Source organism: Rhodococcus globerulus NBRC 14531, from assembly GCF_001894805.1.
GTDB classification, from domain to species: domain Bacteria; phylum Actinomycetota; class Actinomycetes; order Mycobacteriales; family Mycobacteriaceae; genus Rhodococcus_F; species Rhodococcus_F globerula.
Genome location: NZ_BCWX01000011.1, coordinates 57,672 through 106,244, shown reverse-complemented (window position 1 = coordinate 106,244; position 48,573 = coordinate 57,672). Strand labels below are relative to the sequence as shown.

Sequence of the window (48,573 nt, the reverse complement as noted above, 5' to 3'; positions counted from 1 at the left end):
TTCCCCTGGGAGTCACGCGGTAAACCACGGGGGTCGAGCGCTTCGCCGGATAGAGCGGAGTGGGGGAGTTTACCGCGGTAAACCGGCACAGTCGGTGCTAGGAAATCGGAGATCGCCCTATCGCGAGAAATGGGGGCACTGAGCTCCGTCCTCTTGATCGCGTATGTGTGCAAACCTGTACCGTACTCCGGTTCGTAATCACGGATATAAATCGTGGCGCGCTTTGTAGCGCGGTGCAAGATATAGGAATGAAGGGCCAACTGCCAGATCGCATATAGAAATTGTTCGGCTTGGTAAAACCAGTAAACATATCGTCACTGTGACGTAATGGCCGGTGGTGAATGATCGCCAATGAATCAGGGCGGGTGTGGCGAATTTTGTCTGAGCGCTTCGGAGCTGAAAGACATAGTCGATTGCGTGAATCGCCTTGTAGCAGAGTATCTTTCGATAAGAAGTTAGGTTGATAGGTCAATCCCACACAGTTACGGCGCCGGTGAGCAATCAGACTTGTTCTCCACTGTGAGATTGCGGCAACCGGTCTGCCGCAACTGGGGTTTGCCCGTGCAGATTGTTTCCACGTTCGACTGCTCCAGTAGTGCAGAACTGTTGAATGGCAGGTCAGTTGGCCTCCACGTGTGTTGGCAGTAAGTGGATCGCGAGCGCGTTCGACATCTGTTGCCGCGAAGCTCTTTGTGGCTTATGGTGATTGCCGCATGTCGATTTACGGATTCACGTGCGGACCCCGTAGAGTGAACTTGACACGCCCGCTGCTTCGAAGTGGTTGCGGCGGCGAAAGTCCGAAGTAGCTCCCCTTATTGGGGAGCGAAGTATACGGAGGTTATATATGGCTGTGCACGTGGTTTTGAATCAAAAGGGTGGAGTGGGAAAATCCACCCTGACAATGAATCTCGCGGCGGTGAAAGCTCACGCGCTGACCGGTGATGCGGATGTCGAATCGCCTGTGGCGGCGATCTCGGTTGACCCTCAGGGATCGGCAGTGTGGTGGGCCGATCGTGTCGAAGGTTCCGGCAACGAACTTCCCTTCAAAATCGCTCAGGCACATGACAATCCAAAGATTCTGAGCCAGCTCAACAATCTTCCCGGTATCAGTCACGTCTATGTTGACACACCGGGGTGGATCGATTTCTCCAGCAACGGCGACGGTGCAGACTCTTTGGGTGTCGGCGCGTCCGGTGACGCACTGCGCGCAGTCCTCTCGATTGCTGATTTGGTCATCGTTCCGATCGAACCCGAGCCGCTGTGCTTCGACCCGACGGCTCGCACGATCAAGAAGGTCATCGAGCCCCTCGGCAAGAAGTTCGTTGTCGTTATCAATAACTGGGACCCGCGAGATGGCAAGGTTGATCTGGAGCAGACTCGCGCGTTCGTCAATGCTCACGGTTGGCCGCTCGCCCGGACTGTGGTGCGCCACTACAAGGTTCACACACGTGCGGCTGCGGACGGCCGCGTGGTGACCGAATACGACGCCAATCGCGTTTCTCTGCAGGCCCGCGAAGATTTCTACAAACTGAGCCTCGAGTTGGAAGCTGGTGGACACTGATGGCGCGCAGGGGCGGCAGGATCGACTTGGCGTCGCTGGCCGGTTCCGTCGGCGACAACTCTTCCGTCGATAGTAAGCCTGTAACGCCCGCGAAAACCACACCCGCAGGCGTTCCTTCCGATGCCAGCACGTATATCGATGGTCAGCTCCTCGCGAATGTTCCCTTAGGGGAGTTGGTCGGCAACCCACGTAACCCGCGGCGCCGGATCGGTGACTTGTCAGATCTGTCGACGATCGCCGAACGGCAGCTCCAACCAGGCGTCGCCATCACCAGGGCGACCTGGCTGAAGATATTTCCTGCTGACGAAAAGCTCATCGGTGCAGCACGTTACATCGTCGTCAACGGTAACCGGCGTCTTGCGGCGTCAAAAGAATTCGGCCGCACAGGCATGGACGTCGTTGTCCGCGACAGTATCGCAACGAGCTCAGAATCGATTCTCGAAGCCGCGATCATCGAGAACATCGGCCGCAGCGATTTCGATGTCCTGGAAGAAGCAGAAGCAGTCCAAGCGCTCGTTGCCGAGTGCGGCAGTGCCGACGCCGCAGCCCAGCGACTCGGTCGTTCCAAAGGTTGGGTATCGCAGCGCCGCGCGTTACTCAAGCTTTCTCCTGAACTTCAGGAGAAGCTTCGCGGGGGAGAGATCGCCATCAGATTGGCACGTTCCCTCGCGCAGGTCCCGCTCGAAGGTCAGGTCAAGGCCTGGCGCGCCGCGCAGGAGCGTGCCGAAAAACAGTCTGCGCAAGAGGAATCGAAGGAAACAGATCCGCCCACCGAGACTTCAAGCAGTAGCACAATTGTTACGGCCAAGGCTGTCCGTTCACTGCGTTCGCTCCGTAAGGTCGGTGTAAATCCGGAAGTGCTGGCGAAAGCCTTGCGCGAGATTTACACCGACGAGGAACAGCGTTCACTGCGCGATGCACTCGGGCAATAACAGCACGCGATTCCTGTAATTCTGGCTGATATTCTTGCCGTGGCGAGCCGATGTCGATGGTCATCGGTTTTTCGCGTCAACACCTGTCAGCGAACATATTTCGACACCAACACGGTCGTAACCAGCGGAGTCGATGGCTGGCATCGGTGATTGGTAGAGATCATGGGGTGGAAGGACGGAGCACGTCCGTTTTAGCATGCCGGATGTACTCGGCTCGCGTGTATTGAAAGGTGCGGCATACAAAGTAGATTCACGCGAACGCGCGAGGCATCTCGACGATGCCGCACTCCTGGCCTGCGCGATGGAGGACCTGGAGGTGGAGGAGTCGCGATGGAAGGATCTGACGGAGGGACGCATACAGATTGTGTACGCGGAATTCGAAGATCCCTCGCACCGATCGTGGCTTGCCTTTCGGGATGCCTACCGTACTCATAGTCACGATTGCCTGAGGATTTTGTCGTCTAATCCTCAAACCGTTCAGCGTCGCAAGGATTTGGGTCGAAAGTAGCCGCTAGGTTTCTCGCCATGCCCCACGTTTTTCGCGCTGGTTGGGGGGTGCTGAACGCCGAGCATATGTCGGCGCGAGTGCGGCGTGCCCGGGGTGTTGCCGGTCCGAGCGCCGCAGGAGGTCAAGCGCTGACCCACTTGGTGCGCACAGTATCTCGGTGTTCTGCTCGGTCCCACGCCCGCTCGCACCGGAGCAGTTGTCGTCGAAAAGAACGACGGATTACGCCAAGCAGCGATCGATGCGGGCCGGACGCCTCCGTCGGATCGAACGTTGCGGCGTGGGCGCAGCAGGGACCCATCCCCCACCCCGGAGGTTTTCGAGCATGCCCAACGCCGGGCTGCGATCGAGCGTCTCGGAGGAATCGATGCTGTCGCACAGAAAATCGGCCGTTCCAGATCTGCAGTGTCCAGTTGTAGGTCGGGGGAGACGAACAAACTGCGTGCCGATGCGAAGAAGAAACTCAAAAACGTCAAAGCCCGCGACATCATGGACTGTGCCGGCGGTCGTCGTGGACCGCTGGCCCCGTTTTCCTGTTTAGTCCCTTCTTCTTCGCGAACACCGATCAGAGATGTTCCTGCGGACACAACCGAGCGACACGGTTCTCGCCGACGATGATGCCTCGGTTCGGTAATTCGTCGGCGATGAATCGGTATCCGAAAGCTGGGTCGTCGGTGTGAATGTCGTAGGCGGCGTTGATCAAATGCGCATCGTCCCAATCCTTTTGTGTCACAGGGCTGGCACGCCATCTATGGAACGCCTGAGTTGAGAAACTGAGCATCTGGCACGGCACCGTGACCGGAAATCCACCTGTGGCGAGGTCGCGGACCATCGGGAACAGCATTTTGGGAGAAGGAAACCTGGGCCTTGGCCCAAGACCTGACACTAGATCGGTCAGACAGCATTTAATGCACCTGCCGCTTGAGTGCATCCGCGCGGAACTTATAGTCCGAGAGCATTATTGGTGAAATTTCGAGTCGTCCAGTCTTGTGTGCCGTGGCGTAATGCGAATTAGATGTCTCGGAGGTGCAGCAGAGAAGCGAGTCTTCGAGAGCAAGAACGGCAAAGCACGCCTGGCAAACCCCGCCACCTGAGTGGCGAGAACGCCATCAGCGCAGCAGCATCGGGTGTCAAGGGTGCACCGTTCGGGTTGCGGCGCATCACGCTGCCCGCCGGCAACTCGCTGGCGTTGCCCGCGAAACTTCCCCTCCCACACCCGCATATGCTCGCCGATCAACCAGTGCAGACGTGGGTCACATCCGTCAGCCTCGACAGCTTGCAAGCCCCTGTTGCGGACGGCGGTATTGGCGCCGAACTCGACGATCTCGACATCACCGAAGCCTGGGTGTACCCGGAGCAGGGCCGCGCCCTCGACAAATGGGCAAAGATCTTGCGTGAGGGCCGCAAAGTTGCGGTCGATACCGGTGACATCGCGATGAAGCGGTTCCTCGGTGCCTGCTATAAGGGCTACATCGGGCGAATGGTGAACCCGGACATGTGGACTGCCAAGCAGATGCAGCACCATCGCCAGCCGCTCTGGCGTGCGTCGATCATTGCGCATTGCCGCTGGCGTGGCCGCCGGGTCGCGATGCGCATTGCACGCGAGAGCGGGCGGTGGCCGGTGCGAACGGTGACCGACTCCTGGGTCTACATGCTCGGCGAGGGAGAGGACATTGCCCATGACAGTGATGCGCTGGGCAAAATGTCCGTGGAGAAACGTACTACCCTCAGCGAAGCAATGATCGACGCGTTCAGCAAGGCGGACGACACCCACGAGATGAATCTCGTCATCAAAGACGCATTCACACCACGCGACGACGAAGGGCAGTAGCGATGGCCCTACATCTCCCAAAACCCCGATCGAAAAAACCCGTCCAGCAGGCGGTCGGACTCGACGGGCTGAAAGTGTCCGTCGCCAACGCCGCAACCAGCGGAGTCAAAAAGTCCAAAACCGTCAAAACCGGAGGCTTGGCCGGGCTGACCAGCAAAGTTACCGTCAGGCAGATCCGCACACAGATCGGCAACGACGGACTACGTCAAGCCGCGGTCGACGCCGGCCGCACACCACCGTCGGATCGCACCTTGCGCCGGTGGGCACAACAAGGCCGCATCCCGCACGTGGACGTCGCTGAGCGGGCGCAACGCCGCGCGGCGATCGAGCGTCTCGGCGGTATCAGCGCAGTAGCGAAGAAGATCGGCCGCTCGCCGTCCGCTGTCTCTCGGTACAGGTCGGGAGCGACGAATGAGCTGCGCGCGGATGCGAAGAAGAAACTCAAGAAAGTCAAAGCCGACGACATCATGACGCGCGCTGGCGTTCTGCGCCCGGACGGTACCCCCAAGAAGGCAACCATCCGCGTCAAGGGTGGTGTCTCGGTACGCAACGGATCGGAAGAGGGATACGACTATCGCGTTCGCACATTGGATTTCGCGAACTCGGATGTACCGTTCACGGCGGAGGAATCGCGCGAACTCGCTGCTGCTCTCGCCAACGACGACAACGCCCGCGTGGTCGCATTGCTCGAGCGACATGCCACACTGGACTATCCCGAAAACAAGGGATTCGATCGGTACAGCAACGATTTCGGCTTCCATTTCGACTCGATCGAGTCCGTCCACATCGACTGGAATTAGCCGCCAGCGTTAGTTGTTCGACTGAATGGCACCGGCGAGTCCGGAGACTTTGATGTACCCCGAGTTTCGTGGAGTCGTCATATTGACTTCAGGCTACGGGTTGACGTGTGAAGTGTACGTTCTCGAACTCGATCGGTGTCAGCATCCCGAGGGCACTGTGCCGACGTTGGCGATTGTGGAAGATCTCGCGGTACTCGAACATGGCGTTGGCCAATTCGATCCTCGTTTTCCATCGTTTCCGATTCAAGAGCTCGGTTTGCATTCTGCCCCAGAAAGATTCGATCACGGCGTTGTCATAGCAATCGCCGATCGATCCCATCGATGGAACCAGACCCGAGTCGTGCGCCCGGCGGGTGAATGCCCAGGACGTGAACTGCACTCCGTGGTCCGAGTGAATGAGTGTGCCGGGTGTCGGGCCTCGATTGGAAATGGCCATTCCCAGAGCGTTTGTCACCAATGTCGCTGTCTGCGAACGGTACCCGAGTCTGTGATGTACACGTTTCCATCGGAATCGACATCTATGGCGCTCGGGTAGTCGAGGCCCTCGAACGATAGGACGTCAGCATCCCCGGTACTGGGTCCCGCACTGCAGCCAGCCAAAGTCGAGATCGCGACCGCTGCAGCAGTCAGGAATGCCGCGCGGTGAAGAGACACGTTCGAGAGCGTTCGGGCGCGAATCATGAAGGTACTCCTGTGAGGTCGAGTGGCGACCTCAGATGACCGCCGGGATGACCTTACGGGCCTCAGTACCTGAAACCGACCAAGCCGCCCGAAGTGGAATCCGATAGTCGGCCTCGGCCAGTTCCAGACAAACACCTTGGGATAACAGGGTGCTGCCGCGACACCGCTGACGCGATGCCTTGCCCTTTCACAATGTGCTGGTGACGTCAGTTAAGTGGTGGAGCTGGAGTCGGGTTCCGAGCGTAGGTTCTTCTCGCGTGCGACGTATTTGTAGACACCGGGTTTGCTGAGGTTGAACATTTTTGCCAGCTCCGCAATGGAATGCTCGCGCCGAGAGTGCAGGTCGAAGAGTTTTGCTTGCTGCTTTGCGTCGAGGAGTGGGGTGCGGCCGGCGAAGCCGCCGGTGGCTTTGCGGCGAGCGTTTCCTTCCATCGTGCGCAGATGGATCAGGCCGGTCTCGAACGTGCTGAAGGTTTTCGAGAGCATGTCGAACACGGTTGCTCCGATGGGGTCCTTCGGGTCGTGGACTGTGCCGGCGAACATCAACAGCACGTCCCGTTGTGCGAGGTCCGTGGCGATTTCGCTGAGGTCGGTGACCGACCTAGCCAGCCGTTCGAGCGTCGTGACGACGAGGGTGTCCCGAGCCGAGAGAGCGGACAATGCAGCTGTCAGTGCAGGTCTGGGCCGGTCTGTCCCGGTCAGACCGTGGTCGATATGGATGGAGTCGGCATCGACGCCGAGTGCGACGAGTGCAGCGCGTTGGCCTTGCTCGTCGCCGTCCATCGACGAAGCGCAGCGTGCGTATCCGATCAACATTCCACTATCGTATTCTACGAATAGACCTCTGTATGTATTACATGGTGAGTGGGGCGGATCGGGCAGAATCTGACCGAAGGCGTTCCGATGACCGTGCCCAAGTCCGCGAAACAGATACACTGATCGAACAACTTACCTGGTCAACACTGGTCCATCGAAGATGGAGGGAGTCGCAGATGTCCGCAGTCCTGTCGAAAGTCGTCCGGAAGAAACTCGTACACGAAGCGGTCCTGGACAAGATTGACCGCGAACACCTCTCGATCAACACCGACAAGGTGCGCGCCAGATTGCAGACCAACCGTGAGCACGTTCACGGGAACATGCTCCGCAAGTGCCTGGACCAGTGGGAACGCATCATCGCGGACAACGACATCGACACCGTTCGCAAGATCAGCGTCTCCGATACCGAGACCGACCGTGAGATGCGAAACATGTCGCCCCTGTCGGTGTTGTTGAGCGAGAGCGAACGCCTGCGCGTACTCGACCTTCTCAAGAGAACTCGCGAGTGAAACGAAGCGACCTCGAAAAAGCAGTTATCGCTGCGTGCGGGTGGGTGGAGGAATCGCAGGTGGTGATCTTCGGGTCTCAATCGGTACTCGGAAGCTACGACGAAGCCTCGCTGCCGGAAGAAGCTATACGTTCGATGGAAGTCGACATGATTCCGGCCAGCGCTTTCACCACCGGCGCCGATGTCACTGAGAAGGTGAGCACGCTCAACGTCTGGGTAGGGGAGGACTCGCCGTTTCACCTTCGCCACGGCGTTTATGTCGAGGGGATCCACAGGGACACCGTGGTCCTTCCCCGCGGCTGGGAGAACAGGCTCGTTGCCTTCACTGCCAGCGGAACCGGTGACGCTCAAAACTACGGGCGCACCGGACTGTGCCTGCACCCGATCGACCTGTGTGTCTCGAAACTGATTGCAGGCCGGGAGAAAGATCACGAGTTCGTCGGAGCGTTGATCCGCGACAACATCATCGACCCTGCCGAGGTTCTCGATCGGATCGACAAAGCCGGTATCGACTGGTCGAGAGGCTATCCCGACAACCGCGATCTTGCCGTCTCCCGGGCGCGGAGCTGGCTCCAGTCCCAGCAGACACCGGCCGCCGAGGATTACAGCGACATCGCCCGAGCGTTGTCGACGGTGTCCCGCTCTCACCCGCGCACGATTCGCGAGCACCTCAACACCAATTCCTCAGGCACCCAAGACAAACCAGGGCTGCGGCTGCCATGACATCACCGGGCACGTTCCACTCCAACCACGTGTCGATGACGAGCTTCAATACCTCAGGCCGAAGGCGTTTGGTCTTTTCGATGTCAACGACTCGGTCCTTGACCTTCGCAACCCACTCGGACGGGAATGTACGGCAAGCGTTCGCTGATCCGAGCAACCCGCACCGGGGACTTTCGGAGTTCGCTGGCCGGGAAGGAATCAATCAGCGACAACATCTGGCGGGAGGTCGGCGCTAGAGGCTTCCCGGCGATTCCCCAGTTCAGAACCTTATTTCCTGCACTTTCATCACATGGGCAGTCCTTGTTCGCGAAGTCGTGCCGGATCTGTCACAGCAGATGCCTTGCCAAGTGCCCGGGGTCGGGCGGCGCAGCCTCATCATCTTGGTACTCGGCCTCGGCCTCGGCCTCGGCGGCAAGCGGCTGGCTGGTCCGTCACGTGACGAATGGCTACGGAACCGACTGTGCCTCGGCCGATTTCAAGGTGCCGAGCTTCTGCGTTGTCAGTGGCCCCGAATGGGCAGACATGCGCGCAGAGCCAGGTCGCATACTCGACGTAGCTGGTCCTCGTCGGCGCCGTCGCGGGCGTAGGACGACAACCCGACGAGAAGGGCCTGTGTGAAGGCGGCCAGGGTCTCTGGGTCGACGGACGACTCGCTGTCGGACACTTTCCGCAACTGGTCCGCCGTGATCGCTCGGTTCCGGCCGCGGTTCCCACTCAACTCGGGCTCGGTGTTGACGAGGCAGCCACGCGGGTGTTCCTGGCTCGGATACTCCTTCGTGGCGCGGTCGAACATCGCCCGCAGCACCTCACGTTGCGTTGTTCCGGTACCACCTGCGGTGGTCACCGACTCAGGACTGGCCTCGTAGCGCGCGACGGCCTCGTCGAAGAGTTCACGTTTGCTCCCGAATGCCGCATACAGGCTGGGTGGCCCTATGCCGAGCTCATGTGTGAGGTCAGTGACGCTGGTCTGCTCGTAGCCGCGCTCCCAGAAGAGGAGCATCGCCTTTTCCAGAGCGGCATCTCGGTTGAAGTTGCGTGGGCGTCCCATACCCGGATTTTATAGCGGACGCTACGGATGTGATAACTTTTTGTATCGATCACTACATAACTGTGATCGGGAACCCTGATTAGAAACGAGACGCCCCATGGCTGCCACCACACAAACCACAGCAGAAACGACCGAAGCCTTCCTGACACGGCTCGGTGCGCAAGACGCAGTAGGACTGGGTGAACTGTTCGCAGAGGAGATCGACTGGTTCGTACCCGGAGACCCGGCGCTGGCACCCTGGGTCGGTCAGCGCTCGCGCAAAAGCGAAGTCCCCGAATACTTCCGCGCACTGTGGGCAGTGCTCGAACCGGGCAAGAGTGTCGTAGGGGTCGAGGCCGTGGTCACCGACGGCGACGAGGCCGTCATCTTCGGTGCATTCGACCACGTTGCAGCCCCAACTGGGCGACCCTTTCATACCGATGTCGCACTGCGCCTGACCGTGTCGGCCGGAAAGATTACCCGCATGCACCTCTTCGAAGACACCGCCGCGACAGCAGCGGCATTCACGGCCTGAGGGCACCGGTAACCACTAGGAAGTGCGGCTAGACGCGGCCGGCTGGCGGGTGCACCCGCCAGCCGGCCTCTCAATGACGAGCAGGGGCATCAGCCCAACCGCGTAGCGACGATGCGCGGTCGTGTCCGTCGCGCGGAGGCGTCGTCTGACCGCCGAGGTTGCCTCGGCCGAGAACATCGTCGGCGATGTACTTCGAGTATTTGTGCACAGCACAGCGGTGACAAACCCGTCTGCATAGCTGCCGCAACGGCGGTGGTTTCAGTGGCGGAGCCGCGAGGGACCTGGCACCGCTACCTGAGGGTGTCCGTCGCATCGTCATGGTGCGCAGTACATCCGTGATGCGGTTTGATACCGCCTTCTGGCTCGGTCGCAGGGTGCTGTTAGTGAAATACTTTCTTCTTGATTGTGTGACTGATCGTGCTGCTGTTTCGCGCAGCAGGCAGGGGCCACAACGAATACGAGATGGGACAACATTGGTGAGGGTAGGCGTCGACCCGACCGGACTGGTAGGTAGAGACCGCGAACTTGCCGAGCTCACAGAGTTCGTAGGCAGGGCGTCGACGGATGGAGCCGCCGTCCTGCTCACCGGAGAGCCGGGAGTGGGGAAAACCGCGCTCCTGGACGCGACCGCTGACCTTGCCCTCGCGAAGGATATGCGGGTCATCCGCGGCAGTGGCGTCGAACATGAAACGGACATCAGCTTCGCTGGTCTCCACGAACTCGTCGTCTCGCTATCTCGCGAGATCAACGGTTTGCCCGATGCCATGAGAGAGGTCCTCAAGGTCGCGCTCGGTCTCGGCATCGGCCACACACCCGACCGGATCGCTGTACTGAACGCGGCGCTATTGCTATTCATCGAGGCCGCGAAAGAGCAACCGCTACTCGTCATCGTCGACGATCTTCATGTCTTCGACGACGCGAGCCGATCCACGTTGTCGTTCGTCGCCAGGAGGCTCGCCGGCCGCCGAATCGGACTGCTCGGAGCCTGGCGCACCGAGACCGATGACTTGTTCCAGTCCCTCGGCCTCGCCGAACTCAAGATCGCGCCGCTCAACGACACGGACGCACTGAACTTGCTCTCCAGGAGTTTCGTTCATCTACCTCCCCGAATCCTGCGGACGGTGGCAGGGGAAGCGCAGGGGAACCCACTCGCACTGCTCGAGTTCGCCGGGGCCACCAGTGCGTCCGGCGCCAGGGACCTCCGTGGATCGGGGTGGACGAGCGGGCAGGGCCGAGATGTCCGCGCTCTCTATGCCCTCCGCGTCGCGCGACTACCTCAGAGAACCCGCGACCTACTCCTGCTCGCGGCTCTCGAGGGCTCCGGTGACCTCGGTCTCCTCGCGGCGGCCGGCGGTCCGAGCACCCTGGGCAGGCTCGCTCCTGCCGAACGTGACCATCTCCTCAAAGTCACTGAAGACGGTCGCACCGTTCGATTTCGGCACCCGCTGGTCAGGTCCGCCGTGGTCGACGCCGCAACCGGAGAGCAGCGGCGCAGCGCGCACCACCGCTTGGCTGACGCGCTGATTGGGCAACCGGAACGCCGCGGTGACCACCTCTCCCGAGCCACGACGGTGCCCGACGAGGGGGTGGCCTTGGTCGTGGAGACCGCGGCACAGAGCAGTCTGCAGCGCGGTGACGCTGCCGGCGCCGTCGCTCGTCTGCGGCGAGCTGCCCAACTGAGTCCAGACCCTGGGAACCGAACGCGCCGCCTCTCCCGAGCGGCCTACCTCGCCGCATGGGTGGCGGGCCATCTGGATACCTCACACGAGATCATGCGCGAGATGCACGGGGATCCGGCGCCGTCACCGACAACGGCCGCAGCCGCAGCCTTTCTCGTGCTCGTCACCGAAGGCGATGCAGATACCGCCCACGCGTTGTTGATGAAGCTGATCGAAGAGGCCCTGGTCCCGTCCGACCCGCCGCGTGGCGAACTCGAGACTGCACTCTTCACCCTGACCCTCGCCAGCCACTACTCGGGACGCGACGAACACTGGCAGCCCCTGATCGAGATTCTCAGACAGCTTCCGGACGATTCGCCCGCGGCAGCAGTGTCCGTGGCCCGCATTCACTATGCTCCAGGGGCCGTCACTGACGACATGCTCCGTCGACTGGACCACGAGATCTTGCGACTGAAAGACCAGACCGATGCCGACGTCGTGATCCGCACTGCCCTGGCCGCCTCGTACCTCGACCGGCTCCCAGGCTGCCGCGAGGCTGTTTCTCGCATTGTCGGCGATGACGACGCGATGGGAGCGAGCATGCCCGGAATGATGTTCGTTGCTCTGGACGACCTGTACCGCGGCCGGTGGCAGTCCTCGGCCGACGCTGCCGCAGAGCTCATCGTGCTGTGCGAGGAGACGGGCTATCGCCTGTTCGGTCAAGTCGGCCGCTACGTCGCGGCGATGGTCGACGCCCAGCGCGGGGATCTCGATGCGTGCCGTGCCCACTGTCAGGACATCTGGAGCTGGTCCGGGCCCAGGGGACTACGGCGGTTGGAGAACTGCGCTCACCAGGCTGCGGCCCGCGCTGCCATCGGCGCCGCTGACTTCGACACAGCCTTCCGGCACGCTACGGCGATCTGTCCACCTGGCTCGCTGCCGCCCTTCAACCCCGAAGCCCTCTGGTCCGCAACGGATCTCGTCGAGTCGGCACTGCGCACGGGGCACAGTGCGGAGGCGCGGCGGCACGCCGACGCGCTGCGTGCGTCGGGTGTCGCGCGCCTGTCACCACGATGGGCGCTGAGCGTGGCGACGGCTACAGCTATGACGTCGGAGCCCGACGACATAGTCCAGCGGTTCGAGGAGGCGCTCGCGCTGCCAGGTATCGAGCACTGGCCGTTCGAGGTAGGCCGTGCGCGTCTGGCGTACGGCGAGGAGCTGCGCAGGCGAGGACGCACCCGTGACGCCCGGACACAGCTGAAGGCTGCCTGTGACCAATTCGGGAGGGTCGGCGCCCGGCCCTGGGAGGCACGGGCGAAGGCCGAGCTCCGCGCCACCGGGATGACACGCGTCTCCCGCGGCAAAGCCGGCACAAGCCTCACACCACAGGAGATGGAGATCGCTCGGCTCGCAGCGACGGGGCTGTCGAATCCCCAGATCGCGTCGCAGCTCTTCCTGTCGCCGCGGACGGTCTCGTCACATCTCTATCGGTTGTTTCCGAAACTGGGGATCACATCCCGTGGCGCCCTCCGAGACGCCCTCGAAGCTCTTCCACCTGAGCCGCCGACCACCCGATAGTGGGTTCCACGGGCGGGGCGTCCGGCTGCAGCGGATCGCACTTGAGTAAACGGCCATGAAATGGCAGTCAACTGACCGAAGCTGTCACGACCACGCTCGAGCGACGCTGGTGGAGTCAAGAATTCGCCCGATACCGGGCCGAACGGGAGGAGCCCACCATGCCCTTCGTCGCCACCGACGACGGAGTCGAGATCTTCTACAAGGACTGGGGCGCCGGCCAGCCGATCATGTTCCACCACGGCTGGCCGCTGAGTTCGGATGACTGGGACGCTCAGCTGCTGTTCTTCGCCCGCCACGGCTACCGTGTCGTCGCGCACGACCGGCGCGGGCACGGGCGCTCTACCCATGTCGGGCACGGACACGACATGGACCATTACGCCTCGGATGCCGCCGCCGTCGTGACGCACCTAGGCCTGAACGACGTCGTGCACGTCGGCCACTCCGCCGGTGGCGGAGAGGTGGCTCGTTACGTTGCCAGGCACGGCGCCGGCCGAGTGGCTAAAGTCGTCCTCATCGGAGCAGTCCCGCCGACCATGGTCCTGACCGAATCGAACCCGGCTGGGTTGCCGATCGAAGTGTTCGAAGGATTCCGGGAACGACTGGCTACCAACCGTTCCCAGTTCTATCTCGACGTCGCGTCCGGACCGTTCTACGGGTTCAATCGACCGGGTGCGAAGCCATCTCAGGGCGCTATCTTGCACTGGTGGAACCAGGGAATGGCAGGTAACGCAAAGGCGCACTACGACGGCATCGAAGCCTTCTCGGAGACCGATTTCACCGAGGATCTCCGGGCGATCGACGTTCCCACGCTTCTCCTGCACGGCACCGATGACCAAATCGTTCCCATCGCCGACTCGTCGGAGCTGGCGGTGACATTGATCGAGAACGCAACCCTGAAGGTCTATCCGGGCCTGTCCCACGGAATGTGCACGGTGAACGCCGAGACCATCAACGCCGACCTACTTGCCTTCGTCGAGAGCTGACCAGGAAACACCACCAGACAAATAACGGTCGGGCCAGCCTTTGGCGCGGGCTCGGCCGGAACCCCTCAACGAACGGAAGAACCGAACATGACTGCCACACCCAACGGGTACGTGACCGTGATCTGGGAAGCGCACGCAAAAGCCGGTAAGGAGGCTGACCTGAAGGCCTTCATCACCGCGGCCGTCACGCCGTCCCGGAACGACCCCGGCAACATCGACTACGAGGCGCACGAGGTCGCCGGCGAGCCCGGCACGTTCATCATCTACGAGCGCTGGGAAAACCACGAGCTGCTCGACGCTCACCTGAGCGCACCGCGCATGCAGGAACTCGTCCCGCAGATGCTTGAACTGATCGACGGTTCCATCGAGGACGGCATTCGTTTGCTGCTGCCCTTTCGGCCCGATCACTAGAAGGGTCCTCGTCGGCGGTCCCCTTCCATCCCGGGTGGCGACAAGTCTTACCGCCACCACGAAAGTCGCTGGTGCTCCGCGTGTTTCTCCGTGCAGGGTAGCGGCACCACCACATACCAGAAAGAGAACTATGACCACGACATTGATCACCGGCGGTAACAGGGGCCTCGGCCACGAAGTGGCACGCCGCCTCGTCCAGGCCGGACAGACAGTCTGGATCGGAGCCCGAGACGCCGAGAACGGCCGTGCGTCCGCCGACCGGCTCGGTGCGCACTTCATCCAACTGGACGTGACCGACGACGCGTCGGTCAACGCTGCAGTCGAGACGCTGCGTAGGCAAGCCGGGCACCTCGACATCCTCGTCAACAACGCCGGAATTCTCGGTGAAGTCACGGCACCCGAAGACATGACTGCCGACCAGATCCGCCACGTATACGAAACCAACGTCTTCGGCCTGGTGCGCGTCACCCACGCATTCCTGCCTCTTCTGCGAGCTGCGAGCACCCCCTCGGTCATCAATGTCACCAGCGGCCTCGGGTCGTTCACGCTGACCCAGGATCCCGAACAAGTCGAGTCGCAGTACCCGCTCGCAGCCTACGGCTCGTCGAAGAGTGCGGTCACTATGCTGACCATGCAGTATGCCAAGACGATCCCCGATGTTCGCTTCAACGCGGTGGATCCCGGCCAGACCGCAACCGAATTCACCGGCCGGATCGGGCACAGTGTCGAGGACGGAGCCGAGGCGGCTGTTCGCATCGCCACCCTGGGACCCGACACGCCCACGGGCACGGTCACCGACCGCGCCGGCGTGCTCCCCTGGTGACACGGCAGGCTCAACGCCGCGACAACCCCGAGAGCAAACGGGCGGCGCCGCTGGAGTTGTTCTACGACCTCGTGTTCGTCTTCGCCATCAGTCAGGTCTCACACCTCTTACTCGAGCACCTGACCTTGGCAGGCGCTGGCCGAGCGGTGATGATCCTGCTCGCGGTCTGGTGGTCGTGGAACTACACCACGTGGGCCACCAACGAGCTCGACCCGGAAACCAACGCCGTGCGCATCCTGCTGATCGCGCTGATGCTCGCAAGTCTGATCATGGCGATAGCTGCCCCGGAGGCCTTCGGCGATAAAGGACTGCTGTTCGCTGGCGCCTACGTCTCGATCCAGGTCGGTCGGCACCTCTTTCTGACGTTCGTGGTCGCCGAGAAGGGCACGCTCGAGCGTGAGCGTGCTGGCCGGATCCTCACTTGGTTAATTGCCGCCGGCGTGTTTTGGATTGCGGGTGCCCTGACAACTGATGTCGCACGCGTAGGTTTGTGGATCATTGCGCTCGCGCTCGACTTCTCTGCGCCGCTGGTCTTCTTCCGTGTCCCCGGCCGGCCTCGGCTGGCGGGGGAGACATGGGATCTCGCCACCGATCACTTCGTCGAACGGTTCGGGCTCTTCGTCATTGCAGCCCTCGGAGAGACGATTGTCATCACGGGTACCACAGTGGCCCATCTTCAACTCGATGTGATGACCGTGATAGCGTTCGGTGGAGCGTTCGTCGGGACTGCGGCTTTGTGGTGGTTGTACTTCACCGCGACCCGCGAGATTGCTCGACACGCGCTTGCTGAATCATCGGCTCGCACACAGTTGGCTCGCGACTATTACACCTACGGGCACGTTCTGATCATCGCGGGCATCATTCTGACGGCGGTCGGTGACGAGTTGGTCATCGCACACCCCACAGACCGCTTATCGTCTGCGCAGATGATCGCCGTCATTGGCGGCCCCGCTGTCTATCTCGTGGCCCAAACAGCGCTTCGGCTTCGGGTCACACGCACCCTCAGTCGTCCCCTGATAAGTGGAGTGCTCGCATGCGCAGCCATCGGACTCGTCGGCGGTGCCTGGCCAGGCATGATTGTCAGCGCGCTCCTTGTCACAGTCTTGGTTGTCGTTGCCCTTGTTGAGGAAGCAAACCAGCTCAAAGGCTTCCCAGTGGAACCGGATCGACGCGGCCGCCAGGGTCGTCCAGTCGATTAATCCGTTGCCGTCAGTGCTCCAACTGGTAGAGAGCAAATCCGAAACACAATTTCGAAGACGAAAGTTTCTGCGCGCCTTGGATCGTCACAATCTGTTCACCAGGGGATGGGGCCGGCGTCGTCGAAAAATCCGCCTCGGGGTCCGTTGTCGGGGAGGGTGGCGAGTGCGACGGCGATGGCGGCACCTTGCTCTGGCGAGCGGCCCGAGTTGTGGCCGGTGAAGTCGGTGGCGACATAACCGGGACAGCACGCGTTGATGACGACGTTCGTGTTCGACAGTGCCCGGGCGTACTGGGCGGTGATGCTGTTGAGCAAGGTTTTCGACGGCGCATAGGCGGCCATCTGGGGGCCCGTTTGTAGTGCGAGGGAGCCCATGTTGCTGGACACGTTGACGATGCGCGGTGAGTCGGATTGCCGCAGCAGTGGGAGAACGGCATTGGTGACCCGGATGGCACCGAAAACATTGGTCTCCAGGACGTGCTGCAGGACATCGAGATCCATCGTGGTCGGGTCTTGCGCGCCGTCATCGGTCCGGCCGCCGATGCCGGCGTTGTTGATCAGCACATCGAGCCTGCCGGCCTCGCGCTCGATGGTGGCTGCTGCTGCCGCGACGCTGGCGTCGGAGGTCACATCGAGGGCAACGCCGAAGGCCTCGATACCGTCGTTGCGGAGACGAGCCACAGCGTCGGTGCGGCGGGCGTCGTCGCGGGCTCCGAGCGCGATGCGGAACCCCTGTGTGCCGAGTTCATGTGCGACCGCATAGCCGATTCCCTTGTTTGAGCCGGTGACCAGCGCTGTCTTGGTGGTGTTCACTTCTTGATTGTCGCCGCGTGGGGTCGTGCTGTCCAAGACCGATCACCTCTTCTGTGATACCCGGGGAGTATCAGAGGTATCGTGGTGGACGTGTCTGATCTGGAAACGCGTGAGCTCCGGTATTTCCTCGCCGTTGCCGACGAGCTGCACTTCAGTAGGGCTGCAGACCGGCTCGGTATCGCGCAGCCGCCGCTGTCGCGTGCGATCCAGCGACTCGAGTCGAGGCTCGGCGTGAAGGTGTTCGAGCGCGACCGTCGCGGCGTCGAGCTCACCGGCGCCGGACGGGTCCTGGTGAGCGAGGCGCGCATGGTGATCGAGGCGGTCGAGGCTGCGGCTCACCGGACTCGGCGAGCCGGAAGCCCTCGGGGACAGCTGGTGCTTGCGACGAAAGCAGGTGCGTCCCTTGAGCTGCTGCAACGGCTGCTTGAGGAGGCTGCCAAGCGGAGTGACATTCCTGATATCGAGGTGCTGCTGTGTGAGGTCGGGGAGCAGGCGGCGCTGCTGCGTGGTGGCCGGGCCGATGTGGCGATCATGCACCGGCCGGTCGATGATCTCGACGGCTTCGACACCGAAGATATGCTCGCCGAGGGGCAGGTGGCCATTGTTCCTGCGGGCCACTTTCTCGCGACGCGGACGCATGTCACGCTTTCCCTGATTCGAGATATCCCCGATCTGCCGTTGGCCCGGTGGCCGAAACTTGACGGCAGCTACCCGGAGGGTCCTGGGCCGGAGGTGCGTACCCAATCGGCTATAGCCCAGCTAGTCGCATTGGGCAAGGCGCTCTTGGTAATTCCTGCCTCCAGTCGTGCGTGGCAGTGGCCACAACATGTGGCGATCCCGGTCACCGACGCCGCCGCGGTCACCACGGTGCTGGCGTGGCCGGCAGGTAGTCGTTCCGCGGACATCGGGGCCCTGGCGCGATTGGCGGCCGAGGTCGATAGGTAAGAGGAACAGCCGGAACCAGCGTCGAGGTGCTGCGATAGCAGCTCTGTGCGCTGTCGGCATCCGACGAGAACAAGAATCAATCACGACCGCCAGATACACCCCAAGCCCCATACGTATGTTAGTGAGCTAGCAACAACACATGTGGTACAGCCGCGTGGACTTGCGTTGCACTAGTGTGCTGGTTCTGGAATCTTCGATATATATTGGCGAGGAGACGAGAATTTCTTCGGCGGTCTTGCGCCAGACGAAGGGTTTCGGGTTCTGGTTCCAGTTGTCGATCCAGACGTCTTTCTCCAGTGCCGCAACGCTTTTGCGGTCTTTTGGGCTGGTGAGGAACTCGCGCCAAAACTCGAACGAGGCACTGTCGCCGACTGCGGTGAACTATGACAACGACGAAATGGCTGACCTTCGACTGCTACGGAACCCTGGTCGATTGGCGGTCCGGCATGACAGCAGCTCTTCATAGTGTCGCAGGTACCGATGCCGACCGGCTGCTCACGGAGTACCACCGCCACGAGCCGAATGTCCAGACCGAACACCCGGAGTGGGCGTACCGAGCGGTACTCGCTGAAGGTCTCCGTCGAGCAGCTGAGCGATGCGAGATCGAACTTGACGAGGAACAATTGGACGTACTCGGCAGAACACTGCCGACTTGGCCGATGTTTCCCGACACCAACGAAGCGTTGAAGGCGTTGGAAGCCAGGGGTTACAGACTGGGCATACTCTCGAACGTGGACCGCGAAATGCTGTTGCTCACATTGGAAAGCTTCGAAGTGGGGATCGATGAGATCGTGACCAGCTCGGACATCGGAAGTTACAAACCTGCCGCCCCTCATTTCGAGACTTTTCGCGACCGAACCGGCACGGACTGCACCACCTGGATTCATGTCGCATGCAGTTTGTTCCATGATGTAGAAGCCGCGGATAGCGTCGGCATCAGATCGATCTACATCAACCGCGAGAATACCAACTACCCGGCCGAACTCGTGGCAGCCGAGATGCCTGATCTCAAGAGACTCCCAGAGGTTGTGGAGGAACTGTTCGGCCAGGAGCCCAGCTAACTGAGCTCGATCGAAAGACCGCGGTTATTGTCTCAATTTGCAACATGATGCGGCCCTGGGTCGAACCGGCCCAGGGCTGCAATGGCTGGTTCAGCTGGTTTGCAGGACTTGACCTGCACGGGTACTGCGGCTTCAGGGCGCCCGCTACGAGTTCATAAATGCATGGATGAGCAACTATGGTGTGCGAAAGGAATGCTCCATGTTCACCGTGAACTATGAGGAGTGGGGCAGTCTGCGGCGGGCCTGACTTTTCGAGCAGCTCGCGAAGGATTGCCTGGGGATTGCTTCCTTCCTGCATCTAGAACCGTGTCGACGACGGGTGAAAACTGAACGGATGTCGTCGGACGAAAATTAACCACCTTGCGTGAGTGTGGTGGGGTGATTTCAGTGGAAGATTGGGCGGAGATCCGCCGTTTGCATCGGGCTGAGAGCCTGTCGATCAGCGAGATCGCGCGGCGGTTGGGGGTGACTCGCAATACCGTGCGCTCGGCGTTGGCATCGGATCGTCCTCCGAAGTATCAACGAAAACCGCAACGCACCCTCGCCGATACAGTCGAGCCGCAGGTGCGGGCACTGTTGTCGGAATTCCCTCGGATGCCGGCAACGGTGATCGCCGAGCGCATCGGGTGGCAGCATTCGATCACCACGATCAAGGACCGCATTCGTGAGATCCGTCCGGAGTACGTGGGTGTCGATCCGGTGGATCGTTTCGTCTACAAGCCTGGCGCGATCGCGCAGTGCGACTTGTGGTTTCCCGAGACCGTGGTGCCGGTCGGTGGCGGTCAGGAACGGGTACTGCCGGTGTTGGTGATGACGTCGGGATACTCGCGGTTCATCTCGGCAGTGATGATCCCGTCCAGGCAAGGTGGTGACATCTTGTCGGGGATGTGGGAACTAATCTCAGGGTTGGGTAAGGTCCCGAAAACGCTGGTGTGGGACCGAGAGTCAGCAATCGGCGGCACCGGGAAAGTCACCACACCTGCTGCTGCGTTTGCCGGAACCTTAGCGACCCGGATCCAGTTGGCGCCACCGCGAGACCCGGAATACAAGGGCATGGTCGAACGCGCCAACGGCTACCTGGAGACCTCGTTTCTGCCTGGCCGACGCTTCACCTCACCGACTGATTTCAACACTCAACTCCATGACTGGCTCACACGGGCGAATACTCGCACTGTGAGGGCGATCGGTGGCCGACCGGTCGATCTGCTCGCCACCGACGTTGCGGCGATGATCGAACTGCCACCGGTCATTCCGGCGATCGGACTCACGCACCGGATCCGGTTGGCACGGGATTACTACGTGCGTGTCGACGGCGCCGACTATTCGATCGATCCGCGAGTGATCGGCCGGTTCGTCGATGTGAGCGCCAGCCCGACTCGTGTGGTGGCACGCTGCGACGGACAGATCGTGGCTCGTCATGACCGATCGTGGGCGAAGCATGTGGTCGTCACCGATCCCGATCACGTCAGTGTTGCCGCGCAACTGCGCCGCGGATTGGCGGACGAACGCCGCCGCCGCACAGCAGCGGCCACACGCCGGCACATCGACGGGCATCCCGTCTCGTTGCGGGCATTGCCAGACTACGACGCCTTGTTCGGCGTCGATTTCGAATCCACCCCGACAACAGTGAGGACCACATCATGACAACTGCAACCAAGAAGAAAGCCACCGAAACCGTCTCGGCACCGCCAGCGGATGGGGTTCCGTCCCAGATCGCTTATCTGACAAGAGTATTGAAGACTCCAACGATCGGGCGAGTGTGGGAAGAGCTCGCCGATCATGCCCGCGACGAGAACTGGTCGCACGAGGAATACCTCGCTGCAGTATTGGGTCGCCAACTCGCTGATCGTGAGTCGGCGGGCACGATCATGCGGATCCGCACGGCGCACTTCCCGGCAGTGAAAACTCTCGAGGACTTCAATCTCGATCATCTGCCGAGCTTGCGACGTGATGTGTTGGCGCACTTGGCGACTGGAATGTTCGTTCCGAAAGCGGAAAATGTCATCCTGCTTGGGCCTCCTGGTATCGGCAAGACGCACATCGCGATCGGACTCGGAGTCAAGGCCGCCTACGCCGGGTATTCCGTCCTGTTCGATACTGCCAGCAACTGGATCACGCGGTTGAGCACCGCGCATCATGCCGGGCAGCTCGAAACCGAGCTCAAGAAGATCCGTCGTTACAAGTTGATCATCATCGACGAGGTCGGGTACATCCCATTCGATCAGGACGCGGCGAACTTGTTCTTCCAGCTGATCGCATCCCGGTACGAGCAAGGCTCGGTCATGGTCACCTCCAATCTCCCGTTCGGGCGATGGGGTGAGACGTTTTCCGACGACGTCGTCGCCGCAGCGATGATCGACCGACTCGTCCATCACGCCGAAGTGCTCACCCTCAGCGGTGACTCCTATCGCACCCGATCACGCCGAGAACTTCTGACCAAGAACCGATCCAGCAGGGATTAATCCAAGCCGGGTGGTGAATTTTCGTCCGACGATCACCGATCACTTTTCATCCGACGTTGACAAACCGCAACATGGTTACGGGATGATCTACAAATACGGCGACGCCGAGCACGGTCTGAGTGGGGTTCCGGGCTGTGTGCAATGGATCAGCTCGTCTGGCGGAGCTTTCTTGCGAGGGTTCGTTTGAGGCTCCAGATTCATCTACCGCGACGTCGAACGGCTGCGGGAGATCATGCGCGTACCGGCACGTCGTCAGCTACCGCAGATCGAAGCGGCGATGGGAATCAGTCTGATGTCGCTACTGCGGCAGTTCAACGCCGCCTGCACAGCAGCTGGTACCGTGCCCGACATTTCAGTCTTCGGATCGAAGTCCGATGCCGCCGATGCGGTGATGTTGGCGAACACCGTGCGTACCGATGCCGCGTTGGCCATTCGGGTCCTAGCCCGCGCCCAGCAGGACGCGATCTGGTCTCGGCAACGCTTCCAGAACTATTTGCTGGTGATGCTCGGGTCTGTGCAGACGGTCGGAAGGAGCTCGTCGCCCTCGCCGACGGCTTCCGCGAATCGACTTCAGTCCTGGGTGAACCTGCTGCGCGACTGCCGCCGCCGAGGGATGTGGGCCCCGGTGCTGGTGGTCGGGGACGGCGCACTGGGGGTTCCGGAAGGCGTTGAGGGAAGTGTTCCCCGCGACCCGGTCGCAGCGCTGTTGGTTCCCCAAGAAAGTCAATGTGCCTGCTGCGCTACCGAAGTCAGCCCGCCGGCGTGCATTGGCAGCGATGAAGAAGATCTATAACGCCGAGGATATAGACAAGGCGGTCGCGACGATCGCCGACGACGCCGAGCCACAAGATTGGACTATTTCTCACCGGAAGATCTCATCGAAACAGTTGTAGGGATCGCAGACGACGACAACGTCTGCGCGGCAACGGATCTTGGGCTCCGGTGGCGCGGCACTACTGATCGCCTTCCTTAGCACCCACTCCCAGCAGTTGTTCTATATCCCGGGACGGATCGTGCACCGCGCGGCAGCCACCTACCGTGGCGACGGTATGACCGACGCGAAAGATGCTCGGATCATCGCCGATCAAACACGGATGCGCACCAACGTGCACGTACGTCCGCGGAGCGGACCAGATCAGTGTCGACCTACGACTGACTGCTCACAGCCCGCCGCACCGACCGGGACCGCGCGATCAGCGACTGTTTTCGATCACCGATCGCGTCGCCCATCATGCGAGGAAAACGCGTCTGTGATTGTCCGGCCGGGCATCGTGGTCCGGCCTTGTCGTTGCGGTGTTGGCTAGACTCGCGCTACCGAAACCGACTTGAACCGGCGAATCACGTTGGCACGAGCGGAAAGGACACGACTCCGGAAATTGGAATCCGGCAGCATCTCAACTACACACAGGTCGGTTTGCCACATCCGAACATAGATTCGGATGTGGCAAACATGATCGGTGAACCTCTCAGATCGCCGGCGACATCTCGTACGCGATCGAGGCTAACGAGCGGCGATGATCGGATGTGAAAGGCCTTCAACCAGCGTCAGCCTATAGGCCCGTGTGCCGCAAATGCCTCCATCGGTGCTCTACGGTCGTCTGGGATGAACCGGCCGTAATGCTCGATGATGTCCTTAAGCGCCATTCTGGCGGCATCAGCTCCATTGCCTTGTTCGATCTGTTCGAGAACCAATCCGTGCCGACGACAGCTGTCAATCATCATTTCTTCGACGTCGAAGGATGCCTTGAGTTTGATTTCAATCAGGTTCATGACCACGCCGCACGCGACATCGTTGCATACTTTCAGTAATCCGCTGTTCGCGGATTCAGCCACCGCTTGGTGAAATTTTACGTCCGCCGCAGAGAACGCTTCGTACCCTGATCTAATTGCACTGGCAGCCTCGGAATGTGCCTTTTTCATATTCTCCAGCTGTTCGGCCGTGTGGGCCACCGCTGCGAGAAATGTGGCCGATCCTTCGATGGACATGCGGAACTGAAGTAGATCCGCCAGGTCGAAGTGCTCGAGATGGACCATGGTGGTCAGCGATCGGTTCAAGGCAGTAGGTGAGAATTCCTGCACCACCGCACCTCCCGTAGGGTCGCCCTGGCGTGACTGGATCAGTCCGGAACTTTCCAATACCCGCAGAGCCTCACGAACTGTGGTGCGGCTGACTGCGAACTCCGTCGTGAGTTCGCGTTCACTTGGGAGCCTGTGACCTGGCCGTAGCTCGCCCCTCAGTATCGCGTCCTCGATCTGTTTGACAATGCTCTCGTACGCACGCACTCGTTTGGCCGGAGCGAACTGCCGGCGTGGTTCCGTGGTGGGTTTCGCTGGCACGAGTTCGGCTCCCTAGTGCGTAAGTGGTCGGACCGCTATCACTCTACCCCCCGATAGCCGACATCATCCGCCGTGCGCGGCGAGGCGGTCGGCGATCTTCTGCGCCTGAGCTACAGCTCTGCTGTGGGTCAGGGTCGCGCACACATTGTCGCCATCGAAAACCTCGACGGTGAAGTGAAGGCGTCTGCCGTCGCGCTCGACGAGTGTCGCACGAGCTGTCAACGTTGCTCCTACCGCACTGGGCAGCAAGTGCTCGATCGTAGCGGCGGTGCCCACAGTGAGTTCTCCGTCTTGCAGCTCACCGGCAACGATGTTGTGGCATGCCACTTCCGCCAGGCCCAGCACGAACGGCGTTGATGCCGCCTTGGGGAAGTTGGGTCCAAACATTGCTGCAGTGTCCACATCGCTGACGGTCTGCGATAACGATCCTGTTAACGACATATGTTCTCCCTGTTGATGATCCAGCTCCCGGTAGGTGCGTCGGGTCACTGTTTTTTTAATTTTCCGAAACGGCTTGTGCCGTCGGCCACAAAGCATACTATCCATAGTGGCTAGACCACTAGTCGTTTCGTTTACTGCCTGAAGCGCGGTTCGACCGATTGGCTTTAGCCGGCTCAGTGCGGCACCCATTCCTACGAGGAGATCTACCGTGAAGCCCCACCCTCTCGACGACGCACCGCTGTCCGGATTCCACAAACGCTTGGCGCTGTACGCGTCAGGCGGTCCATTCCTTGACGGTTACATCTTGAGCAGCATCGGGGTTGCGTTGGTCGCCGCTGGTCCCGAACTGGAACTATCGACTGTGATGAAAGGGCTGATCGGCGCCGGCGCCCTGATCGGCATGCTCTTCGGGGGGGCCGTATCAGGCTTCCTTACCGACCGCTTCGGGCGACAGGTGATGTTCACCCTCGATTTGGGACTGATAGCAGCAATTTCCGTGTCCCAGTTCTTCGTCACCGAAGGATGGATGCTGCTCGTTGCCCGACTGTTCCTCGGCGCCTGCGTGGCGGCCGATTACCCGATGGCATCATCTCTGCTTACCGAATTCTCGCCCCGAAAATACCGAGGACAATTTCTCAGCGGCCTCGTATGCATGTTCTTCATCGGCGCAGCGGCGGCGTACTTCGTCGGCGACGTCATGCTCAGGCACCTGGGCGATGACGGCTGGCGCTGGTTCCTCGCCAGCGCTGCTGTTCCGGCGCTCACCCTGCTTCTTCTGCGGCTCGGAACCCCAGAGTCTCCTCGATGGCTGCTGAGCCGAGGGCGCGAGAGCGAAGCACAACAGGTACTCACCCGGGTGTACGGGGGACATGTGACCGTCGCAGACATCGCCCCGGACGCGGGTCGCACCAGCACGTGGCGTGACCTCCTGCGACGTGGCTACCTCGGACGTCTTGTCTACGTCGTAGTCTTCTACACCTGTTCCAACATCCCAGTTTTCGCGATCTACACCTTCGGGCCCGAGATCCTCGGAGCGTTCGGCTTGGAATCCATATCCGACAACATCGGATCCGCTGTGCTCGAATTCCTGTTTCTCATCGGGGTAGTGTCAGCGTTGTTGGTCATCAACAAGACCGGACGCAGGCGAATGGTCATCTGGGGCTCGATCCTTGCTGGACTCGCCCTACTAGTTCTCGGTCTGGCTCCCGAGGCCTCGCCCCTCGTTGTAGTTACCGCGTTCACATGTTTCGCGGTTTTTAACGGCGGACCCCAGGTGCTGACATGGGTCTACCCCAACGAACTGTTTCCCACTGCCATCCGTGCAACCGCAGTGGGCATGGTGACGGCATTGACACGCGTCGGCTCTGCAGTAGGCGTCTTTCTCGTCCCCCTGTCGCTCGATCACCTTGGAATCGGTGGCACGATGCTGATCGCAGCTGCGATTCTGATATTCGGCGGCGTGGTGTCCATCATCTGGGCCCCAGAGACCACTGGCTTATCTCTCGACGAAGCCAGCAGCATCAACAATGGAGCAGACGGGCAACGGCCTGCTGTGCAGACCGGACAATCACCCCTGGCCGCAAAATCCGAACGCTACTGACGCCCAGTAACGCGTTCCCGAACGCTAGAACATGTGGCATGTCTCGTCTCGAACCGAGGCGAGCCATGTCGTGTCGCCAACAAACGGGGAGACGATGCGGCCGGTCGCGGCACTGGGAACTCCCGCAACGGCCCGCGTGCGAAGACGGTGTTCACCGAGATCGGACCGGAGCAGATCGAGGTACCCAGGACGCCGATTCCTCGCTCGCGCCGCAGATCGTCAAGAAGTATAAACGACGCTTGACCAGTATCGACGAGATCGTATTGTCCCTCACGACAAAGGGCTCAACGGCCGCAGAAGGCGCCGTCAAGTTGTTGAGCTCGCTTGATCTGAGATGGTGCAGTGGTGTGTGGTTGGCACCTTCACCGTCACCACGCGGGCCCAGAGTTCCTGGTTGACACGACGAGCACGGGGTGGGGACTTTTATCTGGCCACCAGTGGGGACTTCGACTTGGCCACCCGTGGGTACTTTTTCATGGCCACTGACAACTTTCCGTGGTCGGTCCTGAATGTGTCAGCGACTGAGAAGTATTCGTTTGCGGAGCAAGTCGAATGCAGCGCGTCCGTACATTTGTCGTTTGAGCATCTTGATCCTTATGTGGAATCTGACCACGCGGACGATCATGTTCTCCTCGAGATTGACAACGGAACTGAGGAGACGATACGAGCGGCACGGTGACGCTGGAGAACAAGTGGCCGGTGCTGGGCCGGCATGCACAGGCGACCGAGTGGCTGTGACTATCGGGGGAGACCTACCGTCGAATACGACTGCAGGTCTCCGGTGTAGTCGGGGTCTAGTTCGTGCGAGCTGGTTCGTGGCCGGCGATCTGGCGGTGTAGATCAATAATCGAGAGCCGTTTGTGCCTTTGCGGCTATTGCGCGGTGTAGCCGCCATCGATGTTTATGACAGCTTGAGTCGAGACCACCGTGACGGCTAGACCCAGACCCATCTGCGACTCGCCGGACCGGTGGTGACGGTTTGAGCTGAGCCCACCTCAGAGTTGGTGCCATCTGGCTTTTCGGATGCCAGCAACTGGTGGAGGGCAGTGATGGAGACTCGGATGGAGTTGTTCGCCCGCATTCGACGTGACGCCAGGATCGAGGGGTGCTCGATCCGACAGTTGGCCCGCCGCCACCAGGTCGGCCGGGCAACGGTGCGGATGGCGTTGGCGCAGGCGGAGCCGCCGCCGAGGAAGATCCCGGTTCGCTGCTCACCGAAGCTCGATCCGTTCAAAGCCGCGATCGACGCCATGCTCACCGCCGATATCGACGCACCACGAAAACAACGCCACACGGCCCGCCGAATCCTCGCCAGGCTTGCTGACGAATATGGAGCGCAGCACCTTTCGTATTCAACGGTGCGTGACTACGTGCGGGTCCGGCGAGCGCAGATCGACGTCGAAGCCGGACGCCGAATCGAAGTATTCGTCCCGCAGGAACACGCTCCCGGAGCCGAAGCGGAAGTCGATTTCGGTGAAGTGTGGGTGATCTTGGCCGGGGTGAAAACCAAATGCCACATGTTCGCCTTCCGGCTCTCGCATTCGGGAAAATCCGTGCACCGCGTGTATTCGACGCAAGGGCAGGAAGCGTTCCTCGAAGGACATATCGCCGCGTTCGACGAGATCGGCGGTGTCCCAACCCGTCACATCCGCTACGACAACCTCACCAGTGCCGTGCAGAAAGTGATCTACGGGCAATCCCGTGCCCGGGTGGAGAACCAGCGATGGGTGCTGTTCCGCTCGCATTTCGGGTTCGACCCGTTTTACTGCCAGCCTGGTATCTCCGGGGCGCATGAGAAGGGCGGCGTGGAGGGCGAGGTGGGCCGGTTCCGCCGAAACCGATTGTCCCCGATGCCCGTTGTCGATTCCCTCGATGAGCTCAACGAGAAGATCCGTGGCTGGGATGCCGCCGATGACGGTCGGCGCATCAATGACCGGATCCGCACTGTCGGGCAGGATTTCGCCGTCGAAGCACCGCTTCTGCACCCTGTTCCAGTCGAGGGTTTCGATCCTGGATTGTCGCTGGAACCACGAGTCGATCGGTCAGCGTTGATCACGGTGCGAATGGCGAAATACTCTGTCCCAGCACGTTTCATCGGCAGGCAAGTGCGGGTGTCGTTGCGGGCATCGGAAGTGGTGGTCTTCGACGGACGGGCGGTGATCGCTCGCCATCAACGGGTTATCGCCCGGGGCGGCCAGAGCCTCGATCTCGACCACTACCTGGAAGTACTGCGCACCAAACCCGGTGCCCTGCCAGGGGCGAGCGCTTTGGCCGCAGCCCGCAGGAACGGGACGTTCACCGCAGCGCATGACGCGTTCTGGGCGGCGGCCCGCAAAACCGACGGTGACGCCGGCGGAACCCGCCAACTCATCGACGTCCTACTCCTGCACCGCACCATCGATAGCGATGACGTAATCGCGGGCATCGAAGCGGCGCTGACCGTGGGCGCAGTGACCGCCGACGTCTACACCCGGGAGTGGCTGAACTCGGGCGTCGTGGATGCGGGGTCTCAGACACGGTACAGATCTGCCAGTCAGGAGTGTCGGCATGATTCCGCTCCGGGCCGCCGTGATGATCGGGTTCGCCGTCGTCATGATCATCGCCGGTGCCCGTATGCTCGCCGACCGCGGCGATACCGGGACTACCTGCAGCGTAGGTGATTCCGGCATCAACTGGCGGCGCTGCGCACCTCGCGCGATCCCCGACGGCTTCGCAGTCGGCGTTCTGACGGGGCTCTTCGGAGTCGGCGGCGGATTCCTCATCATCCCCGCGCTGGTGCTCATGCTGGGCATCGATATGCAGATCGCGGTCGGAACATCGCTTCTCATCATCGTCGCGAACTCCTCAGCCAGCCTGATCTCGTACCTGGGTGGCGGCGTCACCATCGATCCGGCCATAACGATCGGTTTTTCCGGCGCTGCGATCGTTGCATCACTGGTTTCAAGCCGGTTAGGCAACTGCGTCAACAAGGGCAAACTCCAAGACTAGTTCGCTACCTGGTGTTCGCCGTCGCCGCCTACATTCTGGTCGACACTCTCGTTCTGGGTCGCTGACACCGTGATAGACGAAAGCCGGACGCCGAATACCCACGGCTCGCCCTGATCGTGGGTAGCGCATGACGGGCACAGGAAAATGAGTGCTGATGACAAGTGAACTCCTAGTCGGGTCGGTGGCGTAAGCACCTATTGACCAACCAGGAGTTCACTCATTTTCCGGTTGTCGCACGCCGATGATCCCCAAATTCAGAGTATTCGGATGCTCTCTGAGAGAAATACTATGGATTGGAGAACTTCGGGGCATTGCCAGCGAGGAAGGCGTCGAGACCGATCTGGAGATCAGGGTTGGATGCAACGGCCCAGCGGTGCTCAAGCTTGCCATCAATTCCCCGACCAGCCGCAGCGTCGATCATCTCTTTTGCTGCCTGCTGGGTGATGGAGGATCGGCTGGCGATCGTGTCCGCCAACGCCGCCGCACGTGTTCGAAGGCGGTCGACTGGTACGACCTCCGCGAAGATTCCCGCAGTCAGTGCAGTATCTGCGCCTACCCGGTCACCGGTGATCACCAGCCGTTTCGCGGTTGCTGGCCCCAGGGTGCGCACCAACCTGGTGATCGTCCGGGCCGGGTAGATCACGCCGAGTTTCGCGGGTGTCACCGCGAACTCGGCGTTCTCGGCGGCAATGCGAATGTCGCACGCGAGCGCGAGTTGTGCGCCACCGCCTATGCAGTAGCCCGCGATTGCCGCGACCGTCGGTTTGGGAAATGCCGCGAGTGCCTCTTCCGCGTCGGTTACCCGATCTTCCATGCGGATGCCGGACTCTCTTGCTGACCGCAGTTCTCGGATGTCCATCCCGGCACAGAAGTGCGGTCCAGAGCCGGTCACCATGACTACAGAGACGGCAGGATCGACCGAGAGTCGAGCGAGTGTGGTCGTCAGCTCGTCGAGCATCTCTCCGGTAAGAGCGTTATGGCGGCTGGGATGATCGATCGTGATGACCGCCACGCGCCGCTCAATAGAGGTCTGGATCCTGCCAGGAAGGGTGGGCGTACTCATCTGTCCGCCTCGAAGTCCTCGATGAGCAGCTTCTTCTGCACCTTTCCCATGGCATTGCGTGGAAGGGCGTCTACAACGCGAATTTCTCGGGGACGCTTGTGAACTGACAGGGTCTGAGCGACGAAGTTCGAGAGCTCGCTATGATCGGGACAGTCACCGACTACGTAGGCTACGATCCGCTGTCCGAGATCGTCGTCCGCCACGCCGATGACCGCGGACTCTCGGACGCCGGGGTGGCTTAGAAGGGCCTGTTCCACCTCGCCGGCACCGATCCGGTAGCCACCGGATTTGATCATGTCGATCGACTCCCGTCCCACGATGCGGTGGAAGTCGCCGTCCGCAATGGCGATGTCGCCAGTCTTGAACCAGCCGTCGTCGGTTATCGATTCGGCTGTTTTATCGAAATTGCCGAGATAGCCGTCGAAGAGGGTCGGTCCCGCGATCTCCAACTGTCCGAGGGTTTCTCCGTCATGCGGCACGAGATTGCCGGACTGGTCCCGTAGTCGGGTTGTGACTCCCTTGATCGGAAACCCGACCCAACCGGGTCGTCGTTCGCCGTCGAACCGGGTGCTCAGTGTGATGAGGGTCTCACTCATCCCGTAGCGCTCGATCGGAGCAGACCCGGTGAGAGCAGTCAGGCGCTCGAAGACGGGCACTGGCAGGGGAGCACTGCCTGAAACGAGGAGTCTCGCGGAGGCGAGGGCTCGGGCAGTCGACTCGTCGGCGCACATTCGAGACCACACGGTGGGGACGCCGAAGTACAGTGAACCGCCCGCTTCTGCATACGCGTCCGGAGAGGGACGCACTGTGTGCACGAGAGGTGAGCCGTGCCGGAGTGCTCCCACGACGCCGAGGATGAGCCCGTGCACGTGGAACAGTGGTAGCCCGTGGACGAGGGTGTCGTCCGGACTCCAGTCCCAGGCCTCGGCGAGTCCGTCCAGTCCCGCCGCCACAGCAGCACGGGAGAGCACGACGCCCTTCGGGGCACCGGTCGTTCCTGAGGTGTACATGATCATCGCGGTAGTTCCGGGGTCGGGTTCGCGGTGCGTCGACCCTGACCGCGCTCGCGCATCGATCGGGACGCGGGGGAGCGTGACCCCCTCTCGCTGACCTCCGAGCCAGAGTTGTGAGTTCGAGTCCTTCAGGATGTGGTTCCGTTCGGCTGGCCCCGAGTCCGGTGGCACCGGAACCGCCGCCACGCCGGCCAAGAGGCATCCCGTCACCGCGATGACAGTCTCGATGGTTGCAGTTGCATCGATGGCAACCCTTGTGGCGCCGGCGATCTCGTCGGCCACGGCAGCAGCCGCAGCGATCAATTCGGAGCGGGAGAGTGCGTCGCCCCCGACACGCACCGCGCTGCGGTTGTCGACGCAGGCGTCCGGATTGACGAGCGATGCCAGAAGCGGTCGAGGTATAAGAATGGTCATCGGCGACGGCCCTTTCTCGAAATCCTACTAGGCAGGTTCGGTCCACTATATGGACCGTTGTGCTACATTGTGGTCCAGATAACGTATAGCCCGCACTGCTCGCAGTCAACCGACGTGTGTGAAAGGTCTTGAATGAACAGCGTCCTCACCGCACTTCGAGTATTCGAGGAGGTTGCAGCCACACAGCCCGTCGGCCTGTCCGAGCTGAGCAAGCGGCTCGACGTTCCAAAGAGCACGGTTCAGCGATGTCTCAAGACCCTCGCTGACGCCGGCTGGCTTCGCGCCGCGACCAACGATCCGGGGCGGTGGGTGATCACTGGTCGAGCCTTCAGCCTGGGCAGTGCCCTCTCGGCGGGAGACGACCTACGTGACGTGGCACTGCCGGAGTTGAGTCGGCTGCAGACCGAGACGGGGGAGACTGTTCATCTGGCGGTTCCAGAGGGGGACGAGTTGGTGCTGGTCGAGCGTCTCGACAGTGCCCACCAGTTGCGGGCTTTTCTTCCGTTGGGGACAAGACTGCCCTTGCATGCGTCGTCGAACGGTAAGGCGTACCTCGCATCGCTTCTGGACGTCGAGATCGAGGAGTTTCTGTCGGCCGAGCTGGCCCCGCTAACCGGCCGCACCGTGACCGATCCGGAGGTATTGCGGCGGGAGATCGCGGAGATCCGCCGCCGTGGGTACGCCGTGACTGATCAGGGACTGCACGACGGCATTGCGGCCGTCGCGGTCGCCTTACGTGGGCGGGGTGGCGCTGTGCGTGGGTGCTTCAGCGTCTCCGGTCCGGCATCTCGCCTGACCTCGGACCTCTATCAAGAGTACGGCGAGAAGGCGCTGGCCGCGCGGGCTGTGATCGAGCGGCTCTTGTCCTGACGGCGAATGAAGTCAGGAATGGGTGTGCTTCGCCTGTAGCTTAGGTTTTCCGGCCGTCTTCTTCGGTTGGGCAGTGGTTTCGGCCGGAGTCCCCGCGTCGGGCAGGGGTTCGAACAGCACAGCGGTGTTTATAGTGGCGAGCTCGCGACTGGCCGCTTCGTAGAGGCCGGTGAGCACCTGCATCGATCGAACTGCATGGTTCATCTTGGTGGTGATGTCGCTCAATTCCTCGAGGTTTGACACCAGGGTTTGTCGACGCAGTAGTGCGTAACGATCGGTGATCTCGCGACCCTTCGCGGTAACTGTGAAGACCGACGAGGTGCCGGACTTGGTGCGTTCGAGAAGACCAATGCTCACCAGTTTGCGCAGATTGTACTGCAGGTTCGGTAAATCGTCGCGGTTGGTCAGCTGCGCAATCGTTGCGGTGTCCTTCGATCGTTCCTGCATCCGTACGACGTGTAGAGCCACGACCTCGTTGAACCCTAGATCGATTTCGGCTGCGACGCGGATCGACTGGACCGCAAAACGCTGGAATCCGCCCTCTACTTGCAGAATTGCGAACTCGAATGCTGTGAGCGCTTCCTCATAGGCATTCTCCGCGAGGTGCCAGCGACGTCCCCGCGCCAGTGAATCGGGCTCTCCGGGCGACTGGGGGTCGGTGATGCTCATGTTCTCTTTCTCTATTCGCTCGGCGGATGACCTGCGTGGCGCGGTAGCTGGAGGGATGCGCGGTTAATTGCAACGGTATCAGGGGTAACTGCTGCACTCATTCGGAGATCATTCATAGAAAATCTATTGACACTTCATGAATAACTGATACTGTGACTCGCAACACCCAAGGTGTTTCAACTTCTACACAACCTGCGGCCCACAGCCCGGACCATCGCGCAGCTGGCACATTCACCCAGCGCAAAAGCCAATCCATCCAGACCACACGGAGGTCTCTTCGATGACTACGTCGTCTCACAGCGGCTCGTCTGCCGGCGTCACCCGCCAATACGCGCCCTATGTCAAGGCCGATTGGGGCTACGCCAACCACTGGTACCCCGCACTGCTCTCCGACGAACTCGAAGACGGCACCGCCAAAGGCGTTACTATCGGCGGGCACGACATCGCCGTGCGCCGCTCGGCGGGCAAGGCCTACGCGGTATCGGATCGCTGCATCCATCGCGGAGTGAAGCTCTCGGCCAAGCCGATGTGCCTGTCCGAGGGCACCATCACGTGCTGGTATCACGGATTTACCTACGGCCTCGAGGACGGCAGCCTCACGACGATCGTCGGCAATCCCGACGACTCGCTGATCGGTAACGCCGGCATCCGCACGTACCCCGCCGAGGAAGCCAACGGAATCATTTACGTGTTCGTCGGAGACGAGGATTACGGGACCCCGCCGCCGCTCAGCAGCGACCTTCCTGCTCCAGTCACCAACGACCCCAACAACACTCCGGTACCGCACCTCCTGGACGAGGGCATCGTCATTAGAGGCATCCACCGCAAGCTGGTCGGGAACTGGCGTCTCGCGGCGGAGAACGGCCTTGACCCGGGTCACCTCCTCGTGCACTGGGACAACCAGATCCTGGTTGCGCTGGACCGCGCACTACCGCTCGGCGTCAACGCCCTCACCGATTCGGCGACCGAGGAGATCGACATTCCTGATGGACCGAAGGGCGTGATGAACCGGTACGACTGCCCAGACCTCTACCAGCCCGTGCTGGACAACCCCAAGGTCAACATGAAGGCGCGCGGCACGGTGCCGCATTACTTTCGTACCTCGCTGTGGGTTCCGGGCGTCCTCATGGTGGAGCACTGGCCCATCACGGACGTCGTCCAATACGAGTTCTACGTGCCGATCGACGATCACCACCACGAGTACTGGGAGGTGCTCGCCACGCGTGCGACCACCGACGAGGACATCGCCGAGTTCAACTTCAAGTACGACAACTTCATGCTGCCGCTGGCGCTCGAAGGCTTCAATAACAGCGACGTCTTCGCCCGTGAAGCCACAGAGGAGCATTACACCCGGTTTGACGGCTGGAACAACGAAATGCTTTGCGACATGGACTATTCCATCATTGCTTGGCGAAAGATGGCTGCGCGCCATCCGCGTGGCTTCTTCGAGTCGCCATTCCAGGACGAGGACTGACCATGTCGATCGCCCCGACTGACGCAATTCCGGAGCATGCAGTGACCACTGAGAACAACGTCCATCTGAAGTTCGCGGACGGAACCAAGACCATCGCGGTGCCGGCCGGTGCCACCATTCTCGAAGCAGCGAACTCGGCCGGTGTCCGGCTGGTCAGTCAGTGCACCATCGGCACTTGCGGAACCTGCGTCGGTCGGGTCGCGTGTGGTGACATTGTGATGCCCGAGGGGCGGGTGTACTCGCTGCGGCAGGACGAGATGGCCGCCGGCCACCGGCTGCTGTGTCAGTCGCACGCCTTCTCGGAGTCCGAGGTGGAGCTCGACTACCCGGCAGCCATGCTGGACGAATACCCGGTGATCGGCACCACCTCGAAGGTCGGTGCGGTCACCTGGCTCGGCGAGTCGGTGGTGGAGTTGCAGCTCAAACTCCCGAAGTCGGTTCGCTTCTCGTTTCGGGCAGGTCAGTACGTGAGGATGCGCGTCCCCGATACCGAGGAGTGGCGCTCGTACTCAATGGCATCAGGTGAGCGCGAGCGCAAGAAGCTGACGTTCACGATCCGAGTGCTCCCTTCCGGCGCAATGTCGGACTACCTGCGGAACACTGTCGCGATCGGCGATCTGATCGAGTTGGAAGGGCCAATCGGGGGATTCGGGCTCGCGGACGATCCGGGACCGACCCTGATGATCGCGGGCGGCACCGGTCTGGCTCCGATGCTCTCGATGCTCGAGACGCTGCAGACTGCACGCACCGATTCTCCGATACGGCTGGTCTTCGGCTGCACCCGAGAGTCCGACCTGTTTCACCTGGACGAACTCGACGCGCGCCAGAGCTTCATGCGCAATCTGGGGGTCCGAGTTGTTGTCGACGAGCCCGTTGTAGCACCCGACATACTGATGGGCAATCCCGTCAGCGTCCTGACCTCCGAGGACGTCGCGCATCCGCAGACTTCCGCATACCTGTGCGGTCCTCCGGGGATGCTGCAGGCAGCCGAGGAACGCCTGCTCGAACTAGGAATGCCGGCGGAGCGAATCCACGCCGAGCAGTTCCTTCCCAGCTAGATCACGATCGAGCTGCGCCGTGATGCAGTTCGACTTCCGAACAGAGGCAAGAGATGAGTATTTCCCGTCTGGGCGCTCTGAGCGTCGACGTCACCGATCTCGAGGCTTGGCGCCACGTGCTGGTCGACCTTCTCGGGCTTCACGCCCGACCTCGCGAGTCCGATCAAGACCCGCTGTTGATCCGAATCGACGATCGTCATCACCGCATCGCGCTGTACCCCGCCTCCGAGGACCGGATCCGGACCATCATGTGGGAGGTCGACAGCCCCCAAGAACTCCAGGAGACGGCAGAGCGAGTGAGCGCCGAAGGTATCGCTGTCGAATGGACCAACACAGTTGCGCCGGAGGAGCGAATGGCGCTGGCGGCCTTCCGATTCGTCGACAGAGACGGATTCCCAAACGAGGTCTGCTTCGGGCCGACCGTCGATCACCTCCCTCTGGAGCAGGGCCGCGTCATCGGTGGTTTCGTGACCGGTGAACTCGGTCTCGGTCACGTCGTCCTCATGTGCAAGGACTACCCGGCGGCAGTCGATTTCTACACCCGGGTCCTCGGGTTCCAATTGACGGACTACATCGTGTGGGACGGCGCGGACGCGACCTTTATGCACTGCAATGCTCGTCATCACAGCTTGGCCCTGATGAACGAGTGCTTCAGCTTCAAGGGTGGGGACTTCAACCACCTCATGCTAGAGGTGGCGTCACTTGACGACGTCGGTCGTGCGTACGACATCGTCAACGAGGCCGGCATCGCACTGCAGATGACATTCGGCCGCCATACCAACGACGGTGTCACCTCGTTCTACCTACGTACCCCGTCGGGCTTCGGAATCGAAATCGGGTACGGCGGCGAGAAGGTGAACTCCGACGACTGGGAAGTCAAGACCTTCCGATCGCCGTCACGCTGGGGCCACGAGCCGCAGAAGGCGGGGTGATCGCGTTGTCCGGCGCCACCTCCCCGTTCGCGAACATCTTAACCGACGAGAACCTCAGCGTCTCCGCGGTCGAGCACTGTCTGGAACGAATCGACCAGCGCGACAACATAATTAGGGCGTGGGCTCACCTCGATCCGGAACTTGCCCTGGAGCAGGCCCGATCGCGAGACTCCGAGCCACGACGGTCGGCACTGCATGGGATCCCGTTCGGTCTCAAGGACATCATCGAGACCGCTGATCAACCCACCGGCTACGGCTCCGAACTGTGGGCGGGGTGGCAGCCCGAACGTGACGCGAAAGTTGTCCGGCGGCTCCGCCGCGACGGGGCAGTGATCCTCGGCAAGACGACTACCACAGAGTTCGCCACGTATCGCCCGACGAACACCCGCAATCCCCACGGGCTGGAACACACCCCTGGCGGATCGTCGAGCGGCTCGGCCGCCGCGGTCGCAGACGGGCAGGTGCCACTGGCCCTTGGCACCCAGACCGCGGGCTCGGTACTGCGTCCCGGTTCGTTCTGCGGTGTCTTCACGCTCAAGCCAACCTACGGCCGATGGCCATTCGACGGGGTACTTCCGGTGGCGCTCACATTCGACACCGTAGGTGGCTTCGCGCGGCATCCGGCGTGGCTGGGCGCCCTCGACGAGTCCCTTGCCTCGGATGGTGCCCACACCCCCTCCGCGACGGTTCTGCCCGCGTTGCAGGACATACGAATTGGCGTGCTGCGTCCGCCATGGGCAGACCGGGCGAGCCCCGCTGCTGCAGCGTTGCTCGAGGAGTTCGGGTCGAGCCTGCGACACGTGGTGGCGGATCTCCGCCAGATCGAGGTACCACCGGAAATGGCAGATCTCGACGACGCGCACACGCTCATCATGTCGACTGAGGCGTCCGCCGCCCTCACCGAGAAGATCCACCGATCCCACCCGGAAAGGGTCAGTGACCAACTGCAGGCCTTCCTGTACGCGGGCCGTACCGCGCAGTCGAGCGAGATCCAGCAGGCACGTCTAGTGCTGCGTTCCGCTCGATCATTCGTCGCCAAGGCCTTCGGCGATGTGGACCTCTTGCTGACCCTTGCAGCACCCGGGGAAGCGCCGGCCGGACTGACCAGCACCGGAGATCCCGTCTTCAACAAGCTGGCGAGCGTGAGTGGCTGTCCCGCTGTCGGGCTGCCCGCAGGACGCGGTGCACACGGCCTACCCCTCGGGATCCAGCTCATCGCGCCCGCGCACGCCGACCAGGCACTCGTTCGAGTGGCGACCTGCCTGACCGACCGCGTCGGGCTGGCAATGCGTCCGGAAGTAGCGGAGGAGACCGACCGTGCCTGAGACATCGCCAACCGTACGACTGCCGCTGGACGACACACGCAGGGAGATGTACGAGGAGGTCTGCCGGAAGCTCGATCCGGACCGGTTCCGGGACCTACTGGTCGATCTCATCGATATTCACAGCCCGACGGGCCGAGAGCGGGCTGCGTCCGAGTATCTGACGACCCACCTGAGAGATCAGGTCGGTATCGACGCCCGATACCAGCCGATCTCCGAGCACACTGGAAATGCGATCGGTGAGATTGCCGGTACGGGCGGTGGGAGCCGGTTGCTGCTGTACGCGCCGATCGATACCCACATCGATCCCGAGTCGGACGTGCCGTGGGTAGGAAAGTCGTTGCGTCCCGACATGATTCCAGATGCCAAGGTGGACGGCGACTTGGTCGTCGGGCTGGGTGCCGCAAATCCGAAATGCATGGTCGCCGGTCTGACCGAAGTGATGCATGCCGTTGTCGACGCGGATCTTCCACTGATCGGTGACCTCGCGATCGGATTCGCCGGCGGTGGCATGCCGGTGACGATGAGCGGTCGAGACCACGTCGGCATGAGTAGCGGTGTGTTCCATATGCTTACGCACGGCATGGTCCCCGACCACGCGATTGTACTGAAGCCGTGGTGGGCCGTGTACCCCGAGGAGCCGGGGATGTGCTGGTTCAAGGTGTCCGTGCGTGGCACGTATGGATATGCGGGAATCTCCAGGGGCACAGAGGGTTTCCGCTCGTCCATCGTTCCGGCAGCGACGGTGATCCAGGAGATTGAGGGGTGGCTGCCCGAATACACCGCGCACAACACATCGGGCTCCACCATCCCCGAGGGCTGGATCTCGGCGGTACGGTCGGGGAGCCCGGACAAGCCGGCATTCCCGTCGGCCACCACCGAAATCTACCTCGATGTCCGAGTCAACCCCCGGGTTACACCGGGAGACGTCCGGCACCAGTTTGCGCAGATGATCTCCGCAGTCCGCCATAGACATCCCGAGGTCGAGATGGACTGGGAGATGTACGGTTCGTTGCCCGGCGGCGCAACCGACCCCGACAACTGGATCATTCAATCTTGCCGGCGCGGTTGGGAGGAGGTCGAGGGCTCGCCGTACGAGACGACGCCACTGCTCGGCGGCCAGACCGATGGCACTCTCATTCGGAGACTCGGAATTCCCTGTGCGCGAATCGGTTACCCGTGGCCGCCGGCCACCGCACCGAAAGAACTCAACGAGGGGCTCGGCGGCATGGGCGTCGCTTCGGTCTCCGACGTCATGATGGCGACGCGTGCCGTCGCGTACGCCGTCGTAGACACCCTTACCCGTACCCGAGAGGAACTCGATCTATGAAGCGCGTACTCAACATCATTCCGGTTCCGGTCCCGCCGGAATCGCTGGATGCCTTCGCATCCCAGCTCTCCGGTGATTTCGTCCATCCCGACTTCGAGAACGTGTTCGTGTCGGCACGCGCAGGCGGTGGCACGCTCGACAGTGCGTACGAGACGACACTGGCGGACGCCTTCGTGCTCGATGCAGGATGCCGCGCCGAGGAACAGGGCTACGCGGCTGTATGCGTGAACTCGATGAGCGATTCGGCGTTGGCCGCACTCCGTTCTCGGCTGACGATCCCGGTTGTCGCACCCAGCCAGGCAACCATGTTGCTCGCATGCCTGCTGGGCAAGCGCTTCTCGGTGGTGACGATGTGGCCCGAGTGGCACGAGCTGTACCACAAGGCAGCCCGCGAGAACGGGCTCACCGGACGACTGGCATCGGTGCGTGACATCGGTGTCCGGCCCGATGCGGCGGAGTTGCTGGCCGGCAAAGAGGAGTTCGTGTTCGCGGCGGTCGAGCGGGAGGCGCGGGCCGCCGTCGAGGAGGACGGCGCGGACGTGATCATTCTCGGCTCGACGACGATGCACCAGAGCCACGCATATCTGTCGTCGGTGCTCGACGTTCCGGTCCTCAACCCTGGAGTCGTCGCCTACAAGCTGTGTGAACTGCTGGTGCAGACCGGACTGGCACACAGCAAACGCGCCTACCCGTCCCCGGAGCGTGTACAGGACGAGCTCCTCTCGACCGTGGCCTCCGTATTCGCGAGCAAGGATTGACAATGATTACTGAATCCAACCCGGAGATCGGCCAGCTCCTACGCACCGGATCCTTCGACACGAACTACCACGACGTCGGGACCGGCACTCCCATACTCCTGTTGCACGGATCCGGGGCCGGAGTCTCAGCCTGGGCCAACTGGCGTGGCCTGATTCCGGTTCTGGCACAGAACTTTCGAGTGATCGCGCCGGACCTGGTGGGATTCGGCTACACCTCGCTACCCGAACCCGCGCAGTTCGAAATCTTCGACACCTGGATCGACCAGATCCTGGCGCTGCTCGACGGGCTCGACATCCCGAAGGTGCACGTGGTCGGGAACTCTTTCGGTGGCGGGTTGGCGCTGCACCTGGCGACTCGGCACCCGGATCGGCTCGGCCGAATCGTCCTGATGGGCGCGGGCGGCGTGAAGTTCGACTTCACGCCCGAGCTCGACGCGCTATGGGGCTATACCCCGTCGGTGGAGAACATGAAGAAGATCATGGACATCATGGCGTACGACAGGGCACTGGTGACCGATGAACTCGCCGAGTTGCGCTACCGGGCGACGCTGCGGCCGGGGGCGCAGGAAGCGTTCGAGAAGGTGTTCCCGCCGCCGCGGCAGCGGTGGCTCGATGCGCAGATCGTGCCCGACACCGAGTTGGCGAAGATCGAGCATGAGGTGCTCATCCTCCACGGTCGTGAGGACCGGGTGGTGCCGGTGGCTGCGTCCCGGCGCATGTTCGAGACGATCCCCAACGCGCAGTTACACGTGTTCGGGAAGTGTGGACACTGGACGCAGATCGAGCATGCGTCCCGCTTCCAGCAGCTGGTGGGGCAGTTCCTCGGTGAGGCGCTCGAGCTTGAGGAGGCATCGGCGTGAGTCCGCGGCGAGCCGAGTTCCCGCGACCGGTGGTCGTCGAGGGCGGTGTGGTCCGGTGAGGGTTGCGATTATCGGAGCAGGTGTCGCCGGCTTGTCCTCGGCAAAGGTGCTGAAACAGTTCGGGTTCGATGTCACCGTGTTCGACCGAGCCCCGGATGTCGGCGGTGTGTGGAGTGTAACGCGTCGCTATCCGGGGGTGACGACCCAGAACAACAAGGGCACCTATGCCTTCTCCGACTATCCGATGCCGCGGGACTACCCCGAGTGGCCTACGGGGGAGCAGGTGCAGAGGTATCTCGACGGGTACGCCGAGTGCTTCGGGCTACGCCCGCACCTGCGTCTGGGCACAGAGGTGACGTCGGCGACGCAGGACGAGGACTCCGGGACCTGGTCGGTGAGGACCTGCGAGGTCGATACCGGCCGGGTCGCGGAGCAGCAGTACGACCGCCTCGTGATCGCGAACGGTATCTTCTGCGAACCGTTCGTTCCCCCATATCCAGGTGTGACGGAGTATGAGGTGGCAGGGGGTCGGCTGTGCGCAGCCTCCGACTTCCACCATCTCGAGGACGCGGCCGGCAAGGATGTCCTGGTCGTGGGGTACGGAAAGTCTGCATGTGACGTCGCGGAGGCCCTGAGTGAGGTCACGTCCTCCATGACGGTGGTGGCACGCGAGGTCACGTGGAAGATGCCCCGAAAGCTGGGAAATACGCTGAACTACAAGTACATCCTTCTCACTCGACTTAGCGAGGGGATGTTCGAGCACATCGAACAGTGCGGATTCGGCAGGTTTCTCACTGGCCCGGGCAGGTTCCTGCGCAACGGTCTGCTTAGTGCCGTCCAGGCGATCACGCAGCGACAACTCCTTCTCGATCGCGTCGGATTGGTTCCCGAGGGGTCATTCGAGCGGATAGTACGGCACGCGGTGAGCCTCGCGACGGAACAGTTCTATGAGAAGGTGACTGACGGCACGATTCGAGTCCGGCGAGGAACAACCATCGCTTCGCTGCACGAGAAGGACGGTAAGCCGGTCGCCGAACTTAGCGACGGCTCCGTGGTTGCCGCAGACATTATCGTGTGCGCCACAGGATTTCGGCAGAGAGTGCCATTCCTAACCGACGGTCTGCAGACACGGCTGACAGACGTGGACGGCAACTTCGAGCTCTATCGGCAAATATTGCCGCTCGATGTGCCGAACCTCTACTTCGTGGGCTATGGCTCGTCGCTGTTCAGTCCCCTCAGTGCCGAGGCTGCGGCGCTATGGTCTGCCGACCACATGCTTGGAGGCACTCAGTTGCCGCCACTTGCGGATCGGCGTGATTTCGTTCGGACCCGGCTGGACTGGATGATCGAGCGGAGCGAAGGCAAGCCGGCCCGCGGGACCAACATCATCCCGTTCTCGTTGCGGCAGATCGACGAGGTGCTCGACGAAATCGATGCGAATGTGGGACCGCTGACACGACTGACGCAGTGGTTCCTGCCCGCGAGGCCAGCCTCCTATCAGCGGTCGACTCGAAAGTTGATTCGGCGCCATGGCATCACAGCGGAATCAGTGCCGCGATCGGACTCGTCGCCTTCTTCGGAGGCGGCGGCACACTGCGCTGAGCACGCTGACAAGCGCCGATAACAGCGTTCGGCCGGTCGATGTAGATATCGACCGGCCGAATCGGGACAGTACTTGATCCAGCCTTCCTTCGACTTCCGTGATCGCACACACCGGCGCGATAAAATTGTGTAGCCCATCGGCAAGCCAAACCGGCGCACCAGTTGCCCGATTTCGTTTCCGCACTTCTGTAGACGCTTCGGTCCACGAGCCGTGCCCCGAAATTCCGTCCGACACCAAACCCACCTGGCCGTCAACAGTACGACTTTCGATTGATGCGCACTGCCCGCTGCGAACCGTAGGGTCACCCCGTGACGGAAAACGCATCGGCCGCAGCGCTCTCTCCTGCCTTACGCATATCCAAGTGGTGGAGCCTCGTCGTACTCGCGCTTGGCCTGGCGATGATCGTCATGGACGGCACCATTGTGGCCGTCGCCCTCCCGACAATCATCGACGACCTGCACCTGAACATTACCGACGCACAGTGGGTGAACTCGCTCTACGCGATCGTGTTCGCCGCGCTGCTGCTGACCACTGGCAACCTCGGCGATCGCCTGGGCCGACGCAATATTTTCCTCGTCGGCATCGCTCTGTTCCTCGCCGGCAGCCTCTGGGCGGCCAAGTCCGGAAGCGCCGAGATGCTCATCTCCGCGCGCGCACTCCAAGGCGTCGGTGGCGCGTGCATCCTCCCGTCCACCCTCTCGACAGTCAACGCGACCTTCCGCGGCAAGGACCGGGCCGCCGCATTCGGTGTCTGGGGGGCGGTCATGGCCGGCGCCGCCGCACTCGGCCCGCTGCTCGGCGGCTGGCTTACCAGCTCGTTCAGCTGGCAATGGATCTTCTACGTCAACATCCCCATCGGCCTTGTCCTGATAGTCGCAGCACTGGTTGTGATCCCCGAGACCCGCTCCGGCGACACCCGCCCCGGCTTCGACGCGGATGGGCTATTGCTCAGTGCGATCGGCTTCGGCGCACTCGTCTTCGCGATCATCGAGGGAAGCACCCTCGGCTGGTGGAAGCCACTCAAAGACTTGAGCCTCTTCGGTATGACGTGGTCTGCGGACATGCCCCTCTCGATCGTGCCGATCCTGCTACTCGTGGCCACCGTAGTGTTGACGCTGTTCGTGTTCTGGGAACGCCACCGTGCCAGAGTCAATCGGTCCGCACTTCTAGACCTGCACATGTTCTACACCCCCACCTTCAGCTGGGGGAACATCGCCGCGATGATGATCGCAGTCGGCGAGTTCGGCCTGATCTTCGCGCTGCCGCTGTTCCTGATCAATGCCATCGGCCTGAGCACCCTCGGTGCCGGCTTCGTGCTGGCAACGATGGCAGCCGGCGCCTTTCTCTCCGGCACCATGGCCCGTCACCTGGCGGCTGCGATCGGTGCTGCCGGCACAGTCGTCGTCGGCGTCGTCCTCGAGATCATCGGCGTGCTGACACTCGTTCTCGTCATCAGCGCGGACGTCTCCCCTGTCACGGTCGGCGCAGTGCTCGTGATCTACGGTGTCGGCCTCGGCCTGGCGTCCGCGCAACTTACCAGCACGGTGCTGTCCGATATACCGGTAGACCTGTCCGGGCAGGGCTCCGCCACGCAGAGCACCGTTCGACAGATCGGCTCGGCGCTCGGCTCCGCAGTCGTCGGCGCGGTCCTGTCGATCGGGCTGGCCCACTACCTCGGCAGTATCGAGGGTCCAGCGGAGAACTTCACCGACGCCACCCGAGAATCGGCGGGCGGTGCGATCGCCGGCTTACGCGAGAGTCATGGCCCCGACGAGGTCATCCATCAGTTGTCCGAGGCCTTCGCCTCAGCCACTCAATGGGCGATGTTCGCCGCGCTCGCGTTCCTCATTCTCGGACTAGTCGCCTCGCTGCGGGTACTGCAGGTTTCACGCCGGGAGAGCTCGACAGATGACTCGACGGGCGAAGATGAGCCGCTAGCCGACCCCACCGGCGCCCACGCCTGACCCCACTTGATGAGACCGTTCCTGCTCGGTGGTGGAGATATACCACCGGAAGTAGTCCGTCTCGTCACAAGCAAAGAATCGACAGAGTCCACCCTCGCCGACCGTTTGCTGGATAGCAATCCGACCACCCGCGGTGACTGAACCGCACACGCAGGAGAACGTATGATGACAACCAACGAGACACTCGCGCAGTACAGCGACTGGGCCTTCAAGTCCGCCTTCACCGTGCTCGTGCTGGCATTTGTACTGCTCATCGTGCAGTACGCGTCGGCCAGAGCCAAGGCGGTTCAGGACAAGGAACTGGTCTCCGCCGGCGGTGTCGACGCGTCCGTGCCTGGCAGGGTCGAGGAGACTCCGAGCAAGTCGCTGTCGGAGCGATTCGGCGGAATGGGCCGAGCTGTCCTGGTCGTCGGAACGGTACTGATCATCGCGTCGATCGTTCTCCGTGGGTTTGCGACCGAACGATTCCCGCTCGGCAACATGTACGAATTCGTGGCGATGGCGTGTGCGGCGTCGTTGCTGGTCGGGCACGTCCTGTTGATCAAGCCGGCGTCCCGTCCGATGTGGGTCTTCCTGCTTGTTCCCGTTCTGATTCTGATCTTCCTCGCCGGCACGATTCTTTACGCCGACGCGGCTCCCGTGGTTCCGGCGCTGCGCTCGTACTGGCTTCCGATTCACGTGACGATCGTCAGCGTCGGCTCCGGCATCTTCATCATCGGCGGTATCGCCAGCCTCCTGTTCCTGCTGCGACTGAAGTTCCCACCCGGTGACGAAGGCACGAGCATCGGCGGCCGGATCGCAGAGCGACTGCCGGACGCCCAGACGCTCGACCGCTTGGCATACAAGAGCACGATCATCGCGTTTCCGCTGTTCGGCGCAGGCGTAATCCTCGGTGCCATCTGGGCGGAAGCTGCGTGGGGACGCTTCTGGGGTTGGGATCCGAAGGAGACGATGTCCTTCATCGCCTGGGTGATCTACGCGGCCTACCTGCACGCGAGGGCAACGTCCGGGTGGCGCGAGACGAAGGCCGCCTGGATCAACATCGCCGGTTTCGTTGCGATGCTGCTCAATCTCTTCATCATCAACATGGTCGTCTCCGGCTTGCACTCCTACGCGGGACTTAGCTGAATTCTGCCGATCCAACCACTGTCTCGGAGACAACCGAAACTCCCCAGGGACTGCCTCGCCTGACATTGCTGGCAGACACTCCTCGAATTGGTCAGTGCCACACTGGCGTCAACCAACGTATTCGGATTTCTCGCTGGTTTTTCAGGACCGTGACAGCACGAGATCGGTCTCTGCCGGCTAGTGATCGAGTGAATGGAGGAGCGAAGCGGAGTCTGCGGGGTGATGCCGCACCCTGCTGCGACGGGGTTGTGCAGGCTTCTCATCAAGCCACCGAAACTAAGTCAGAGCCTGGCGTCGCCGCCGCAATCGATGGACAATCCCCCACCCAGTGCACTCCGAGAGGCAAAGCAGTCCTTGAGTCACATATGTTGCGGCGACGATACCGATCCTGTCAGCCGGCCCAGGCAAGCCGCTATCAACACTTACAGGCAGCCCCGTCTATAGCACTACCGTTCAGCGTGACGGTCGGGTCGTTTTGTCGGTCGCTGGGCCTCGCCGGGCAAGTTGGCTCACCCCTTGCAGCGACGCGCTGTCTCTATCCAAAGTCGTAGACGAAGTTCACCGTTCTTCCGATGTGCCGGGGCCAAAATTCCTGTGGGATGAAAGGTGTGAAGATACTTGTCAATTCCGCGTTCGGGTACGCCGTCGCGGGTCTTGCGTCGGGCCTGTACTACCGGGAGCTGACCAAAGCCCAGGACTTCGACGGTCCGACTCAACTGTCCATCGTGCACACCCACCTTCTGGTCCTCGGGGTGCTGTTCCTGCTGATCGTCGCGATCTTCGAGCGCCTGTTCGTGCTTTCGACGAGCCCCCTCTACCGGTGGTTCACCGTCACCTTCCACGCCGGCCTGCTCCTCACTGTCGCGATGCAGCTCGTCCACGGGACCATGCAGGTCTTCGACAAGGACGCGTCGGCCGCCATCTCGGGAATTGCCGGTATCGGTCATGTCTTACTGACCGTCGCCTTCGTCGTCTTCTTCCTCGCACTTCGCACCGCAGTCGCAAGCGAGCCGGGACGCACCAGTGCCTCCGAAAACGTAAGCGCACCAAAGAATGCGGAGGAAATCGCATGAACGACAGGGAGTCACGTCCAGAAAAGAACTCGGATGCCCGCATCCTGGTGCGGGCATTCCGTATCGTTGCGACGCTGGAAGCGGTGACCTGGCTCGGGCTGCTGGTCGGTATGTACTTGAAGTGGATCGCGAAGAGCACCGAGGTCGGCGTCCGCATCTTCGGTTCCCTGCACGGGGCAGTGTTCGTGACATTCGTTGTGCTCTCGATCGCGATGTACGTCAGGCTCGGATGGCGCCTGCGGACCCTACTGTTGGCGTTGGTTTCTTCTCTGCCGCCGTTCGCCACGATCGCATTCGAGGTGTGGGCTGCCCGCACCGGGCGCTTCGTCCCAGGGGCGGACCGCTACTCCGATTTCTCATCCCGCTATCCGACATCGGTGCGATGAACGCATTCCAGTCGGGATTGGACGCCACGATATGAAATCACGCTTCATGAACACTCTCTTCGGGTCCCGACGTCGGGCCGGCATCGTCGTGCTGCTGTGGATCATCCTGGTGGGTGCCCTCGCAAGTTTTGCGCCCGCCTTGGAAGATGTCGAAAACAATGCGGGAGCAAACGATCCGCCCCCGTCATCGCAATCGGTGCAAGCCGCCGAACTCGCCGCCCGCGAGTTCCCTCGAAGTGAGGGAACTCCCGCAATCGTCGTCGTGAACGGCGCCGACAGGTCTGAGACCTCGGCGGCAGTGAACCGGATTGTCACGACCATCAACGGCGCAAGAGTCGAGAATTCCTCGATCGCCTCGGTGATCACCGCCGACAACCCTGGCGGCGACAATCTGCGCACCACCGACGGTGACAGTGAGATGATTGTCGTCTCGCTCACAGGCGACCCGACCGACGAATCGTTCCAGGACACGGTCGGTGAGCTGCGCGATCTGGTCAGCGAGGCCGCCGGACCTGCTGATGTGGCCGTCACCGGTCCGGCAGGAATCGCCACCGACACCGTGAAGGTGTTCAGCAGCGGCGACAAGATCCTGCTCCTCGGAACGATCCTTCTGGTCGCGATCATCCTCCTGGTGATCTATCGGTCGCCGGTCCTCGTGGTTGTCGCGCTGGCCGGTGTGGGCGTCGCGATGCGGCTCGCCGAAACGGTAGGCGCGATGATGGCCGACGCAGGATGGTTCGACATCAGTTCGCAGACCGCTTCGATCATGACCGTACTGCTGTTCGGTGTCGGCACCGACTACGCACTGATCGTCACCGCCCGCTACCGTGAAGCCCTCGCGGAGGAACAGGATCGCTCCGCCGCGATGATGCGGGCGCTGCGGGGAGTGTCCGAATCGATCTTGTCGAGTGTTTCGACGATCGTCCTGGCCATGCTGGCTCTGCTGGCAGCGGTCTCTCCCGCATTGCGTGGGTTCGGCCCGTATCTCGCGCTGGGTGTCGCCTCGATGGGACTGGTCGCCTTCACCTTCACTCCTGCATTGATGTTGCTTTTCGGAGGAAAACTGTTCTGGCCCTCCACAACCCAGGCCGCGTCAAGCCGCGCCGGTGGCAAGGTCTGGGAACGGATCGCGGATCTGGTCGACCGATCCCCGAAAGCAGTGCTGGTCTCCACACTCCTCGGCCTTCTCGTGATGACCGCGGGCCTGGCGGGCTACCGCGAAAGCTACGACTTCATCAGTGGATTCCGCGTCGAGACCCAATCCGAGTCCGGCCAGAACATGATCGCCGATGCCTTCGGACCCGGGGAGATCGCACCCTCGACCGTCTACGTCACCACACCACCCGGGACGCCATCGCCCGACTGGAACCGGATCACCCGCGAGCTGTCGGATACGGCCGGGGTAGCCCGGTTGGGGGAGCGTCCCACGGTCAGCGCGG

The 48,573-nt window shown here is 61.8% G+C and carries 40 protein-coding genes and 9 pseudogenes (1 of these 49 cut by a window edge); 37 read left to right on the top strand and 12 right to left on the bottom strand.

All coding sequences use genetic code 11. From position 1 onward, the window contains the following. Positions 1–844: 844 nt before the first annotated feature. Positions 845–1,561, top strand: a complete 717-nt coding sequence (locus RG2_RS29910) for a ParA family protein (RefSeq protein ID WP_033236865.1) — start codon at positions 845–847, stop codon at positions 1,559–1,561. Then, on the top strand, positions 1,561–2,493 hold the full coding sequence (locus RG2_RS29905) for a ParB/RepB/Spo0J family partition protein (RefSeq protein WP_033236866.1): 933 nt from the start codon (positions 1,561–1,563) through the stop codon (positions 2,491–2,493). The genes RG2_RS29910 and RG2_RS29905 overlap by 1 nt, the downstream gene beginning before the upstream one ends. 1,010 nt (positions 2,494–3,503) lie before the next feature. Here RG2_RS29905 and RG2_RS29890 read toward each other — a convergent pair. Beyond that, positions 3,504–3,854 (bottom strand): annotated as a pseudogene (locus tag RG2_RS29890) (IS3 family transposase); the annotation flags it as partial. A 219-nt stretch (positions 3,855–4,073) separates the two neighbouring features. On the opposite strand from RG2_RS29890, the pseudogene RG2_RS29885 reads away from it, so the two are divergent. Continuing rightward, positions 4,074–4,829, top strand: a pseudogene (locus RG2_RS29885) (hypothetical protein); the annotation flags it as partial. 2 nt (positions 4,830–4,831) lie between these two features. Further along, positions 4,832–5,629, top strand: coding sequence for a hypothetical protein (locus tag RG2_RS29880; RefSeq protein WP_033236867.1), 798 nt, complete (start codon positions 4,832–4,834; stop codon positions 5,627–5,629). 88 nt (positions 5,630–5,717) lie between these two features. Here the strand turns inward: RG2_RS29880 and RG2_RS29875 are convergent. Both RG2_RS29875 and RG2_RS29865 read right to left on the bottom strand, forming a co-directional pair. Next, positions 5,718–6,098, bottom strand: a pseudogene (locus RG2_RS29875) (transposase); the annotation flags it as partial. Positions 6,099–6,520: 422 nt separating this feature from the next. Beyond that, complete coding sequence (locus RG2_RS29865; RefSeq protein ID WP_033236870.1) at positions 6,521–7,126, bottom strand: recombinase family protein; 606 nt, start codon at positions 7,124–7,126, stop codon at positions 6,521–6,523. A 176-nt stretch (positions 7,127–7,302) separates the two neighbouring features. Between RG2_RS29865 and RG2_RS29860 the strand changes: the two genes are divergently transcribed. Both RG2_RS29860 and RG2_RS29855 read left to right on the top strand, forming a co-directional pair. Next, on the top strand, positions 7,303–7,635 hold the full coding sequence (locus RG2_RS29860; RefSeq protein ID WP_072782819.1) for a hypothetical protein: 333 nt from the start codon (positions 7,303–7,305) through the stop codon (positions 7,633–7,635). Then, the gene (locus RG2_RS29855; RefSeq protein ID WP_174557387.1) at positions 7,632–8,357 is read left to right on the top strand and encodes a DUF6036 family nucleotidyltransferase; all 726 of its coding nucleotides are present in this window, start codon (positions 7,632–7,634) and stop codon (positions 8,355–8,357) included. Before RG2_RS29860 ends, RG2_RS29855 begins: the two co-directional genes overlap by 4 nt. Positions 8,358–8,856: 499 nt before the next feature. Here the strand turns inward: RG2_RS29855 and RG2_RS29850 are convergent, their stop codons facing one another. Next, a complete protein-coding gene (locus tag RG2_RS29850) occupies positions 8,857–9,405 on the bottom strand; it encodes a TetR/AcrR family transcriptional regulator (RefSeq protein ID WP_072782817.1) in 549 nt (182 codons plus the stop codon). A gap of 97 nt (positions 9,406–9,502) precedes the next feature. On the opposite strand from RG2_RS29850, the gene RG2_RS29845 reads away from it, so the two are divergent. After that, positions 9,503–9,919 (top strand): nuclear transport factor 2 family protein, encoded by a 417-nt coding sequence (locus tag RG2_RS29845; protein ID WP_033236872.1) that lies wholly within the window; start codon positions 9,503–9,505, stop codon positions 9,917–9,919. A 70-nt stretch (positions 9,920–9,989) separates the two neighbouring features. Here the strand turns inward: RG2_RS29845 and RG2_RS31980 are convergent, their stop codons facing one another. Then, positions 9,990–10,127, bottom strand: a complete 138-nt coding sequence (locus tag RG2_RS31980) for a hypothetical protein (protein ID WP_155276701.1) — start codon at positions 10,125–10,127, stop codon at positions 9,990–9,992. 268 nt (positions 10,128–10,395) lie between these two features. On the opposite strand from RG2_RS31980, the gene RG2_RS29840 reads away from it, so the two are divergent. The 5 genes from RG2_RS29840 to RG2_RS29820 all read left to right on the top strand — a co-directional run bounded on the left by RG2_RS29840 (position 10,396) and on the right by RG2_RS29820 (position 16,571). Beyond that, the gene (locus RG2_RS29840) at positions 10,396–13,155 is read left to right on the top strand and encodes a helix-turn-helix transcriptional regulator (RefSeq protein ID WP_230590419.1); all 2,760 of its coding nucleotides are present in this window, start codon (positions 10,396–10,398) and stop codon (positions 13,153–13,155) included. A gap of 158 nt (positions 13,156–13,313) precedes the next feature. Further along, positions 13,314–14,138: an alpha/beta fold hydrolase gene (locus tag RG2_RS29835; RefSeq protein ID WP_033236874.1), complete on the top strand. Its 825-nt coding sequence runs from the start codon at positions 13,314–13,316 to the stop codon at positions 14,136–14,138. Positions 14,139–14,225: 87 nt separating this feature from the next. Further along, positions 14,226–14,549, top strand: coding sequence for a putative quinol monooxygenase (locus tag RG2_RS29830; protein ID WP_033236875.1), 324 nt, complete (start codon positions 14,226–14,228; stop codon positions 14,547–14,549). A gap of 130 nt (positions 14,550–14,679) precedes the next feature. Further along, a complete protein-coding gene (locus tag RG2_RS29825; RefSeq protein WP_033236876.1) occupies positions 14,680–15,372 on the top strand; it encodes an SDR family NAD(P)-dependent oxidoreductase in 693 nt (230 codons plus the stop codon). Beyond that, positions 15,369–16,571: a low temperature requirement protein A gene (locus RG2_RS29820; RefSeq protein ID WP_051730769.1), complete on the top strand. Its 1,203-nt coding sequence runs from the start codon at positions 15,369–15,371 to the stop codon at positions 16,569–16,571. Before RG2_RS29825 ends, RG2_RS29820 begins: the two co-directional genes overlap by 4 nt. Before the next feature lie 95 nt (positions 16,572–16,666). Here RG2_RS29820 and RG2_RS29815 read toward each other — a convergent pair whose 3' ends face one another. Next, positions 16,667–17,383, bottom strand: coding sequence for an SDR family oxidoreductase (locus tag RG2_RS29815; RefSeq protein WP_033236877.1), 717 nt, complete (start codon positions 17,381–17,383; stop codon positions 16,667–16,669). Between the two features lie 90 nt (positions 17,384–17,473). On the opposite strand from RG2_RS29815, the gene RG2_RS29810 reads away from it, so the two are divergent. The 7 genes and pseudogenes from RG2_RS29810 to RG2_RS29775 all read left to right on the top strand — a co-directional run bounded on the left by RG2_RS29810 (position 17,474) and on the right by RG2_RS29775 (position 23,155). After that, complete coding sequence (locus RG2_RS29810; protein ID WP_033236934.1) at positions 17,474–18,328, top strand: LysR family transcriptional regulator; 855 nt, start codon at positions 17,474–17,476, stop codon at positions 18,326–18,328. A 383-nt stretch (positions 18,329–18,711) separates the two neighbouring features. After that, positions 18,712–19,389, top strand: a complete 678-nt coding sequence (locus RG2_RS29800) for an HAD-IA family hydrolase (RefSeq protein ID WP_033236878.1) — start codon at positions 18,712–18,714, stop codon at positions 19,387–19,389. Positions 19,390–19,767: 378 nt separating this feature from the next. Beyond that, positions 19,768–21,033: an IS21 family transposase gene (istA, locus tag RG2_RS29795; protein ID WP_033236879.1), complete on the top strand. Its 1,266-nt coding sequence runs from the start codon at positions 19,768–19,770 to the stop codon at positions 21,031–21,033. Continuing rightward, the gene (istB, locus tag RG2_RS29790) at positions 21,030–21,851 is read left to right on the top strand and encodes an IS21-like element helper ATPase IstB (protein WP_033236880.1); all 822 of its coding nucleotides are present in this window, start codon (positions 21,030–21,032) and stop codon (positions 21,849–21,851) included. The genes istA (RG2_RS29795) and istB overlap by 4 nt, the downstream gene beginning before the upstream one ends. A gap of 321 nt (positions 21,852–22,172) precedes the next feature. Beyond that, positions 22,173–22,359 (top strand): annotated as a pseudogene (locus RG2_RS32805) (IS110 family transposase); the annotation flags it as partial. Between the two features lie 2 nt (positions 22,360–22,361). Next, positions 22,362–22,678 (top strand): annotated as a pseudogene (locus tag RG2_RS29780) (transposase); the annotation flags it as partial. A 105-nt stretch (positions 22,679–22,783) separates the two neighbouring features. Further along, entirely contained in the window at positions 22,784–23,155 is a 372-nt protein-coding gene (locus RG2_RS29775) for an IS110 family transposase (RefSeq protein ID WP_072782815.1), read from the top strand. A gap of 241 nt (positions 23,156–23,396) precedes the next feature. Here RG2_RS29775 and RG2_RS29770 read toward each other — a convergent pair whose 3' ends face one another. The 3 genes and pseudogenes from RG2_RS29770 to RG2_RS29765 all read right to left on the bottom strand — a co-directional run bounded on the left by RG2_RS29770 (position 23,397) and on the right by RG2_RS29765 (position 24,629). Then, entirely contained in the window at positions 23,397–23,933 is a 537-nt protein-coding gene (locus RG2_RS29770; RefSeq protein WP_230590423.1) for a FadR/GntR family transcriptional regulator, read from the bottom strand. 21 nt (positions 23,934–23,954) lie between these two features. Then, positions 23,955–24,134 (bottom strand): annotated as a pseudogene (locus RG2_RS32535) (FadR/GntR family transcriptional regulator); the annotation flags it as partial. Positions 24,135–24,251: 117 nt separating this feature from the next. Continuing rightward, entirely contained in the window at positions 24,252–24,629 is a 378-nt protein-coding gene (locus tag RG2_RS29765; protein WP_033236883.1) for a thioesterase family protein, read from the bottom strand. A gap of 208 nt (positions 24,630–24,837) precedes the next feature. Here RG2_RS29765 and RG2_RS29760 point away from each other — a divergent pair, with 208 nt between their 5' ends. The 4 genes and pseudogenes from RG2_RS29760 to RG2_RS29745 all read left to right on the top strand — a co-directional run. Next, the gene (locus RG2_RS29760) at positions 24,838–26,229 is read left to right on the top strand and encodes an MFS transporter (protein ID WP_033236884.1); all 1,392 of its coding nucleotides are present in this window, start codon (positions 24,838–24,840) and stop codon (positions 26,227–26,229) included. 99 nt (positions 26,230–26,328) lie between these two features. Further along, positions 26,329–26,528: pseudogene (locus RG2_RS32530) on the top strand (transposase); the annotation flags it as partial. A gap of 750 nt (positions 26,529–27,278) precedes the next feature. Continuing rightward, a pseudogene (gene istA / locus RG2_RS29750) lies at positions 27,279–28,706 on the top strand (IS21 family transposase); the annotation flags it as partial. 61 nt (positions 28,707–28,767) lie between these two features. Next, positions 28,768–29,282, top strand: a pseudogene (locus RG2_RS29745) (TSUP family transporter); the annotation flags it as partial. A gap of 221 nt (positions 29,283–29,503) precedes the next feature. Here RG2_RS29745 and RG2_RS29740 read toward each other — a convergent pair. Next, entirely contained in the window at positions 29,504–30,280 is a 777-nt protein-coding gene (locus tag RG2_RS29740; RefSeq protein WP_033236886.1) for an enoyl-CoA hydratase/isomerase family protein, read from the bottom strand. After that, positions 30,277–31,707, bottom strand: a complete 1,431-nt coding sequence (locus RG2_RS29735) for an acyl-CoA synthetase (protein WP_033236887.1) — start codon at positions 31,705–31,707, stop codon at positions 30,277–30,279. Before RG2_RS29735 ends, RG2_RS29740 begins: the two co-directional genes overlap by 4 nt. A gap of 132 nt (positions 31,708–31,839) precedes the next feature. Between RG2_RS29735 and RG2_RS29730 the strand changes: the two genes are divergently transcribed. Next, on the top strand, positions 31,840–32,577 hold the full coding sequence (locus RG2_RS29730; RefSeq protein WP_033236888.1) for an IclR family transcriptional regulator: 738 nt from the start codon (positions 31,840–31,842) through the stop codon (positions 32,575–32,577). A 12-nt stretch (positions 32,578–32,589) separates the two neighbouring features. Here RG2_RS29730 and RG2_RS29725 read toward each other — a convergent pair whose 3' ends face one another. After that, on the bottom strand, positions 32,590–33,246 hold the full coding sequence (locus tag RG2_RS29725) for a helix-turn-helix domain-containing protein (RefSeq protein WP_051730771.1): 657 nt from the start codon (positions 33,244–33,246) through the stop codon (positions 32,590–32,592). 280 nt (positions 33,247–33,526) lie between these two features. Here RG2_RS29725 and RG2_RS29720 point away from each other — a divergent pair, with 280 nt between their 5' ends. The 13 genes from RG2_RS29720 to RG2_RS29660 form a co-directional block, all read left to right on the top strand. After that, on the top strand, positions 33,527–34,720 hold the full coding sequence (locus RG2_RS29720; RefSeq protein WP_033236889.1) for a Rieske 2Fe-2S domain-containing protein: 1,194 nt from the start codon (positions 33,527–33,529) through the stop codon (positions 34,718–34,720). A 2-nt stretch (positions 34,721–34,722) separates the two neighbouring features. Beyond that, entirely contained in the window at positions 34,723–35,778 is a 1,056-nt protein-coding gene (locus tag RG2_RS29715) for an FAD-binding oxidoreductase (protein WP_033236890.1), read from the top strand. Between the two features lie 53 nt (positions 35,779–35,831). Then, positions 35,832–36,710, top strand: coding sequence for a VOC family protein (locus RG2_RS29710; protein WP_033236891.1), 879 nt, complete (start codon positions 35,832–35,834; stop codon positions 36,708–36,710). Beyond that, positions 36,707–38,035 carry an amidase gene (locus RG2_RS29705; protein WP_051730772.1) on the top strand — a complete coding sequence of 443 codons (1,329 nt, stop codon included), beginning with the start codon at positions 36,707–36,709 and terminating at the stop codon, positions 38,033–38,035. Before RG2_RS29710 ends, RG2_RS29705 begins: the two co-directional genes overlap by 4 nt. After that, positions 38,028–39,362 (top strand): zinc-binding metallopeptidase family protein, encoded by a 1,335-nt coding sequence (locus RG2_RS29700; protein ID WP_033236892.1) that lies wholly within the window; start codon positions 38,028–38,030, stop codon positions 39,360–39,362. Before RG2_RS29705 ends, RG2_RS29700 begins: the two co-directional genes overlap by 8 nt. After that, positions 39,359–40,120 carry an aspartate/glutamate racemase family protein gene (locus RG2_RS29695; RefSeq protein ID WP_033236893.1) on the top strand — a complete coding sequence of 254 codons (762 nt, stop codon included), beginning with the start codon at positions 39,359–39,361 and terminating at the stop codon, positions 40,118–40,120. The genes RG2_RS29700 and RG2_RS29695 overlap by 4 nt, the downstream gene beginning before the upstream one ends. A gap of 2 nt (positions 40,121–40,122) precedes the next feature. Next, entirely contained in the window at positions 40,123–40,980 is an 858-nt protein-coding gene (locus tag RG2_RS29690; RefSeq protein WP_033236894.1) for an alpha/beta fold hydrolase, read from the top strand. Further along, the gene (locus RG2_RS29685) at positions 40,907–42,604 is read left to right on the top strand and encodes a flavin-containing monooxygenase (RefSeq protein ID WP_080711870.1); all 1,698 of its coding nucleotides are present in this window, start codon (positions 40,907–40,909) and stop codon (positions 42,602–42,604) included. The genes RG2_RS29690 and RG2_RS29685 overlap by 74 nt, the downstream gene beginning before the upstream one ends. A gap of 287 nt (positions 42,605–42,891) precedes the next feature. Then, a complete protein-coding gene (locus tag RG2_RS29680) occupies positions 42,892–44,547 on the top strand; it encodes an MFS transporter (RefSeq protein WP_033236896.1) in 1,656 nt (551 codons plus the stop codon). Positions 44,548–44,712: 165 nt separating this feature from the next. Further along, on the top strand, positions 44,713–45,675 hold the full coding sequence (gene ccsB / locus RG2_RS29675; protein ID WP_072782825.1) for a c-type cytochrome biogenesis protein CcsB: 963 nt from the start codon (positions 44,713–44,715) through the stop codon (positions 45,673–45,675). Positions 45,676–46,274: 599 nt separating this feature from the next. Next, positions 46,275–46,748: a DUF2871 domain-containing protein gene (locus RG2_RS29670; protein WP_080711897.1), complete on the top strand. Its 474-nt coding sequence runs from the start codon at positions 46,275–46,277 to the stop codon at positions 46,746–46,748. After that, positions 46,745–47,134: a DUF3817 domain-containing protein gene (locus tag RG2_RS29665; protein ID WP_051730812.1), complete on the top strand. Its 390-nt coding sequence runs from the start codon at positions 46,745–46,747 to the stop codon at positions 47,132–47,134. Before RG2_RS29670 ends, RG2_RS29665 begins: the two co-directional genes overlap by 4 nt. Before the next feature lie 46 nt (positions 47,135–47,180). Continuing rightward, positions 47,181–48,573: the 5' portion of an MMPL family transporter gene (locus tag RG2_RS29660; protein WP_230590466.1), read on the top strand. It continues 743 nt past the right edge of the window; only the first 1,393 of its 2,136 coding nucleotides appear in the window; its start codon is at positions 47,181–47,183; its stop codon lies beyond the right edge, outside the window.

What these genes read in the sequence shown, in the direction of transcription:
- RG2_RS29835 (WP_033236874.1), top strand. Translation starts at nt 13,314, where the DNA reads ATGCCCTTCGTCGCCACCGACGACGGAGTCGAGATCTTCTACAAGGAC.
- RG2_RS29765 (WP_033236883.1), bottom strand. Translation starts at nt 24,629, where the DNA reads ATGTCGTTAACAGGATCGTTATCGCAGACCGTCAGCGATGTGGACACT.
- RG2_RS29845 (WP_033236872.1), top strand. Translation starts at nt 9,503, where the DNA reads ATGGCTGCCACCACACAAACCACAGCAGAAACGACCGAAGCCTTCCTG.
- RG2_RS29860 (WP_072782819.1), top strand. Translation starts at nt 7,303, where the DNA reads ATGTCCGCAGTCCTGTCGAAAGTCGTCCGGAAGAAACTCGTACACGAA.
- RG2_RS29720 (WP_033236889.1), top strand. Translation starts at nt 33,527, where the DNA reads ATGACTACGTCGTCTCACAGCGGCTCGTCTGCCGGCGTCACCCGCCAA.
- RG2_RS29800 (WP_033236878.1), top strand. Translation starts at nt 18,712, where the DNA reads ATGACAACGACGAAATGGCTGACCTTCGACTGCTACGGAACCCTGGTC.
- RG2_RS29715 (WP_033236890.1), top strand. Translation starts at nt 34,723, where the DNA reads ATGTCGATCGCCCCGACTGACGCAATTCCGGAGCATGCAGTGACCACT.
- RG2_RS29725 (WP_051730771.1), bottom strand. Translation starts at nt 33,246, where the DNA reads ATGAGCATCACCGACCCCCAGTCGCCCGGAGAGCCCGATTCACTGGCG.
- RG2_RS29910 (WP_033236865.1), top strand. Translation starts at nt 845, where the DNA reads ATGGCTGTGCACGTGGTTTTGAATCAAAAGGGTGGAGTGGGAAAATCC.
- RG2_RS29695 (WP_033236893.1), top strand. Translation starts at nt 39,359, where the DNA reads ATGAAGCGCGTACTCAACATCATTCCGGTTCCGGTCCCGCCGGAATCG.
- RG2_RS29665 (WP_051730812.1), top strand. Translation starts at nt 46,745, where the DNA reads ATGAACGACAGGGAGTCACGTCCAGAAAAGAACTCGGATGCCCGCATC.
- RG2_RS29880 (WP_033236867.1), top strand. Translation starts at nt 4,832, where the DNA reads ATGGCCCTACATCTCCCAAAACCCCGATCGAAAAAACCCGTCCAGCAG.
- RG2_RS29685 (WP_080711870.1), top strand. Translation starts at nt 40,907, where the DNA reads ATGCGTCCCGCTTCCAGCAGCTGGTGGGGCAGTTCCTCGGTGAGGCGC.
- RG2_RS29670 (WP_080711897.1), top strand. Translation starts at nt 46,275, where the DNA reads ATGAAAGGTGTGAAGATACTTGTCAATTCCGCGTTCGGGTACGCCGTC.
- ccsB (WP_072782825.1), top strand. Translation starts at nt 44,713, where the DNA reads ATGACAACCAACGAGACACTCGCGCAGTACAGCGACTGGGCCTTCAAG.
- RG2_RS29905 (WP_033236866.1), top strand. Translation starts at nt 1,561, where the DNA reads ATGGCGCGCAGGGGCGGCAGGATCGACTTGGCGTCGCTGGCCGGTTCC.
- RG2_RS29830 (WP_033236875.1), top strand. Translation starts at nt 14,226, where the DNA reads ATGACTGCCACACCCAACGGGTACGTGACCGTGATCTGGGAAGCGCAC.
- RG2_RS29850 (WP_072782817.1), bottom strand. Translation starts at nt 9,405, where the DNA reads ATGGGACGCCCACGCAACTTCAACCGAGATGCCGCTCTGGAAAAGGCG.
- RG2_RS29825 (WP_033236876.1), top strand. Translation starts at nt 14,680, where the DNA reads ATGACCACGACATTGATCACCGGCGGTAACAGGGGCCTCGGCCACGAA.
- RG2_RS29710 (WP_033236891.1), top strand. Translation starts at nt 35,832, where the DNA reads ATGAGTATTTCCCGTCTGGGCGCTCTGAGCGTCGACGTCACCGATCTC.
- RG2_RS29730 (WP_033236888.1), top strand. Translation starts at nt 31,840, where the DNA reads ATGAACAGCGTCCTCACCGCACTTCGAGTATTCGAGGAGGTTGCAGCC.
- RG2_RS29690 (WP_033236894.1), top strand. Translation starts at nt 40,123, where the DNA reads ATGATTACTGAATCCAACCCGGAGATCGGCCAGCTCCTACGCACCGGA.
- RG2_RS29740 (WP_033236886.1), bottom strand. Translation starts at nt 30,280, where the DNA reads ATGAGTACGCCCACCCTTCCTGGCAGGATCCAGACCTCTATTGAGCGG.
- RG2_RS29735 (WP_033236887.1), bottom strand. Translation starts at nt 31,707, where the DNA reads ATGACCATTCTTATACCTCGACCGCTTCTGGCATCGCTCGTCAATCCG.
- RG2_RS29865 (WP_033236870.1), bottom strand. Translation starts at nt 7,126, where the DNA reads ATGTTGATCGGATACGCACGCTGCGCTTCGTCGATGGACGGCGACGAG.
- istB (WP_033236880.1), top strand. Translation starts at nt 21,030, where the DNA reads ATGACAACTGCAACCAAGAAGAAAGCCACCGAAACCGTCTCGGCACCG.